This window comes from Acinetobacter psychrotolerans (genome assembly GCF_048552595.1).
In the GTDB taxonomy this organism is placed as follows: Bacteria; Pseudomonadota; Gammaproteobacteria; order Pseudomonadales; family Moraxellaceae; genus Acinetobacter.
Map to the genome: position 1 here is coordinate 230685 of NZ_JBIMDK010000003.1, position 57508 is coordinate 288192.

A 57508-nucleotide genomic window follows, 5' to 3' on the forward strand; every position below is an offset into this window, starting at 1 on the left:
TATCTCAATTGAAGATGGTTTAGACGAATCTGATTGGGAAGGTTGGTCTTATTTGACTTCTATCCTTGGTGATAAGATCCAATTGGTAGGTGACGATTTATTCGTTACAAACCCTAAGATTTTACAACGTGGTATTGATGAGAAAGTGGGTAACTCGATCTTAATCAAATATAACCAAATTGGTACTTTATCTGAAACTTTAGATGCTATTTATCTTGCTAAAGCAAATGGTTACTCTACTGTTATTTCACATCGTTCAGGCGAAACTGAAGATTCTACAATTGCTGATCTTGCAGTGGGTACAGCAGCGGGCCAAATTAAGACGGGTTCACTTTGCCGTTCTGACCGTGTTGCAAAATATAACCAATTGCTACGTATTGAAGAATTAACGCATGCCGCTTACCGTGGTAAAGCTGAGTTTAAAGGTTTAAATTAATATTTTAGGGCTTCTTCCTCTTTATTTATCTCCTGTAGGGAAATAAAGGAACTTAATTCAGAAGCCTGTTGATTTAGATAAAAAACCACTCCTATACTTTATGTAAAGGAGTGGTTTTTTTCTGCGTATAGAACATGCCGAACAATAGCGTATTGAGTTTCCGATCCTGTGAGCTTGCTGCTTTAAAATTCATTGCGGTGATATTTTTAGTAATACTCCAGTTTTTGCATAGAAATTAGAGTTTTGTGATACTTTTGCAGTTTTCACACAGTTTAATATTCTTCATACAAAATATTTGATGTATATTAGCACCTTATTTAATGCTGTTATTTAAGCCACGAATGCAATGTTAGAAGTATTTAAAACAACTTCAAGTAAAGTGATATTGGTGCTCGCGATTATCATCGTGGTTATACTCCAGTATCGCTTCTGGTTTGGTGAGGGAGGCTATTTCCCTCATCACGCTTTAGTACAGCAAATTGAACAGCAAATGGAAGTCAATGCTGACCTAAAAGAGCGCAACCGTATCCTCGCGGCAGAGGTGTATGACCTAAAAAATGGTGCAGAAGCCATTGAGGAACATGCACGTTTAGACCTCGGTCTAGTCAAGCCACATGAAACATTTGTACAAATGAGTACCATCAGTACACATTACAAACAAATTTATATCGATGAAAATGTTGATTCAAGAACCAATGAAGATGAAGCCGAACCCGCACCTAACCAACCGTAAACTTTGGGCGATTATTCCTGCTGCAGGTTCTGGAAGCCGTTTTTCAAAAACTGAGTTTAAACAATACCAAATCATTGAAAATAAAACGGTATTGGAACACACCGTAAATCGCTTGAATGATCTACCGCTTGCGGGCTATGTTTTAGCGATTGGCGCACAAGACAATTATGCAGAAACTCTGCACTTTAAAAATAGACAAAATGCCCATTTTTGCTTAGGTGGCGCAGAGCGTGTCGATTCAGTTTTAAACGGTTTAAATTATCTTGCACAATTTGCAGATGAAGATGACTTGGTTTTTGTGCATGATGCAGCTCGCCCATGTGTAACCACGCAATGCCTAGAAAACCTTGTAAAGGTTGCAATTGAACAGGAGACAAGTGCGATTCTTGCAATTCCTGTACGTGATACATTGAAGTGTGTTGAGAATGATCAGGACATTAGTAAAACAGTCAGTCGTGACTATTTATGGCAGGCGCAAACTCCACAAATTTCGACATTGGCAAAACTTAAAAAAGCCATAGAAGTAGCTCTGGCGAATAATATTGTTATTACAGATGAAGCAAGTGCATTAGAATATAGTCATGAGCCTGTGCAGGTTGTGATGGGGCGTTCCGACAATATTAAAATTACGTATCCAGATGATTTGGAACTTGCTCGACTGATTTTACAAGCTCAGCAACAAATTCTTCAATAAAACACAAATATCGGCAAAAAATAGACATTATTATCCGTGGATAGATTTTATCACTCGGCATTTGTCTTTATAATTTTGCTTCAAATCCGCATGTTTAAGATTTCTATTCATGACACCATCACCACAGTATAAATTTTTACGCCAATCTGTTCGAGATGGTTTAAGCTTTAATCAAAAGATTTCGAGATGGGATAAATTACACCTCGATCCTTGGTTATTGGGATTCTTAATAATTAACACCATTTTAGGTTTATTAATGGTCTACAGTGCATCTGACCAAGATGTTTCAATGGTCGTACGCCAAGGGATCAGTTTTGCTGTGGGTTTTGTATTGTTATTTATCTGCGCGCAAATTCCGCCTAAAGTGTATCAAGCTGTTAGCCCGTGGTTTTATTTAATCGCAATATTGATGTTAATACTGGTGTTATTGGTTGGTGATGTAAGACTTGGGGCTAAGCGTTGGCTGACTATTCCGGGTATAGGGAGTATGCAGCCCAGTGAATTTATGAAATTTGCTATGCCGTTAATGATGGCTTGGTATTTTTCTAGACAGCCATTACCACCTAAATTTAAACATATTGTGGTCGCGCTGATCATTATGGTTGTGCCTTTTGTACTGGCTTTATTACAACCCGATTTGGCGATTGGTATTGTGATTGGTGGTGTTTTTGCATTATTTTTAAGTGGAATGTCTTGGAGATTGATCCTTGGAACTTTGGGTGCACTTGCATTAGCATTTCCAGTGATTTGGACATTTGTATTACAGGCTTATCAAAAGAAACGTATTCTTACTTTATTTGACCCTGAATCCGATGCTTTAGGCGCAGGTTGGAATATCATTCAATCTAAAATTGCGATTGGTTCAGGCGGCGTTACAGGACGTGGTTTCTTAGAAGGTACTCAGTCGCAACTGGGTTATTTACCAGAGCATCATACTGACTTTATTATGTCGACCTATGCCGAAGAGTTTGGTTTCATTGGGGTGTTCTTCTTATTTGCGCTTTATACTGCAATGATTTTCCGCTGTATGATGATTAGTTTAAATTCTTTTCATAACTATGGACGAATCTTGGCAGGAACGATTGGCTTATCTTTATTTTTCTTTGTTTTCGTAAATTCAGGCATGGTGAGTGGTATTTTACCTGTGACAGGTGATCCATTACCATTGATGAGTTATGGTGGAACAGCTGTTATTGCTTTATTGGCCAGTTTTGGCATCGTGATGTCAATCCATACACATCGCTAATTGTTTTACCTGTGGTTTAAAATTAAAAATAGAGACTCAAAAGTAGCAAAATAATTTACGAAAAGGATATTTATGCGATTAAATATCCTTTTTTTATTGAACATTACGACAACAAAAATAATCCCGATAGTCAAAAAAATGATCACACATCATCACCAAATCCGTGTTGCTAAACTGTGGCAAAGTGCTAAATTGAACCTATAGTCAAAATATTTATAAATATCGATAACTTTTTATCATAAAGCAATAGTTTGTCTGAGGAGTGGTTCAGATGCATATTATCGTTCTTGGTGCAGGCGTGATTGGTACAACTTCGGCATATTATTTAAAACAAGCAGGGCATGATGTCACGGTGATTGACCGACAGCCCAATGTTGCATTAGAAACCAGTTTTGCCAATGCAGGGCAAATTTCACCAGGTTATGCATCGCCTTGGGCAGCGCCAGGGATTCCATTGAAAGCTTTTAAGTGGATGTTTCAGCCACATTCACCATTGGCAATAAAACTGACGGGCGATATGTATCAGTATCAATGGATGGTACGCATGTTGGCTGAATGTAATATCAATCGTTATCAAATTAATAAAGAACGCATGGTGCGAATTTCGGAATATAGCCGTGATTGTTTAGATGAGCTACGGGCTGAAACAAAGATTCATTTCGATGAGCGTCAATTGGGAACTTTGCAGCTATTTAGAAAACAACAACAGTTAGATGTCGCAGGCAAAGATACCGAAGTTTTAAAACATGAAGGCGTACCTTTTGAATTATTAGACAAAGCAGGGGTAATTCGTGCTGAACCTGCTTTGGCACATGCAACGATAGACTTTGTTGGTGGTTTAAGATTACCCAATGATCAAACAGGTGATTGTCAAAAATTTACAACAGAATTGGCTGAACTTGCAGCACAACAAGGGGTCAATTTCTTATTTAATTCAGTGATTGAATCCGTAGAAAAAGACGCGGATTCCATTAAATCGATTGTTCTAAAAGATGGTAAAAAAATTTCTGGCGATGCTTATGTGATGGCTTTGGGCAGTTATAGTCATGAAGTGTTGAAGGAGTTGGATATTGATGCACCAGTATATCCACTCAAAGGCTATTCAATAACCACTAAAATTCTCAATCCTGAATTATCACCTGTTTCTACTATTTTGGATGAATCTTATAAAATTGCATTAACACGTTTTGATGACCGAATTCGAGTGGGGGGAATGGCGGAAATAAATGGTTTTGATCGTTCTTTAAAATCCAGTCGTGAAGACACGCTATTGATGGTGCTACAGCAATTATTCCCCAATGCTAGTGATATTTCAGATGCCCATTTTTGGTCAGGTTTAAGACCTGCGACACCAGATGGTACGCCTATAGTGGGAAAAACTAAGTATAAAAATTTATTTACTAATACTGGGCATGGGACTTTAGGCTGGACAATGTCATGTGGCTCCGCAAAATTATTATCCGATATTATTTCACATAAAACTCCACAAATTGAATACGATGACTTAAATGTATTTCGTTATGACTCAGTGAATCACTAAAGTCATTAGTAAAAAACCGAGCAATTAAATTAAATAGTGGAATATTTAGAACACGTTTTGAATGCTTTGTTGCTTTGCGGTGCAGAGTTGAATTATTCAAATCAGAAAAGACGATCTATGGTGGTATTTAATTTTAGATGATTAAAGCGATCAGGATAGATTTAATTAAGGTTTACATTATTTAACCATTTATTATTGTATTAAATTCATTCAATGGCATATACCTTGCTTTATAACAATTAAATATTATTGCAGGAGAGAAGTCTCTTGTAGATTCGCCGAAGGAGCAACGACCCCGGAAACTCTCAGGTAAAAGGACTGTAATAATTTTTAAAAATCTGGAGAGAAGTTATTTCAAAATCATCGATAAAGATATGCTGAAATAACTCACCGAAGGGGATGGTTTTGTGCAAATGGTTTGCATATTTATCGAAGCTCTCAGGTACCAATGACAGATGGGGCATGCATTGAAAATGTAAAAAAATTACATTTCAACGGAGTGTGCTTATGTGTCATATCGTAGTTATTGGGTCGGGTATTACAGGTGTAACCTCAGCTTATGAGCTATCTCAATTGGGTTATCACGTCACTGTTATCGATAAACATTTATTCCCTGCAATGGAAACTTCTTTTGCCAATGGTGGACAATTATCTGCTTGTAATGCAGAAGTTTGGAATCAAAAATCGACCGTATTAAAGGGCATTAAATGGATGGCAAAAAAAGATGCACCATTATTGCTCAATCCTGCTTTCGATTTACATAAATATGCATGGCTGGTCGAATTTCTAGGCAATATTAAACATTATCAAGCCAATACTAAAGATACAGTGAAGATGGCACTGCTTGCACGTCAAAGATTATTTTCTATTGCCGAGCAAGAAGGTATTGATTTTGATTTAGAAAAACGTGGAATTTTGCATTTTTATCATTCTGAATATGATTATCAAGTAGCGACTGGAGTGAATGATTTACTGTGTAGCGGTGGTTTAATTCGCCACGCAGTAACACCAGAAGAAATAAAAAAAATCGAGCCAAGTTTAACAGGTGATTATTATGGAGGATTTTATTGTCCAGATGATGCAACGGGTGATATTCATAAATTCACTACTGGTTTAGCCAAAGTCACTGAAAAATATGGTGTGAAATACTTATTTGGAATGGAGGTGGTGAATGTTGAGCACACCTCGAATGGCGTTAGTATTCAGTATCATCCAAGCATAGACAATACTCACGGTGAGAGTATAGCAATCGAAACATTACAAGCCGATGCTGTACTTGTCTGTGGTGGTGTTGGAAGTTATCAACTCGCAAATCAATTGGGAGATCGTGTAAATGTTTATCCTGTAAAAGGATATTCTATTACAGTTCAACTGAATGATGAGAAAAGTGTGCAAGGCGCACCGTGGGTAAGTTTACTTGATGAAAGTGCAAAAATTGTTACTTCACGATTAGGTGCAGATCGTTTACGAATTGCTGGTACAGCTGAATTTAATGGCTATAACCGTGATATTCGTTCTGACCGTATTGAACCATTAATTGGCTGGGTCAATAAGAATTTTGATATTTCGACAGAGCATTGTGTACCGTGGGCGGGTCTTCGCCCAATGATGCCAAATATGATGCCAGTAGTGAAACGTGGCAAACGTGAACGGGTATTCTACAATACAGGGCATGGGCATTTAGGATGGACACTTTCCGCTGCAACAGCGGTAATGATCAGCCAAGAAATTGCGAGTTCACATCCGATATAAATGGATTACATCATTTAAACAGCTCAGAATTGATAACAATCAAAACTATTCAGAGATAGAGGAGCTTGCGCTCCTCAAGTTAAATTTTAAATAGTCTAGAAAAATTTTTAAATAGGGCTTTTTATAGCGTAGTAAAAATTTCTTCTTTATTTAAGCGTGATTTCGGAAGTTTTGCATTGAAGTCTGAATCACTACGATAACCCAAAGTTAATAGAACTGAAGGAATCAATCCTTTTTCGGCGAGGCCCAGTTCATCGCTGATGATTGATTCATCAAAACCACCAATCGGTGTTGCATCTATACCTTCAATTCCTGCCGCAAGTAGAGTTTGCCCCAAAGCAATAAACGTTTGATTCTCCACCCAACGTTGAATATCACCTTTTTCATTGCGGTAAAAATCGACATAACCTGTACGAGCATCTTTTTGCCCTTGCTTGGCATTTCCATCTTTAAAACGACCGCTCAAATCATCTTGATTCAATAGGTTAGCTAAGTGGTCTTCGGTAATGTCAGCTTTCGTACAAAACAAAATAGTATGTGAAGAATCAAGCACTTTAGGTGCATTGTAAGCATATTTCCCAACCAATGCTTTTGCGATTTTTTCTTTTGCATCTGTATGATCTGCAATAAAATAATGCCAAGGTTGGATGTTAATAGAAGATGGCGTTAAACGAATAACTTCAAGTAACCGCTCAAATTGTTCTGTGGAAATTTTCTTTGTAGCATCGTAAGCTTTCGTTGTATAACGAGATTTTGATACGTTTAATAAATCCATGAGTGAATCTCATATATCGTAAATTTTCGATATTATAGACTGAATTTATATTATTTAAATCCACAGAAACGTAAATAAACATGAAAAGTAATTTATATTTACAAGTTATTCGATCATCCATTGAATGGATTGCCATTCACCATCATCATTCACAGCTAAAATGATTGCTTCAGAAGTACGTTCACGCCAATCACCCAAAACGATGCGTGTTTTATTAAATTCATTGTGAATTTCAGGACGATGGGTATGTCCATGAATAAGCACATCAACATCAGACAAAGCTTTTTCTACAGCTTGAGCATTCACATCCATAATGTCGTAGGATTTATTTTGCTGAGACTCACGGCTTTTTTTACGAAAACCATTTGCTAATTTTTGTCTAAAACTTAAAGGCATACTTTTTAGAATGCCCAATAAAATCGGATTACGAATAATTTTCTTAAAGCGTTGATAAGACACATCATCCGTACATAGTGCATCGCCATGTTCAATTCTAAATTTTTTATTGGCAATGTTTAATGTAAATTCATCGGGTAGAAGCTTACCATTGAATTGATTGAGGAATTTTTGACCCAAAGCAAAATCACGATTACCGACCAGAAAGAAAACTTGGTTGCCTGCATTGGTAAATTGTTTTAATGCGTTCACGATCTCATCTAACCAAGGGGCGGAGTAATCATCTCCAATCCATGCATTAAACCAATCACCTAAAATATACAGTTGGGTATTTTCATTTTTATATTGTTGTAATAAATCTAAAAACCCCCGAACGAGTCGAGGGTGATCCGGTGACAAATGTAAATCGGCGATAAACAGATGGGTCACTTTGTTTCCTATTCTAATAATCCCTCCTAACCTCCCTTTGAGAAAGAGAGGAGGTTAGGGAGGATTTAAAATTATTCAGAAATAATTTTAGCAGATTCAATCACAACATTTTCTAAAGGAACATCAGCGTGGTGGCCACGGTTACCAGTACGAACGCCTTTAATCGCTTCAACGATGTCTAAGCCTTCAGTTACTTTACCGAATACTGCATAACCCCAACCCTGTGCTGTTTTACCAGTGTGGTTAAGGAAAGAGTTATTTTTTACGTTAATGAAGAACTGAGCTGAAGCAGAGTGAGGTGCTTGAGTACGTGCCATAGCAACTGTACCTTCTTCATTGCTTAAGCCGTTATCCGCTTCATTTTCAATAGAATCACGAGTTGATTTTTCTTTGAAGTTTTCGTCCATGCCACCACCTTGGATCATGAAGCCTTCAATCACACGGTGAAAGATAACGCCATCATAAAAACCGTCACGAACATATTCTAGAAAGTTAGCAACAGTTTTTGGCGCTTTTTCAGAGTTAAGTTCAAGAACAATACGTCCTTTATTGGTGTTTAATTCGACTTGAGGAAAACTCATTCTATAATCTCCTGATCATGACTGAAAAAAGCCATGGGTTTTTGGTTGAGAGAAGCATAAGCAAACTGTAAACTACATAGCAAGCGAAAACGTTATTTTCTTTGTTAATAGTTTCAGAAAAGCGTTTTAATTATCCTATTGTATCTTTTAAAAGTGATTTATCAACTATGAAGCCAAATGATGTTGTTTCAGAACTGCCCAAGAACCCGACAACCAGTACTAATTCTGTCGATGCTGCGCAGCAAGAACAACAGGCGGGCTTGGACTTTATCCGTCAAGTGATTACCGATGATCTTTCGGAAGGTCGTGTAAAGTCAGTTGTGACTCGTTTTCCACCTGAGCCAAATGGTTATTTACACATTGGTCATGTTAAAGCGATCTGCTTAAACTTTGGTATTGCAAATGAATACAATGGTTTATGTAATTTACGTTTTGATGACACAAACCCAGATGCCGAAGAGCAGGAATATGTCGATGGTATTACCAGCGATGTGAAATGGTTGGGTTTTGAATGGAATGGCGAGCCGCGTTATGCATCAAGCTATTTTGACCAACTTCATGCTTGGGCGATCCAGTTGATTGAGCAAGGTGATGCTTACGTCGATTTGCAAAGCCCAGAAGAAATTCGTTTGAATCGTGGTAATTTTGTCGATCTTGGTAAAAATTCACCTTATCGTGATGCATCAGTTGAAGAAAACTTAGCACGTTTTGCACAAATGAATAATGGTGAGTTAGGCGAAGGTAAAGCGGTATTACGTGCCAAAATTGATATGGCATCGCCAAATGTACACATGCGTGACCCTATTTTGTATCGTGTTCTACATTCTGAACATCATCAAACGGGTGATAAATGGAAAATGTACCCAATGTATGACTATGCTCATCCATTATCAGATGCGATTGAAGGTATTACCCATTCATTATGTACATTGGAATTCCAAGATCACCGTCCGTTTTATGATTGGGTTGTGGCAAAAGTTAAATCGCCATCTGTACCGCATCAGTACGAATCAAGTCGTTTAAATATTGACTACACCATTACCTCTAAACGTAAATTACGTAAATTGGTTGAAGGTAATCATGTCAATGGTTGGAATGACCCACGGATGCCAACAGTTGTCGGTATGCGCCGTCGTGGTTTTACTCCAGAAGGTTTACGTGATTTCTGTAAACGTGTTGGTGTGTCTAAAACTGACGGTATTGTGGATGTTGCAATGCTTGAGTTCTGTATCCGTCAATCGCTTGAAAATACTGCTGCGCGTGGAATGACTGTGTTGAACCCACTTAAAGTGACTTTGACTAATCTTCCAGAAGATATGGATTTAAGCCATGCACGCCATCCAAACGTGGATATGGGTGACCGTATTATTCCTTTAACTTCGGAAATTTACATTGATCGTAAAGATTTTGAAGAAGTACCACCGAAAGGCTTTAAACGTTTAATTCCAGAAGGCGAAGTTCGATTACGCCATGCTTACGTGATCAAATGCGATGAAGTGATTAAAGATGACAATGGTGAAGTCGTTGAGCTGAAATGTTCAATTGACCCAGAAACTTTGGGTAAAAACCCTGAAGGACGTAAGGTAAAAGGTGTTGTACATTGGGTTTCTGCAACTAAAGGTATTCCTGCAGAAGTTCGTATTTACGATCGTTTATTTACAGAAGCAGCACCAGATGCAGATGATGATTTCCTTGCGAATTTGAACCCTGACTCTTTAACAGTTCTTAAAGCGGTGATTGAGCCTGCATTAGCATTGGCGAATCCTGAAGATCGTTTCCAGTTCGAACGTGAAGGTTATTTTGTTGCAGATCAGTTTGATCATACCAGTGAAAAACCAGTGTTTAATCGTATTTTAGATTTAAAAGATAGTTTTAAACCTGCTAAGTAATTTGTTGGATTAAATGTATTAAACCCAGCTTCGGCTGGGTTTGTATTTATATGAAGTAAATCTCTCATGAAATGACCACGTCATTTGGATTTAGCGCTTTTACAAGAAAGATTACATAGGGTAAAAGCGTTGAATATATTGGGGAGATGTATCAAGCAAAAATTTTGCTTAAAATCTTAATATTATTTGGAATAAATTAATCTAAGTAATATGGTACTTGCTTTGGTATTTTTGCATAAAATTTATTTTTTTTCAGGTGGTTCTTTGAGTGTTAAATAAGTCGGTAATGTTAATTTTTTCTGTGCTTTTAGTTTCATCTTGATATAGAGCACTAAAGCAAAACAAGTCGTTGCAACTGTTAAAAATAAGCCATTCATATATGTCATAATCGAGCTGATATAGCCAATCGTGGTTAAACGATTCATCATTTTTACAACTTGTGGGCTACTTTCGATGCCCGTAATTGCCCAACTGCATAAATGTTCACAGTTATTGATAATAAGATGGTAGTTATTTTCATGCATGCGTAAGCGCATACGACGGACTGCATGACGTCCTTTGTATTTGGGCTGTTCGTAATGACGAATACTGATGATTTTGCCGTGAGCAAATTTTTCAATTGATGTGACTTCAATCGGGTGCTTTCTAAAAAAATGTGCAAATCCTGAATAGTGGATGACACGTCCTTTTCCCACATAAATACCATGATGGCTATAGCCAAAATGTTTAACGATGAGATGAGCACCTAAAGGATAATGATATAAACGTTTTTTAAGCATATTCCACTTAGTTTAAATAAAGTGTACACATGTATTTAATTGTAAACACAACGTCATTATAGCGTTGTAAAGTGAATATACTAGCGTTTAAAGTGTCAGTTCAGTAATAAAGTAATATAAAAATGTTAACTAACATTCATTATAAACCGTAGCGCATTGTAAAATGGTGAAATTTTTTGAATCTCATGAATATGAATATCAAAGCATTGTTTTTTACATTTGCTTCAAGTATTGGCTTTTGTACTTTACCGTTTCAAGTCAATGCCACCACAACTTATATTAAAATATTTAAAAATCAGCAGGTGATTGCCGATGTTATTCGTATAGATGATTTGGCAAAATTACAATTACTTTTAAATGATCAAAATGGGCAGGCATATAAGAAATTTTATAAAATTCAAAAGGCACATCCTGAATGCTCATTAAGCTTTGCGATGAATGCGGGGATGTATCATGCAGATTTTTCACCCGTTGGTTTGTATGTTGAACATTCCAAACAATTAAAAAAGATAAATTTATTAACTCAAAATTTTGGTAATTTTTTCTTACAACCGAATGGTGTTGTGGCATGGGATCATAAAAAAGCCATTATTCAAGATTCAAAAACATATGCAGAGTCCAAGTTCAAAGCAAATTTTGCAACGCAATCTGGCCCAATGCTAGTCATGAATGGGGCAATTAACTCAATTTTTAAATCGACATCATCTTCCTTAAAAATAAGAAATGGTGTTGGAATTAAAAACAACCAATTATATTTTGTGATTAGTCGTGGGAATATCAATTTTTATGATTTTGCTGATATTTTTAAAACTCAACTAAAAATAAATCAAGCGCTATATTTAGACGGATCGATTTCAAGTGCTTATATCCCACAAGCCAAAAGGCATGATCAAGTATATGATTTAGGGCCGATGTTTATGTATACTGAATCTAAAAATTGTCATATGTAAATGATTAATATTTTTGAATAATTTACATATAAAAACATTTTTTGCGGATAAAAATGAATAGTAATATCTTGCAATCAAAAAGTGATGAGCTAAAAATAGATCATCACTTTTTTTAAATCTAATCGCTTCATACATAAGGCGTTAGAATGACCGATTATTTTGAAACCATACCGATGATAGAGCTTTGAGCTTTACAGGTTTGAGCTGCTTGATCTTTTGGTAGTTTTTTAATGCCTTCTTCAAATGCTTTCTTTTGTTCTTTGAGTGCATCTTCAGGAATTCCGCTTTGTTTTGCTAAAGCTTCCATATGCATCCAAGTTTCTTCACACTCTTTTGGCATACCGCCACAAGCGGTTAATATCGTGCCTAATGCTAAAATTGGAATTAATTTTAATAGTTTCATGTCAATATCCTCATTTTGGTTTTTTAGAAATGTTTATAAATATTCATAATTTCTAGTTTATAGCATGTACAAATGACCAATCGATTGATTTAAATATAGTCAAAAAAAAGACTTCTTTCAGTTCATTTTTACACCAGAAAGAAGTCTACGCTAAAAAGTAAAATTAACCAAATTTCAAGCCACTATGTTTAATCCTAAATCTGCTTTAGAAGCGATAACCCATTTTCAAACCATAAGCAATTGCGGTATTGTTCCTATAATCACCTTGTTGTGCAACTTCTGAAGCACCTGGTACAGGAATGTAATACGTCCCATCTTGCGCAGTGGCATCACCAATCCAGAAGTATTTGATACCGCCTGCAATAAAGTAATTTGCAGCAGGGTTGTATTGAATGCCAAGCCCTAAGCCCCAACCGCCTTTGGTTGGATTGAGTACAGATGCGGGGTTGCCAGTACCAGAGTCCCAACTGACATCTGTAGAAGCGCTCCAACGATCTGTAAATTGGTGTCCTAATCCAAACGTAGCACTGTATTGATCTTTGTGATAATCATCAAGGTTAAAACCACCTGCATATGTTCCTTGACTCAGCTCAGCCGTGGCGAGCTCTGTGAGTGCGCCAAACTGAGTTGGGCGAATGGTCGTTTCTTTCCAATTGACCCAGCGTGCATTTAAAAATACGAGCGTGTCTTTATAAACGCCTGTTTGAAAATCTAAATTAACTGATTGTGGTGTAGTTATTTTTGTATCAGCAGGGGGGGTTAATATCAAGGATTCACCAAATATGGTTTCTTGAGTATCTATTTTATGCTTAATTTCAGAACGATAAGTGACAGCAGCTTTAAGTGCAATTTCAGGAATTTGGAACGCTGCGCCTGCTAACCAACCTACAGCACTGTCTTCTTTAAAATGAGCATCATAACCATTAAAAATACTCATGGAATTACCACGTAAAGAAACACTGCCTTTTACAGTTTGATAAACGCCACCACCATACAGGTTTATATGAGGATCTGGTTGAAAACCAAACAACATGCTGATGTTCTGTGTATCTACATCTACAGAAGTACCTGTTTGGGTATATTCATTATCAGAAAAAGTATTATTACTTCGTAAAGGATATTGCACACTTGCACCAAAAGGTTGGTCGTAAATCAAGCCAAAAGACATTTTTGGTGCAATTTGAAGTTTCAGTGCTGCATTATAATATTGAAATGAATTGGCCATATCTCCAGTATTCAAGTCACGACTATTTGCATCGACTAAATCTGTGCGATCGCGGATTTTACCTGAAATATCAGGAGATACAGCAGCAATATTGGCTTCGAAATAGTTCTTATCTTCAAGAAAAGCGAGTATCGATTGTCCCGATTGATCCATTGCGGCAGCATGAGTATATGTCGTTGCGAACAAGCTCATCATACTGAGTAGAAGAGGATTTATTTTCATACGATTCTTTCCTTGATCATATTTTTGTCATTCATTACACATTATTGATAAATTATGCACATGAGATCGATTGATCTTTAACGCACTTTTTTACATCAATTTAATGTAAAAAGTATCTTTGTCGATTTTAGTGAATCATTTTTGATATGTGGAATAAAAGGGCGTAGATGACCAATATGAGGGGGGATTTTCGGACTTTATGAATAAAATGGAATATATTTTTTTACGATTTTCAAATTAAAAATCGATGAGAAGATAAGGCAACGAAATTGAAAAATTAAATTCAGATTTAAAAATATGGATTCAAAATCAAAAAAGCATCCAGTGAACTGAATGCTTTTTTATATGATCATCCGTACCTATTGAATAGGCGGATGCTGTAATTGGGTTAACTCTTTTTTGCTGAAACCTCGCGATGCCAAGACTTTCTTTATACCTATAATCACATCTTCATCTGTTGCTTTGGATAATGCCGCAAGAAGTTGATCATTGGATTTACAAGAGCAGTCATTTTCAACACAAGCAATTTGATTTTTATGCTCATTTTTCTGTTGATCTGCTACAAATACCTTTTGCCAAAAACTCATAGAGCCACTAACCTAACCTAACTAAACCTAACATAGTTCGAAATATAGCCGTTTTATTTTTAAATGCAAGATGCCCACCAGTTAGTTGCAGCTAAACTGAACGGATTTTTTCGATGAATTTAAGATTCATGAATGGTGAAATCTTTTATCAGTAAAAATAATAGCTACAACTTAATGATATTTATCAATTTAAAATAAATATTGCAATATTGAGCGAAAAAAAATAAAAGTTCAATATTGCAAAGCTGTAATAAATTGTTTAAATCTTTTCAAGCAATACGCCAGATTCAATATGGTGCGTATAAGGAAATTGATCAAACATCGCAAATTTTACGATTTTATGAGTTTGAAGTAAGGTCTTTAAATTGTCATGTAGAGTATCAGGATTACATGAAATGTAAATAATGTGGTTGAAACCTTGGAGTAGCTTTAAGGTATCATCATCAATTCCTGCACGTGGAGGATCAACAAATACGCTATCAAATTGATAACTTTGAATATCAATTTCAGCTTCTTGTAGGCGACGGAATTCACGTTCGCCGTTATACGCTTGGGTAAATTCTTCTGCAGATAAACGTGCAACTTGAATATTATCAATCTGATTTTCTTGGATATTCCATTGTGCCGCATAAACCGAAGATTTTGCTAATTCGGTTGCCAGTACACGATTGAATTTTAAAGATAAAGGTAGAGTAAAATTACCATTACCACAATACAATTCTAATAAGTCTTTTTCTGAGCTTTCTGCGGCATTACACGCCCATTCCAACATTTTTTGGCAGACTTGTGCATTGGGTTGAGTAAAGCTACTTTCTATTTGTTTATATTGAAATTTACGTTCAAAAACTTGTAATTCTTCAATAACAAACTCATCACTTAATACCAGTTTTTGCCCACGACTGCGTCCTACTATTTTGATGTTGAGCTGTTCGGCAAGCTGTTTTGCTGATGTTTCCCAAGCTTCGTTTAATGGCGCGCGGTAAACCAATGTAACCAGTATTTCGCCTTTCAATGTCGCAAGAAAATGTACTTCAAATAGACGTTTTGCAAGTACTTCGTTGGATTTTAATTCCGTTAGCAGAATTGGCATTAATGTATTAATATTTTGATCTGCAATTGGAAATTCATCTATGCGTATAACTTTTTTCTGCTGATCCGCATCTCTCTCAAACATGGCATAGAACATTTCATCATCTGTATGCCAAATACGGAATTCTGCACGCATACGAAAATGTTGCTCTGGCGAAGCAAAAACTTCTAAAGATGGTGGATTGAATTCTGAAAATTGAGTTTGGATTCGTTCAATTTTGGCATCAAGCTGTTGTTGATAAGATGAAGTCATAAAAATCAGGGGAACAGTGGAATTAAGCAGTGGCGATGGTATCAAAAATACAGGGTGATGGACAAATCATTCCTGTCCATCTTGCAATATTTAGCAAATTTTAAAGCAATCTACTGGGATCCCGTACCTTGTTTCTGTACTTAGATATTATTAATGAGAAAAAAATTATTTACCGTTTACTTAAATGTTCCACTAAATAATCAATAAATACGCGCACAGCAGGCAGTAAACCGCGCCGTGATGGATAAACAGCATGGAAAATACCATGTGGTGATTTCCAGTCAGGCAGAACATGAACCAATTCACCTGATAAAATATAATCATTGGCAATGGTGTCAGGCAGTAGGGCGATACCGCAGTTTTGACTGGCTAGTTTTGCTAACATCATCAAGTCTGAACCCATTAAAACGGGATTGATTTTGACTTTTTTCTGGTGATTTTGATCATCATGCAAAACCATCTGCTGATCTAGATGGTCATCAGCCATACTTAAAATACGGTGTTCAGATAGATCTTCAGGCTTTTTAAGTATACCAAATTCGTTTAAATAAGCTTGGCTAGCAAATAGATGCTGTTCAATATTTTCAAACTTACGCAGCACCAAACTTGGGTCATCATCTAAATTTGCACGAACACGTAAAGCGAGATCAAAACCTTCATTGATGATATCTATACGGCGGTTGCTGACTAATAACTGAACTTTTATTTCTGGATAAGTCTTTAAAAAATCGGGTAATATTTTAGATAATTCATTTTGAGCTACTGAAACTGGCACACTGACTTTAATCACGCCACGTGGTTGCTCACTCAGATGATCCACCAAATCATGTGCCGATTGTGCGGCATTCATCATGACTTGAGCATGACGATAAATATTCATTCCAATATCGGTCACAGCAAAATGACGTGAACTACGCTGGATCAGTCGAACACCTAACTTTTCTTCTAAATTATATACACGGCGGCTTAATTTAGATTTTGGAATATCTGTTGCTCGCTCAGCCGCACTGAAGCCACCGTGCTCGACCACTAAACCAAAACAGTAAAAATCATCCAAATCTGTGAGCATGAATACATTCCATAATTGCAACAATAGCGCATTATTAAACTTAATTGTTGCACGAAGTCAATTCAAAATTGTGAAGTTTATTCAATGATATTTAAGAAAGTTAAATTGCTTTGGTCATAAGGATCGAATGTACTTGTTTATATTCTTCCAATCTTAATAAGTCTTTATTTGTGGGTTGGGCAATGCGTGATAAATCCATGTTATCAGCAACATCTGCAAGTTTAACCACTCTGGCAATCGGATTTTTAACCGCACGGTATGCTGCCTCAATACGTGATTCACCTTCTTTTTTGGTGAGTGCCAAAATTGCATCGATAATATCTTGGCTAAATCCGAGTGAAATGAGATCTACAATGGTTGTATCTGTATCTTCTAAAATGTCATGTAACACAGCTACAATTTGTTGATCCGAAGTTTTAACTTTAAACATAAGCCTAAGTGGATGGAAAATATAGGGTTGTTGCCCTTTATCTTTTTGACCAGAATGTTTACGTGCTGCTAAAGCAATCGCTTTTTCGATAGTTGACATATTATCCTTATCTTTCTATTTTTAAAGTATTAAGTCATTTATTCCATGAAATATTGAGCGAATTGAAAACGAGTATTTAATTTTTCTACAACTCGTTTAGAATACAATTTTATTCTGTTCCAAAGCGTATGTCATTTCAACTGATCACACTCGAAAATTCTGAAGAAAATGTTACATGCTTGCATTGTCAGCATGCCGTAATTGATTGGAGTGAAGAGCAATATATCCAACCTTGCGAACATACCTTATTTATTGCAATGGATTTGGGTTTTGAATATATTTCAGATGAATTTGAAAGTTCTATGCAAAGAAGTGTAGATGAAATTCATGCAAATGATGATCAAGGTTTAGATATTTTCAATGAATTAAGCAATTCTCGTTATTCTCAGTTTTTGATTTATAAAACCAGTTTGGGGATGGTAGGAGATCAGGAGTTTTATCGCTATATTGGGTTTACTCACGAAGCTGTTAATGCATAGAATAATAAATTAATATTTTATTCAGAATAGTTTCTTGCGATATAGATAATTATGCTGATCGAAAATGTTTAAAATTTAATTTTTCATCAAAAAAGAACACAAGCGAGTGAGTTATTCGCTTGTTTATCATTAATGAAAATAGCGTAGCTTTGGAGTGATCAGGAGTAATTTTAGTATAGGCGTTACTTGCACGTTTAATGATGCACCAATTCCAAAAAAACTTACTCCATTTTTAAGCGAGCTCAAAAAAAGGCTTTGATAAACAAAACCTTTTGGTGTTACTTTGAATAAGAGCTGATTGGAATGTAATTAATCTTTCTTTAAGTTTTCATTAATTAAAAATTCAACCAATGCTTTTTGTGCATGTAAACGGTTTTCTGCTTCATCCCAAACCACAGCATTCTTATGGTCTAGCATATTTTCAGAAATTTCTTCACCGCGATGTGCCGGTAAACAGTGCATAAATAAACAATCAGGATGTGCTAAATCCATCAATTTTTCATTAACTTGGTATGCTGCAAAAGCATCTTCTCGAATCTTTTGCTCTTCTTCTTGCCCCATGCTTGCCCAAACATCAGTCACGATGAGATCTGCATTGACTGCGGCATCTTCCGCAGAACCAACAAGCTCTACACAATGGGCAAACTCAGAAAGAAATTCTTCTTTAGGTTCATAACCTTTAGGTGTTGCAATTCTTAATTTAAAGCCCCACATATGCGCAGCTTCAATATAAGAATTACACATATTATTGCCATCGCCAATCCAAGCTACGGTTTTGCCTTGAATAGAACCACGATGTTCAACATAGGTCTGAACATCTGCCAATAATTGGCAAGGGTGATGATCATCAGTCAAAGCATTGATCACAGGGACACTCGAATACTCTGCAAAACGCTCAACAATGTCATGTCCAAAGGTACGGATCATTACAATATCCAGCATACTTGAAATAACACGTGCAGAATCCTCAATTGGCTCGCCACGCCCCAATTGTGTGTCGCGTGAAGATAGAAAAATTGCACTACCACCAAACTGAGTCATACCAGCTTCAAAAGAGACACGCGTACGTGTACTCGACTTTTCAAAAATCATTCCCATGACTTTACCGACAAAGGGCTGGAAAACTTCGTTATTGTGTTGTTTTCGCTTCAGTTCTAATGCTCGGTCAATAATCAGGTTGAGTTCAGCAGTAGATAAGTCACGTAAAGTTAGAAAGTGTCGCAGAGCCATGGTTACTCCACAAGAATCGCATGATCAAAAACAAAAGTGCATTGACCAACAATTCATTGTTGGTTAGTGGGAAATAAAGAGGAGAATCATTTAATATACTATAAGCAAGGTAAAAAGCAAAAAAATTAGACCTTTTGATGAGCATCTAAGAAGATATCTACACTATAATTTAAGTAATCGAGTATTTCTTGATCAGATTCTTTAATTTCAATCCCCATCAAAATTCGCCATTCTAAATTTCTTAAGATCCCAAAGTAGATTTGCGCTGAATATTCAGGATTATCGCACTTTAATTTACCTTGTTCTGCAGCACGCTGTAGGGCATTAGCAATTGCCATTTGAACATGCTTAGGTCCTTTTTCATGGATATATAAAGCTAATTTTTGGTCAGATTGTGCACGTTCGAAAATAAGCCGAATAAAGGCAATATTTTCTGGAATGATCATATGCTTATAAAAATGAAAAAGTGTTTGAACCAGATAAGATTTGAAATTATCTAATGTTTGATCAAATTGAGAGCAAATATTATTAAAAAATAAATCACGACGATAATCACAAATCGCAGTGAATAATCCTTCTTTATTACCAAAATATTTATAAATTGAGGCTTTAGAACCACCTGCATGATTAACAATATCATCTAAGGACACTGCATCATAACCACGCTCTAAAAATAGATCATTTGCACTAATTAACAACGCAAAACGGCGCTCATGACCACGTTTTGTTTGTGGAAAATCACAGCCTAAAGTTTCGATTTGCGATATGTCGTTGTGCATAAATATTAACAATGATTAAAAATGAGTTGGGTTGTTACGAGTATAACAAAGAAGTCAAGGAAATTCTGTTGATACATCGAAATTGTCTCGAATGAGTGAAATTTAGACGGTTAATTAAAAAAATGAATCAAAATTCATTTTTCTTTGACTAAAGTTTTAGAGTAAACTCTCTATATGTCATATCTGAAATATAAATTATGACTATACTCAAACCTCAATAAATAAGTGACCACTGTGGAAAGGAATATGACACAAGAATCGTCTGCAGGCTTAAGATTTAGACAAGCTCTAGAAGTGGAAAAACCATTACAAATTATTGGTACAGTCAATGCTTATGCAGCAATGATGGCGAAACAAGTCGGCTACAAGGCGATTTATGTTTCAGGTGCTGGTGTTGCGAACTACTCTTATGGTTTACCTGATTTAGGTATGACCAGTCTTGACAACGTATTGGAAGACGTCCGCCGTATCACAGAACGTGTAGACACACCATTATTAGTAGATATCGATACAGGATGGGGCGGTGCATTCAATATTGCCCGTACCGTTAAACAGATGATTGCCGCAGGTGCAGCAGCTGTTCATATCGAAGACCAAGTCGCGCAAAAACGTTGCGGTCATCGCCCAAACAAAGAAATCGTTTCTCAACAAGAAATGGTGGATCGTATTAAAGCAGCAGTAGATGCAAAAACCGATTCGAACTTTGTCGTTATGGCGCGTACTGATGCCTTACAAAAAGAAGGTTTGCAAGCCGTTATCGACCGTGCATGTGCATGCGTAGAAGCAGGTGCAGATGCGATTTTTGCAGAAGCGATGACTGATATTACGATGTACAAAACGGTTTGTGATGCTGTTGGTGTCCCTGTTCTTGCCAATATTACAGAGTTTGGTGATACCCCGTATTACACCACCCAAGAACTCGGTGAACAGGGCATTTCAATGGTGCTTTACCCATTGTCTGCAACCCGTGCGATGCAAAAAGCAGCACTAGAAGTATTCCGTTCAATCCGTGAAAGCGGTACACAAGTCAATGTGCTGGATATCATGCAGCAACGTAAAGAACTGTATGAAATTTTGGATTACCACACTTTTGAAAACACCTTAGATAAACTATTTACTGAAGAGAAATAAAAAATGGCTGAAGGAAAAGTACTCAGTGGCGCAGGATTGCGCGGACAAGTTGCAGGCAAAACTGCATTATCAACTGTTGGTAAGAGCGGCGCAGGCTTAACTTATTGTGGTTATGATGTGCAGGATCTTGCAGAAAACTGTCAGTTTGAAGAAGTTGCATATCTTATTTTCTTTGGTGAATTACCAACCTCAGAACAGCTTGTCGCTTATAAAGCAAAATTAAAATCTTTACGTGCAATTCCGCAAGCACTGAAAGAAGTTTTGGAGCGTATTCCTGCCGATTCACATCCAATGGATGTGATGCGTACAGGTGTTTCAATGCTCGGTAATTTAGAAACTGAAAAATCATTTGATCAACAGCAAGATGTGGCAGATCGTATTCTCGCAACTTTGCCGGCAATCATTTGTTATTGGTACCGTTTCAGCCATGACGGCGTTCGTATCGAAGAAAATACCGATGATGATTCAATTGGTGCACAATTCCTGCACTTACTTCGTGGTGAAAAACCAAATGAATTGCATGAACAAGTGATGAATGTATCGTTAATTCTTTATGCAGAGCATGAATTTAACGCATCAACATTCACAGCACGTGTATGTGCATCAACATTGTCAGATATGCATTCATGTATCACTGGTGCAATTGGTTCACTTCGTGGTCCATTACATGGTGGTGCAAATGAAGCTGCGATGGACATGATTGAAAACTGGACGTCGCCTGAAGAAGCTGAGCGTGAAATGCTGGGCAAATTGGCACGTAAAGAAAAGATTATGGGCTTCGGTCATGCAATCTATAAAGACAATGATCCGCGTAATGACATCATTAAAATTTGGTCTGAGAAATTAGCTAAAGATGTTGGCGATACAGTTCTTTACCCAGTATCTGTACGTTGTGAAGAAGTAATGTGGCGTGAGAAGAAATTATTTTGTAATGCAGACTTCTTCCATGCTTCTGCTTATCACTTTATGGATATTGCAACCAAATTGTTCACACCAATATTCGTGATGTCGCGTGTAACAGGTTGGGCTGCGCATGTGATGGAACAGCGTGCAGACAACCGTATTATCCGCCCAAGTGCAGATTATACTGGTCCGGAATTACGTAAAGTTATTCCAATTGCTGAACGTTCAGCTGCTTAATGAATGAAATTGTGAATTCTACATAGGATTCATAAGTGTAAATAAAGCCTCGAAAGGGGCTTTATTTATTTGTTTTCATAAAAGAAAAATCATTTCTATGGTAATAACAAAACAGGATCTTCAATGCTATAACCTGTTTCTATAGGGATTCCATCGTATTTTACGATGACTAAGATTTTATTGTGTTGTGGAATGGTGTAGCTCTGTGAAATACTGAGTTGCTCATCATAATGAACAGCCGTTTGTTTCTGACTTTTTAACTGAATGCTTTGTACAGTATAAACAGTGTTTCGCTGTGTATAAATGAATGATGGGTCTTCAGTCGATGGCATTTTCTTGATTGAAACTGAGTGGGGTAAAATCTTCACAGTATGTGGTGCTTTATACGGCGTTAAAGGTTTTAAGTGAGCCCCTATAGCTTTAAGTGTGTTATCAAATTTCTTTTCAGCCTGAACAAAATCATGTTGCATTAATTTTTTAGATGGATAAATAGAACTGACTGTAATTAATTTATTAGGTGTTTTACTGTTTAGTTGAAAATAATAAAGCTGAGGGAGTCTTCCACTTTCATCAACATAGTGTCTTAATAGATAGATTTTTTGATCTTTTTGATCATAACCGAGTACGGTGATTTCTTCAGGCCCACCAAGTGTGGCATAACTCTGAATTGAAAAAGAAAATAAGATAGTAATCCATATAATTTGAAAGTAGTAATTTATTTTTTTACTCATATTTTATTCGTGTATTTATTTGCTGATTTAGTGATTTTATCTAAACTTTTTCAAATTTGACACTGTACTTAATCAATATGTTGGTTTTTGTTTGATGCATAAAGATTAGGCTTAAACGGCTTTGTTGCATAAAGCCTTCAAAGATAGAGTTCTCTTAAGTATCTTAAATTTAAGAGACAACTTGGGTATGAGGTCGGCCTAACTCTGTAAATTTATTTAAGACCGCTATACGTGCATGAATTGCATTGACATGACTGTGAAAATTACGAGCACTGAGTTTATCTCCCAATAGTTTTATACAATGTATCTTGGTTTCAACCAAACTACGTCGATGATACCCAGACTACTTTTAGAGATAGGTCTGTGCAACAAAGCCATTTCTTATTGATAAAGGACGGTGAATTCTAAAATGAATAATCTACTAATACCCAATGAAAATCATTAGGCATTATATTACTTGCCTTACTTGGAATTTTAGAACTTTTCAGGCGTTGCTAAATTCCACATTCTAAAATAGAAGTTTTCATCATCTTTATTATCACAATTGAGTAACTCACCATCTTTCAACCAAAAATGTAATTGTGCATAATTTTTAATTTCACGGTCATTGATCCGCTGTGCTAAATGATGTGCTTTGATCTCGGCAGGATGTTGTAAGCCAGCAGCTGCAATCATTTCTGCAAGGGCTTTGAGCGTATTTTTCTGGAAACTAAAAACGCGTTCAGCTTTAGACGGAACATCTAAGGCTTTTTGACGTTCTTTATTTTGAGTGGCTACACCGACAGGACATTGATTTGTATGACAACTTTGGGCTTGAATACAACCAATTGCAAACATGAAGCCACGTGCAGAATTCACCCAATCTGCCCCCATTGCCATCGTACTGGCAATATCAAAAGCACTGATAATTTTTCCACTTGCGCCAATTTTTATTTTAGAGCGTATGCCAGCACCCACTAAGGTATTGTGAACAAACAATAAACCTTCACGTAAAGGCGTACCCATATGATCAATCAATTCGATAGGTGCTGCACCAGTACCGCCTTCGGAACCATCCACCACAATGAAGTCAGGATAAATTTTTGTTTCAAGCATAGCTTTGACAATACTCATGAATTGCCAAGGTTGACCAATACATAATTTAAAACCGACAGGCTTTCCTGCTGATAATTCACGTAATTGTTGGATAAAATTCAGCATTTCAATTGGTGTATGAAAAGCCGAATGTGAAGCCGGAGATACACAATCTATATCTCTAGAAATACCACGAATGTGAGCTATTTCCTCTGTAATTTTATTCTTAGGAAGAATACCGCCATGTCCTGGTTTAGCACCTTGTGATAGCTTGATTTCAACCATTTTAATTTGCGGTAAAGCCGCTTGCTGCTTAAATTTTTCAGGATCAAATTTTCCATCTAAAGTGCGACAGCCAAAGTAGCCACTGGCAATTTCCCAAACAATATCGCCACCATTTTCAAGATGATATGGGCTTAAACTGCCTTCACCAGTATCGTGGTAAAAATGTCCTAACTTCGCACCTTTATTTAAAGCTAAAATCGCATTGGCACTTAAACTACCAAAGCTCATTGCAGAAATATTCATAATCGAAGCACTATAAGGTTGTGAGCACTGCTCATTACCAATACTAATTCGGAATGTATTAAAATCTGCTGGGTTTTTCGGTGCTATTGAATGGGTGAGAAAGCGGTAATCTTCTTGATAGACATCGGTAATTGAGCCAAAAGGCTTATCTGCATTTTCATTTTTTGCCCGTTGATACACTAAGCTTCTTTGAGCACGTGAAAAGGGTAATGCATCATCATCAGATTCGATGAAATATTGACGAATTTCAGGGCGGATATCTTCAAAGAAAAAGCGGAAATGTCCCATAATTGGGTAATTTCTCAGAATTGAGTGTTTTGACTGAATAATATCGTGAAAGCCGACAAGGGTAAGTGAAATGCCTATTATCCATACGATATTTAAAACGTTATCTGAGAAAAAATAATAAATAAAATGACTTTCGTGAAAGAAGATAGTCCAAGTCAAATAAATTGCGATGAAAATACTCAAAAACCATATGGAATATCGAGAAAAAAATGTATTTAAAAATTTGTGACGAATTGATTGAGCAGGGCTTGCCATTATTTTGTGTTTCCAGCGACGTTACTTTCACTAAGTTGCCAATTTTATGCATATTTCTCAAGTAGTGAATTGTTAGGCATGAGAATGGTTCTAATTATGTAGTTCGAAGTTACACATCAGCAAACACATGATCTATATTTGAAACATTTTAATTTGCAGGTATTCTGCTATTATCGTGCGAAACAGATTCAATTCAAAAATATTTAAAATAGGAAAAACAATGGAAAGTTATATAGATAAACTTGTAAATCCGAATATCAGTTTTATGGCCACTTATATTTGTATTGTGGTTGTTATTTCCTATTTAGGTCTATTTTTCATGTACTTGAATAATCAAAAATTACAAAAAGAAAATTTACAATTGAAGCAACAATTACAGGGCTCTTCAGAAATGACACAAACGATTTCTACCAATAAAAGCATTGATCTCAATAAGTAAGTAACGTTTTGATTAAATTGCTTTCCTCAATGTTCATTCCCTTGTTATTTTTCCCTGAGTAAAGGACAAGAGAAATAAAAAGGGCTAATGAAAGACTTTTATTCATAAAAAATAAAACCTGAGCATGTCAGGTTTTATTTTCAAAGCTATGGAGGTTTTTTAACGCTTATTCTTCAGTTGGAACAAGCATCAAAATAGATTCATTTAATAGCATTACTAAATCTTCTAAAATTTCTTCATCTGCCAAATCTAAATTCAATTCTACTGTTTGACCATCTGCAATTTGCTTTAAAAATGGAGTAAATGCTTCTGAAATACAGATGCCTTCACCATTCGCCCAAAACAAAATTTGCTCGTCTTGGTCAGAATAGAGTAGGCGTGAAGCTGGTTCTAATTGAATGTGATAGCCTTGATCTAGAACTTCTTCTAAATCTCCAGTCCCCATCTCTTCTGCTTCAGGTATATTTTCAGGATATTTAGATTCTGACATTAAGCTCATAATGGCATCGTCTAAAACAATAGAATTTTGCAATTGAGTCATGATTTCAGCTTTTAAATAAGCCAATTCATTTTCAGTCACTTCACCTGCACGAGAGACTTGGTCACGTATAATATCGACTAAAGGATTTTTTAGAGTTTGATTTTCAGAAAATTTATCACAAACTCGATCCATCATGTCAGGCACATTAGGCATGCGAAAACCGAATGAATAAGTCAGACAGTCATCTTCTGCTACGCCGTAATGCGCTAGACCAGGTGGGACATAGAGTAAATCACCCGGTGCAAGCACTTCATCAAAATTTACATCTATTTCAGATAATATTTTTAATGGTTGACCTGCAATAATTTCAGAATCTTCATCACACATTTGACCTAACTGCCAACGACGATGCCCATGACCTTGTACTAAAAATACATCATAAAAGTCAAAATGTTTCCCTACAGAACCACCGTTAGGCGCATATGACACCATAATGTCATCACGACGCCATTGCGGAATGAATGGGAATTTCCCCCAAAGTTCTGCTAAATCAAACGAATAGTGATCTACGGCTTGAACCAATAATGTCCAAAGCTTTGGTAATTTTTGGAAATCACCTTTAATCAATGGTGCATTTTTTACTGTCCATTGGTTTGGATCTTTGTCTTTTTGTTTAATGAGACGGGCAGTGGTATTTTCATCTAGTGCAAGCTCCATTACATCAGCTGGTACAAGAAGATCTATGATTTCAGGAATCGCATTACGTACTAATAATGGTTTTTTTTGCCAGTATTCTGAGAGAAATTGTTCTGCGGTAATTCCGCCTAAGACATCTAAAGGTTGGGACATGAAAATAGCCTAAGTAAATTTGAATCAATAATGAAGCTATTGTCTTATGAGATGATGCATGGTGCAAGTTGTAGTTTAATTTTAATTTATTCCAAAGGTAGTCTTAATAGGATGAATCACCAGAAGTTAATGGAGTGAAAATGAGGTTGGTTTACTTTATGGTGAGTTTATTTGGAACGCTGAATTCTTTATTCTTATAAATGTGTATGTACCATTTATGGCTATACATAAAGCATCTACATAGTATTCATCAATATATTAAAAATTTGGTGGTGTCTTAAAAGTATACTGAGTCGTAGGTCAGATATCGTTCGGTGTTAAATTTGTCATCAATTTTTCTCGAACTTTTCCGCCTGTTATTAGTGACTTAATTAAGATAGTATTTAGTTTAGAGAATTATCCTAATTGCCTATTCAGTATCATGAAGGTATTTTATGAATAATATTTAGAAGCAATTAGGCTTAGAAGTTTTATTAAGGCAACGAAATTCCCAATTTCCTCAAAATTCCACACAATTCAATCATTGGCATACCCATTAACGTCGTTTGATCTTGCCCAATCATTTGTTCAAACAAACTGATTCCTAGACTTTCACATTTAAAACTGCCTGCACAATGTAAAGGTTGATCGATTTCAATATAGCGCTGAATTTCTTCAAGTGTTAAGTCTCTAAATTTAACATGATAATGTTCAACCAACGTCTGCTCAAAACCTGAAGCTAAATGTTGTACACTCAAGGCTGTACTAAAAAAGACATTTTTTCCTGAATTGGCTTGTAGTTGTTGAATAGCATTTTCTATAGTTAATGGTTTTCCAATAAAGTTTTGTGGAGTATGTTCACGCCATGCAACTTGGTCTGAACCAATCACAATTGCATGAGGATGTTCTTGAGCAATCATCTGTGCTTTTTCGAAAGCTAGGCGTTTGGCAAGATGATCGGCATGGCTTTCATTGCGAGGGGATTCATCAATATCTGGGCTAATACAGCGATAATCCAGTCTTAATCGATTCATTAAATCTTGTCGGGTCTGGCTCGATGAAGCCAAAATAATTTCTGTTTTATCGTCCAAGAGAAAATTACTTGTATGATCATTCATTAAACAGTGTATTCCATTAAAATATCTAAGGGAACATAAGACAAGACCGCTTGGTGACAAGCTTGAAGTTTAACATTGGGTGCCATACCATCTTGGTAAGCTTCTACCCAACGTGTAACACATAAACACCAAAAATCACCAGGTTGTACTCCCGGGAAGCCATGTTCAGGCAATGGCGTAATAAGGTCATTGCCTACTTTTTGCGAATAATTTAGAAATTCTGAAGACATTTCTGCACAAACAGTATGTTGACCTAAATCTGTGGTCGCGGTATGACAAAAACCATTTCGGAAATAACCTGTGATAGGCGAAAAGCAACAACTTGCTAAAGGCTCACCTAACACATTTAAACCATTGATTTTAGGATCTGGATGAAAAGACATAAGCATATAAAATTGAAAGTTTGAACTATAATAATCAAAAATAATCAAATCTCAACTTTTCTACAAAAGTATCTAACCTTTTTTTGCGTAATCATTTAGAATCTACGCGATTTTTAATATCTATAAAGTGAGCAAACATGAATTTTCAGCGTATGACTGACCTCGATTTAGCCGGTAAACGTGTCCTTATTCGTGAAGATTTAAACGTTCCAGTTAAAAACGGTGTTATTACAAGTGATGCACGCTTACGTGCTGCATTACCAACCATTAAAGCTGCTGTTGAAAAAGGTGCAGCTGTGATGGTGTATTCTCACCTTGGTCGTCCAGTTGAAGGTGAGCCAAAACAAGAACAATCATTGGCTCCAGTGGCTGCATATTTGACTGAGGCTTTGGGTCAAGACGTTCAATTATTGACTGACTACTTAGACGGTATTGAAGTTGCAGCAGGGCAAGTGGTTTTACTTGAGAACTGTCGTTTCAATGTCGGTGAAAAGAAAAATAACCCTGAACTTGCAGCAAAATATGCAGCGCTTTGCGATGTATTCGTTATGGATGCTTTCGGTACTGCACATCGTGCAGAAGCTTCAACTGAGGGTGTGGCACGTTTAGCGAAAGTTGCAGCAGCAGGTCCATTACTTGCAGCTGAGCTAGATGCCTTAGGTCGTGCATTGCAAACACCTGAAAAACCAATGGTTGCGATTGTTGCAGGTTCAAAAGTATCGACGAAGCTTGATGTTCTAACATCACTTTCTGATATTTGTGATCAGTTAATCGTAGGTGGTGGTATCGCCAATACATTCTTGGCTGCTGCAGGCTTTAATGTCGGTAAATCATTGTGTGAACATGATTTAATTGATACTGCTAAAGCGATTGCAGCAAAAGTATCTGTTCCACTTCCTACAGACGTTGTTGTAGCTGATGCAGCTGAGATTGATTTTTCAGATTTCTTAGGTTCTTTAGCTGCTGCAAAAGCAGTGGTGAAAAAAGTTGAAGATGTGACAGACAACGACATGATTTTAGATGTTGGTCCTGAAACTGCAAAAGCATTTGCTGCAATCTTAAAAACATCTAAAACAATTCTTTGGAATGGCCCTGTAGGTGTATTTGAAGTTGATCAATTTGGCGAAGGAACTAAAACTTTGTCTTTAGCCATTGCTGAATCAGCAGGTTTTTCTATTGCAGGTGGCGGTGATACTTTAGCTGCAATTGATAAATACGAAGTTGCGGATAAAATTGGTTATATCTCTACAGGTGGTGGTGCATTCCTTGAATTTGTAGAAGGTAAAACACTGCCTGCAGTTGCTGTTTTACTTGAACGTGCAAAATAAGCAAAAATTGCGCATCTGCGACTGTTAAAATCGTAAAAAGATGACAGAAATATGAATGGGTTGGCTACGGTCAGCCCTTTTTTGATGGACGATTCACAAAAAAGTAATAAAAATGAAATATATCTGTAATAAGCTAATGGACAATAAATAACTCATTTTTGGAAAATGTGATGAAAATTAAATTTGTACTCGCAGCACTTATCATTGCTCCTTTGGCTTTAACTGCATGTTCAAAACAGGATAAAGCACCTGCATCTGAACAACTTTCAAGTTCAGAAAGTGTGGCTACAGAACAACAAGCTGCAATTGATGCGCTTGACCAACCTATTTTGGATGAAAAAAATACAGATATTCCAGCTGAAAAAGCCAATGCTCCAGCTGATGCAGCAACTCCAGCAACTGATGCAGATGCAACAAAAGCTCAATAAATATATTGAATGCTATATTTTGTTTAAATGTCTCTGCAAATGCAGGGATTTTTTTTGAAATACTACATATTGTTGCTGAATTGAAATAATTCCCCATGTAGAATATGGGGCATTACCTGGGAGGAAATTATGGCTCTTATATCATTGCGCCAGCTCTTGGATCATGCCGGTGAACACAATTACGGCGTTCCAGCGTTTAACGTAAACAATTTAGAACAAATGCGCGCAATCATGTTAGCCGCAGACGAAACGAATTCACCAGTTATTGTGCAAGCTTCGGCGGGTGCACGTAAATACGCAGGTGCACCTTTTCTTCGTCATTTAATTTTAGCTGCGATTGAAGAATGGCCGCACATTCCAGTGGTTATGCACCAAGATCATGGTACAGACCCAGATGTATGTCAGCGTTCAATTCAATTGGGCTTTTCATCTGTAATGATGGATGGTTCTTTGGCTGCAGATGGTAAAACACCAACTTCTTATGACTATAATGTAGACGTAACACGTCGTACTGTTGCTCTTGCACATGCGTGTGGCGTATCGGTTGAAGGTGAAATCGGTTGCTTGGGTAGCCTTGAAACAGGTATGGCTGGTGAAGAAGATGGTGTAGGTGCAGAAGGTATTCTAGACCATTCTCAGCTTTTAACCTCTGTTGAAGAAGCAACTCAATTTGTTGCAGATACCAATGTAGATGCTTTAGCAATTGCAGTTGGTACTTCTCACGGCGCTTACAAGTTTACACGTCCACCTACAGGTGATATTTTGGCAATTGACCGCATTAAAGAAATTCATGCGGCGCTTCCAAATACTCACCTTGTTATGCATGGTTCAAGTTCGGTTCCACAGGAATGGCTTGCAATCATTAACCAATACGGCGGCGATATCAAAGAAACTTACGGTGTTCCTGTTGAGCAATTGGTTGAAGCGATCAAACATGGTGTTCGTAAAATTAACATCGATACAGATTTGCGTTTAGCTTCTACTGGTGCAATGCGCCGTATGATGGCAGAACAGCCAAGTGAATTTGATCCACGTAAATTCTTTGCGAAAACTGTAGATGCAATGAAGCAAATCTGTGTAGACCGTTATACACAATTTGGTACAGCAGGACATGCTGACAAGATTCGCCCAATTTCTTTAGAGAAAATGGTTGATCGTTATAAATAATTATTAAGGATTATTTATAATTGGAAGCCCACTTATTATGAGTGGGCTTTTTCATGATGAGATGATTCAGTTATATAGAAGATTATAAAATGGAACTTGTATTTGCAGCAGCGACATGCAGTGTCTTGGTGTCAATCCTATTAAAATATTGTAAAAACAAAGGTTTTGATGCTTTACAGATGATTGCAAGCAACTATGTTGTTGCAAGTATTTTGTGTTATTTATGGTTTGAACCCGATTTGGTACATGTCTCTATTTCAGCAACGCCGTGGTGGTTGATTGTTTTACTTGGAATTGCACTTCCGAGTATTTTTTTATGTCTTACTCAATCATTACAAACAGCAGGGATCTTAAAAACAGAAATTGCACAACGTTTATCTGTGGTTTTATCGCTTTTAGCCGCCTATTTCCTATTCCAAGAACAGTTTAGTCAGCTTAAAGTTTTGGGTGTTGTTTTAGGTATTGTGGCAGTCTTATGTATTTTGTCATCGCATAAAAATGGAGTTGATATTGCTGCATCACTAAATGCTCAGAAAGGCTCGATGTATTTATTTGCAGTGTGGGTCGGTTATGCATTGGTCGATATTTTATTGAAATACACCACTAATCTTGGCTTACAATTTGCTGTAAGTTTAAATTTAATGTTTATTTGTGCATTTATTTTGACTACGACCTATTTAATTATTCAAAAAACTGTATGGAATATTAAAAGTTTAACGGCAGGTCTTGCTTTAGGTTTACTTAATTTTGCCAATATTGCGTTGTATGTCAAAGCGCATATGTTATTAAAAGATTCACCCGCAGTGGTTTTTGCAGGAATGAATATTCTGGTTGTCTTGTTTGGTGTAATTGCAGGATTATTCCTGTTTAAAGAAAAACTGAATTTGATGACTGCGCTTGGCTTATTATTGGGTTTGGCTGGTGTAGTGTGCTTAGCTTTGGCAATTTAAAATAATATGTGAGTAATATTGATGATGGAAAATGTATTTTTACCAAAGGGCTTACAGCATATTGAGCTTAAGAAAAATAATATTCATCTAGTACCATTATCCTATGATCATGAACAGGGCTTAATCGAAGCCTGTAAAGATGGTGAACTTTGGAAATTGCGCATTACCTCGACACCGCATTATTCAGAAGTGCATCATTATATTGATAAAGCACTTCAACAAAAGGCGCAGGGCAATCGATATCCTTTTGTTGTTATAGAAAAAAATACGGGTAAAATTTTAGGTACAACCAGTTTTCACGATATTCTTTTGAATGTTAAACGCCTTGAAATTGGCTATACATGGTATGCACAATCCGTTCAACGGACGCATGTAAATACAACGTGCAAATTTCTTCTACTCGAATATGCATTTGAGCATTTGCAAGCCAATACTGTTGCGTTACGGACGGATCAATTTAATTTTAAAAGTCAAAAAGCAATTGAGCGTTTAGGTGCAAAAAAAGATGGTGTCATTCGTGGTGATCTATTGCGTAAAGATGGCACCATTCGAGATACCGTGATGTATAGCATCGTAAAAGGTGAGTGGGAAAATATAAAATCACATTTGCAATATTTATTATTATCCAATTGATTTTAATAATTAATCATACAAACGATAAACTCCAGTGAAACGTTCACAGCCTTTTTGTTGTGTGCTCATAGACAAAATTGCTTTTTGGAAATTCAGTTGATATTTACAATCGCGTTCATTGTCTAAAATTTCATTCTTTTTATCGGGTGTGGTGTACGCCAGTAAAGAAATGATTTGTTTTTCTTTACGATTATTGGGGTTGCGGTAGGCAATGCCTTCAATTTTAATCCGATCTTTTGTGAGTTGATGAATCTGTAAATGAATCGGTTGCTTTGCAATATCTCCATTTTCATATTTGATGAAATGTTGCGTTAAGCTTTGATTCATTGAGGTATAAAAATTCAAATCTTCTAGTCGTATATCAAACTGTTGTCTAAAGCATTCAGTTGATTTGCATTGATTCAAGTGATTGAACCATAATTTATTTGTATCATTAATCAAACGAATAGGTGCGTCTGTGACCAAATAAGCTGTGAGGTACTTTTCATTTAATTCCGTTCTTAATTGTTCAAATTTTTTCGAACATAACTTTTGTAAAGTTGACGAATTTTGTTGTTCACAATTGACTGGCGCTGCATAAACAGCAGATGTGCTGATGCAACTTAAAATGAGACCAGATAAGAACGTTTTAATTGGATTAATCTCTGTTTTCAACAGCATGATCGCTTATACTTTCATAATGTTTGCATACGTACTATAGCGAAATAGAAAGTACGAATACAAGATTTTTCAAACTTAAAAATTGCATAAAGGAGCTGAAAATGATCATACCGATTCGTATTGGGCAAGGAGTGGATGTACATGCATTTGAAGACGGTGATTTTGTGACTTTGGCAGGTGTGAAAATTCCGCATACACATGGTTTAAAAGCGCATTCTGACGGCGATGTAGTGTTACATGCACTATGTGATGCTTTGTTGGGCGCATTGGCGCTTGGGGATATTGGACAGCACTTCCCAGATACAGATGCAGCGTTTAAAGGTGCAGACAGCCGTAAATTGTTAAAGCATGTCTATCAACTGATCTTAGATCGTGGTTATGTTTTGAATAATGCTGATATTACAGTGGCTTGTGAGCGTCCTAAGTTGGCAAAACACAATTTGGAAATGCGTCAAAGTATTGCAGATGTTTTGAATGTAGATGTAACACAGGTAAGTGTTAAAGCGACGACCACTGAAAAATTAGGTTTTACAGGACGTCAAGAAGGAATTTTATCGACAGCGACAGTATTGGTTTCACATCTAGTCAAGTAATTAAAAATATTAAATGGAGGATGTTAATGAGCATCCTCATTTTAAATACGCTGTAACTTTTATCAAAAGTTTCTCTTGTTTCTATTAAGCAAAATGATCCACATGCATCAAGGAATGTTGTAAATCTAAAGTTGATTTACGACCTTGTAATTGTAGACTTACCGCATGAATCAAACCCGTCCAAGTTTCATTGGGTTCCCAAACCTTATGCAATTCTTCTTGAGCTGTCGGCATATCGATATCCAGAAAATACTGGCGATATAAATACATCAAACTACTGACACGCATATTCTCGGTACAATGTACCCACACCATTTTTTCTTGAACTAAATGTGCGATCAAATCAAGAATAAATAAACATTGATCATCCGCAGGTGTATCCCACAAAATTGGAATTTGAATGTAGTTCAAACTTAATTCAGCACAGATTTTATCTTCATTTTCGAGGTGCAGATCTGCATCTGTAAAAGCAAGATTGATGATGGTATCTACGCCATATTCTTTAATCTGTTTGAGCTGTTCAACTGTAGGTTGACCAGAGGTCAGTAGGTGCTCGTGGACAAACTGAAAGTTTGCGATTTCACTGAGTTTTTGTTCAAGTTCATTCATAGCATTCTTACAGATTACATCAAAATTTTACTAACATCATAAACAAAAACGCCATCTTTGTAGATGGCGTTTTCATAAAATTAACGATTTGGTAATATTTCTTTCAAAGCGGCATCCATTTCAAGGAGTGCTTTTTCAGTTGTTTCCCAATCGATACAACCATCGGTCACAGATTGACCATATTCTAAATCGCTCAGATTTTCTGGTATATCTTGACGTCCGCCTTTGATATGACTTTCAACCATCAAGCCTACGATTGATTTATTACCATCTAAAATTTGTTCAGTGATATTTTTCAACACCAAAGGTTGTAAGTACGGGTCTTTATTTGAATTTGCATGACTGGCATCAATCATGATTTTATTGCTTACTTTGGCTTTTGCTAAAGCATTTTCTGCTTCGGCAACAGAACCTGCATCATAGTTAGGTTTACCATTACCACCACGTAATACGACGTGTGCATAAGGATTACCATTGGTACGAATAACTGAAACTTGTCCTTCGTTATTTAAACCTAAGAAGCTATGACCATGTTTAACCGATTGCATCGCATTGGTTGCAACAGTTAAACCACCATCAGTACCATTTTTAAAACCGACAGGAGAAGAAAGACCTGAAGACATTTCGCGGTGTGTTTGGCTTTCGGTTGTACGTGCGCCAATCGCAGACCATGAAATTAAATCTTGGTAATATTGTGGTGAGTTAGGGTCAAGGGCTTCAGTCGCACAAGGCAAGCCCTTATCATTTAACTCAAGTAAAAGTTTACGACCTAAGCGTAGACCTTTCTCAATGTTAAATGAGTCATTCATATCTGGGTCATTGACCAAACCTTTCCAACCGACAGTTGTACGAGGTTTTTCAAAATAAACACGCATGATGATAAATAAGGTGTCTTTTACTTTTTCGCTTAAAACTTTTAAGCGATCTGCGTAATCATGCGCAGCAACAGGGTCGTGAATAGAACATGGACCAATCACAACAAAAAGACGTTTGTCATTGCCATTTAAAATATTACGTACAGTTTCACGACCGTGAAGTACGGTTTGATAAGATTTTTCATTCAGTGGTAATTCAGCTTTAAGTTCAGCTGGCGTTACAAGTGTTTGAATGCTTTGTACATTCACGTCATCAATATCTGATTGAGTAATAGGAGTAGACTGTTGTGTATTCATTGCCGTCACTGGGTATTAGATCATACAAAAGTATTTTTAGTAGCCTGAATATAACATGAATTGATTAAAGTTTTGTTATAAATAAATCATTAAAACTTTACGATCAATTCATAAATTTCAGTTATGAATTAAACCGATAAATTAACCTACATGTTGTTGATTGGTTTGAATAATCATAGCAGTTTGAGGCTTTTCTATAGGTTTGCTTTTCACTGGATTTACAATAAAGTTAATGCCGAGTGCAAATAATGTGATGCCTAGAATCTTACGAATTAATTTTTCAGGCATTTTAGAGCTGATAAGTGTACCAATAATAATCGCTGGAATAGAACCAACTAATAACCATCCTAGAAGATGAAAGTCGACATTTCCAGAAGTCATGTGGGCAAAACCTGCAACAGAGGTTAATAACACCGCATGTACGACATCTGAACCAATAATACGAATCATAGGTAAATTCGGGAACATGAGAATGAGAGCCATAATGCCGAAAGCACCTGCACCAACAGATGATAGGGTTACAAATACACCCAGTACAACGCCCATAATTACGACATGAATACGCTTACCTTCAATTGTAAAATTATTGGTTTCATGAAAATCGTGTTTACCTTCACGAAATTTTGCAAAGAACTTTTCAATTTGTGCACGGAACATAATTGAAAGACCTGTGATTGTTAGCATAAAACCTAAAACCATCGTCAATACAGTTTTATAGTGGCTAGATCCACTCAGGTAATTATCAAGAACCCAATGGGTAGCAAACGAAGCAGGTAAACTACCTAGCGCTAACCAGAGTACGATAGGCCAAACAATATTGAGTTTTTTTGCATGCACGAAAGAGCCACAAAATTTAGAAATAGCAGCATATAAAAGGTCTGTACCAATAGCAATATGGGGTTCAATACGAAATAGACTGATCAGAATAGGGGTCATTAAAGAACCACCACCAACACCAGTAATACCAACGCAGAAGCCAACAAGTACACCAGCTAAAATAAACTCTACAGGACCAAACATGCCTAAATTGCCAAATATCAAAAAACAGGCATATCTTATGACTTTTTAATATAAGTAGTTGTCTTGATTATTGATTTACTTATTCTAAAAAATGCTAAAGTCAGTTTAAAATAATGATTCTAAAGCGATGACATATATCTATCTGATAAATGTATAAATTAAAAATATATTGTAGTATTTAAAATCTATTAAAATTAAGCGCTTATAAAAAGTTAAAGTAAAATTTAGGTTTTAATTTTTGGCTTTAAATCATTGATTAATAGTATTAATCCAAAAATAATCGGTGTGCTGAATAGGCATAGAGCAACAATAGCAATACTATTTCCAAAAGCATGACTGAAACAGCTTAATGCAATCAAAATAAAAACAAGAGCGATATAACGGACGACTTTGATTTGTTTGGCAAAAATAGCCCAGCGTGATTTAAGCGTTTTCTGAATTTGTTTAGAGCTGACCAAATAAAGAGCATAACTTGCAATCAAAATGAGCGTAAACGCGATGACTAAAATCATTCTGTTAATTCCTGAGCTGATTTTATTTGTGCATTCTTTAGTATTTTTTGTTGAATTTTAGCTGTAGCTTTTTGTTTTATCGGTATAATTTTTTGATGTAAAAATATTCCGACAACGGCAAATAACATAATGATCAAATCTACGCGTAGGAAAGACCAATAGTCTGAAAAACTGTGAATATATTGTTTAGAAATTAGAATGTAAAGATTGAAAATTGGTAAGCATATCGCCAGTAAAATAAAAATTTTCAGTTGCGATTTCCAAAGATGGTGCTGAGATGTCGCTAAGGCAATCAAAAAACTGATCAACCAAGTGATAAAAAAGCTATAGATTTCATAATTAGGCTGATCAGCCTGAATGTGAATCAATCGATTAGCGTATAAATAGCAGAGCATGGCGATGGGTAAACCAATGATTGCCGCAATATTTAAGCGGTTGACCAAGTATTGCCCAAAATGAAAACGATTGCTTTTGTTCTGAATTTGGCGTTTTAAGCTCCATAATAATAATCCAGATGCAATCATAGCACAGCCTAAAATCCCAGAAAAAAACAAGGCGAGTCGCAATATCGGCTGTGCAAAATGTGCCATATGCAAGCCATAAACACCTGCATTTAAAGTTGCAATTACACTGTTATTACGTGTATCTCTCAGTAATTTTCCATCATGTGCATCGAAACTAAGTTGAGCTTGGTGACGTGTAATAGATGAATCCTTACTTTCAGTGATGACGAGTTTGGCTTGTAACGTATTAGGTTGTTTGATTGTAATGTTATCAATTTCAGAATTTCCCCATTGTTGTTGTGATTGTCTTAGGAAGTATTCAATAGGTAGCATTGTTGCTTGGGTGGCCGTTGGATCTTTTTCAGCATTTGAAATTATACGGATTTCTTCAAAATATTGATAAGGGTTATCTGGATAAAGCTTTTTCATTCCTGTTGGGAATATGATGTAAAAGAAAATTGCTAAACCTGTAAAGGTAATTGTGAGAAAGAAGGGTAAAGCCAAAACTGCGGTTACATTATGAAAATCTAAATATGAACGCTGCCCTTTAAATGCTCTTAATGTGAAAAAATCTGTAAATATTTTTTTATGGGTAATGACACCTGAAATCAATGTGATGAGCATGATTAGCGCTGCAATCGTTACAATCAATCTACCTATTGAAACAGGCATTCCATAGAGTTGATAATGGAAATTATAAAAAAAGTCACCACCTTTAGTAGCGGATAAATTTAACACTTCACCTGTATTGGCATCTAAAGTTTTACTTTCAAAATCGCCATCTGCTTTTTGCCAGTAAACTTTATTGACAGGCTCATGAGCGTTTGCAACACCTATATACCAACTTTTGGCATCGGCAGCATTTTCTTGTAAATAAGCAAAAGCCGTTGTTATTGCTGTTTCTTGTTTAATTTGAATACTCGCAAGTTGTGGTTGCATCCAAGTATTTAATTCATGACGGTAATAAGACACTGAGCCTGTGATAAAAATTGCAAGGAGTAACCAGCCAAACAGAAGCCCAACCCATGTGTGTAGCCAAGCCATAGATTGACGAACAGATTTAAACATGGCTAACCTACTAATTTTGAAAGTAAAAATAACATAGAAGATAACGAGATGATCATGGTTGAAAGCTTTTTAAGTGATTGAACACAAAAGCTAAAAATGACAAAGATAATGTAAAAAACCAGTGCGGAAAACGCAGCCAAATAAATTGACTCAGCTTTAGCAAAGTAAGGATAAAATAGATCTGTTAATAATAAAGACAATAAATAGCTACACAGATAGCCAAAACCAAAAGCAAGGATAAAGCGATACAAAACTGATAATGGATATTGAATTCTATGCATAACATAATCACTTTATTCTATGAAAGAACAGTTCAAACCTGGTTTTTTAAAACTATTTACTGACTTTAAATGATTCAAAATAAAACAGTTTAGGCATGTTGAACATTAAATATATTTAAATGATAATCATTATTGTTTATTTTATTGATTCTTCATGTATCTTGCAAGAATTTTAAATAGAAAATATGAAAGAAGAGAAACATGATTGTAAAGAATGTAATAAATTTTCATTAGAATGAGTATTTATCTCGTGATGAATTGCATTCGGAGCTTAGCCTTAACATCGAAGCATTATGCTATGATGCTTATACATTGCTGATCGGGAAGAATGTTTTGCAAAATCGAAAACTTAAAATAGGAATTGTCGTTGGAGAAGTGTCTGGAGATACTTTAGGCGCTAAACTCATTCGTAGTTTTCGTGAGCAAGGTATCGATGTGGAATTTGAGGGGATTGGTGGCCCTCAAATGATAGCTGAAGGATTTGTCAGTGATTATCCGATGGATATTTTATCGGTAATGGGGATTGTCGAAGTTCTCAAAGATATCAAAAAATTATTTGCAGTGCGTGATGGTTTAGTTGCTAAATGGACTGAAAAGCCCGTGGATGTTTTTATTGGTATTGATGCACCAGATTTTAATTTACGTCTTTCTAAAAGCTTAAAACAAAAAAATCTTCCAATTAAAACAGTGCAGTATGTTAGTCCGTCTGTGTGGGCGTGGCGTCAGGGGCGGGTGCACGGAATTAAAGCGAGTATTGATCTTGTATTGTGCTTATTTCCATTTGAAAAATCTTTTTTTAAGCGTTTTGATGTACCTTCGGCATTCGTTGGTCATCCTCTTGCCAGTCAGTTGTCATTACAAAATCCGATTTTAGATGCAAAACAAGAATTAGGTTTAGAAATTAGCCAAAAGCATATTGCACTTTTACCTGGTAGTCGCCGTGGCGAAATTGAGCGACTTGGACCTTTAGTGTTAGATGCAGCTCAAATTATTCATAAAAAACATCCCGAATATCAGTTCATTATTCCTGCGATTAATGATGCACGAAAACAGCAAATTGAAGATTTATTAAAGACATATCCGAAAGCATTAATAGAAAAAATTCATTTGCTTGAAAATAGTGATCATGAATCTAAAATTGGTCGTCAGGTGATGAATGCGGCCAATATTGTAGCATTGGCTTCAGGAACAGCAACATTGGAAGCATTGTTATTACATCGTCCAATGGTGACTTTTTATAAATTGAATTGGCTCACTTATATCATTGCGAAGTTATTGGTCAAAATTCCATATTACTCATTGCCCAATATTATTGCAGGTAAAAAGGTGATTCAAGAATTGATTCAATCTGATGCAACGCCAGAAAATTTAGCGACAGAAATTGAAAAGTTGATGAATCAGGAAACTGCACAGATTCAGGTGATGCAATTACTGACGATGCATAAGCAATTATTGGCAGATAATAGTGAAGATCCTGTGCAAGTGATTCTGGGTATTTTGGAATAATCGCTCTTTAATTTATTTTAGGTCGATGTTGTTGGGGAATAGTGAAAATGAATATCTCTATTCAAAAAGCGCAGTCAGGTGATATTCATAATATTGCAGAGATTCATCAACTCACTTTTATTCGTCAAAAAAAATTCGGATCAATGCATTACATTAACCTTTGCAGCCTATCCACGCTATATCTGTTATGTACTTCATTATAATGATCAAATTGTAGGTTATATTTTTTGGACGCAAAAATCTTGATTTCGTTCAGAAGTCATTTTTGGATTGGATTAAATCGCGATTCAGCCAGGCTTTCAAGGGAAAGGTTTGTGTAGAGGGCTTATTCAGGATTCTTTAAAGCTTTTACAAGCAAAATTAACAAATAATCAAAAACATTTTAGTCAATACGAGTCAAGATAATGCGGCAAAAAAAAATCTATGAAGATGTATTGGCTGCAAAAGAAGTCGCTGTGATTTCAGGTTTATTTCGGTCACCTGAGGTTTATTTAAAAGGTGATCGACACGATTTAAATTTTTTAGCTGAATCGTCTGAAATTTAAAAATACGCTGTGAATGATGCAAAAAAACCTCCAGTAATGGAGGTTCTTTTGCTCTGATTGGATATTATTCTGCGCGTATCTTTAATTCATAACCTGTATATTTGCGAATATTGATGACGCCTGTATCCATAATTAAATACTGACCTTTAATGCCTTGTAGCTTGCCACGAATAATTGGAGTTTTATCCAAATTGTGAGATTTAATTTTTTCAGGATATTCATCTACAGGATAAATAAATTCACGTGGCAATTCATTTTCTAATATTTCAACGGTCTCATTGAAATCCAAGCTCATACTAAATTCATCACGAATTAAATCAATTTGTGATTCAAACTCAATAAGTAATTCATCACGTGCTTGTAATAAATTCAAAGGTTCGGCTTCACCTTTGAGTAATTTTCGCCAATCGGTTTTATCTGCAACTTGCGTACCGAACATGACCTCAAGCTGACCAGATAAGCGACGTGAGCCAACTTTCATAATGGGTAAAGCTTGAGTTGCACCTTGGTCTAGCCAGCGCGTTGGCATTTGCCCTAAACGAGTGATTCCGACTTTTAAAGCACTAGAGTTGGCTAAATAGACAATATGGGGTTGGAAGCACACTTCTTGTGCAAAACTTTCTTCACGGCACGTTCCTAAATGGTAATGACACGTTTCAGGCTTCATAATACACATGTCACATGAAGCCTTCGTTTTCATGCATTTAAAACAATGACCTTGTGAATATGACTTCGGTGTTTTTGACCCGCAAGATACGCAGTAAATGTTTCCTGTTGCTTCAATTTCAATTTCTCGACCTAATATAAATGGTAGGTCAACTTGTGAGCGATCTAATATAAATTTATATTCAACATTTGCCTTGTGAGTTTGTTGATCAGTTACACTAAGGTCTTTAAGACCTGCATGCATTTTATGGCAAATGCCTTGTAGTTCCATGTTTAATTACTCACTCAAATAAAGGTGCAGTTATGGCTGAGCAAAATGTCATCACTTCTATGCTAGACGATTTATCGCAAGAACAGCCAATTCAAACTGCATTGTGTATTGGGCAAAATTTGGCACAATACAATACAAATCATTCAATTCAATGGTCTCATTTTAACTTATCTGAGTTTTTAAATCTGCCTTTTACACAGCGTTATGATTTAGGTTTTGTTTTATTGGATACAGATGAGCTTGCCGAAGCTTCTGATACCCAAAAGTCTCAACTTTTGGTTAAATTACGGGATTTGATGGCGAAACGTATTGTTGTGGCATGTAAATTAAGTGATGAACAATTATTGAGAGCATTGGGTTTCACGCAGTTGATTGATAAAACTTTGTATGATCAAGATTTTGCCTTATGGCAGTTTAATATTTTGACCTATAAACATGTGCCTGATTGGTTTAATTCGAAATTTTGGGCAAATCCAGAAAATTGGAATAAATTTCGTTGGTGAAATTTTTAAGCAAATAGATTCTTTAAAATAAAAAAGAAGTTTTAACTTATTGCAAAATTTAACAATTTCGATTTTGGTGAATAACATAAAGCAACGTATGCTGTAACGGTGTCTAATAACATGTGTCATAAAACTTAGAATAGGGAAAACTCATGACAGATTTAACAAATATTGTGCAAATTTTAGCGCAACAAGCACTTGGCGGACAACAACAATCACAAAGTGGCTTAGGTGGTATACTCGGTTCAGTATTGGGTGGTTTAGGTGGCGGTCAGCAACAACAATCACAAGGCGGACTTGGTGGGGTACTAGGCTCAGTACTTGGTGGATTAACAGGTGGTCAACAACAAGCACCGCAAGGTCAAGCTGGGGGTTTTAATGCATCCTCATTGTTGGTTGCAGTTGTACCTTTGGTTTTAGGTTGGATTCAGCAAAACGGTGGTTTACAGGGTGCTTTGGCTAAACTTCAAGGATCTGGTTTGGGTGATCAGGTTCAAAGTTGGGTAGATCCATCGCAAGGTAATGGTCAGGTGGATGTTCAACAAATTCAAAGTTTATTTGGTGGTTCGCAAGTTGAGCAGGTTGCACAACAGGCAAATGTGCCAACCAATGAAGTGTATGGTGCAATTTCAACTGTATTACCACAAATTATCGATTCATTGACCCCTCATGGTAATGACACCGATCAGAATGAAGCAAATGATGATATTCAAAATGTAATGAATATGGTTTCAGGATTTTTAAAATAATTTTGATTCGAATCAAAAGTAAGAAAGCCAGTTTAATTTTGACTGGCTTTTTTAATTTTAAAATGTGACATGGGGAGTTCATTTGCTTTTTTTTTTGTTATAAAATAATACATAAGATATTGAATGTAAATAAAAATAAAAGTGTTCTGGGGGTGGCTCTGGCTTTTCTATTTAATGGGTTTTTACAATGAAATTTTTTGCGAAAATAATTTTTAAGGCTTTAGACTAGCAAATTAACACTTAATTTGATTTACATTGAAGTTTGCTTTTGAAGGATGAGGAACAGGGTTTCGCAAGAGGTAGAGGATTTTTTGATAAATTCCCCTCATCTACTTGCACCATATATTCCCCATCCCTGAGCAATATATGGCGCAAGAGAAGGAACGACCATACAAGGTATAAAGCTCCAATCACCTTGTATGGTGGATAGGAAGTCGCTTATTCAGTCACTAAAGTCTTTTCTTCTTCCTCATCATCCTCTGTAGTGTCCATGCCTAACTCTTTGAGTTTGCGTGTTAATGTATTACGTCCCCAACCTAATAATTCAGCTGCATGGCGTTTGCGACCACGGGTTTGTTGGAGTGCAGCGGTAATTAACGTGCGTTCAAACATAGGTGTCGCAATATCCAAGATTTTCATCTCACCATTTTTAAGCTTTTGAATTGCCCATTGGTTTAATAACTCATCCCAATGATGCAAAACAATACGCTCTGAACCAGCTTGTGCGGGATTTTGATCATCTGCTTTATTTATTGGGATTTGTTTTAATTCCGCAGGTAAATCTTCAGGATATACCTCACGACCAGTGATCATAACTGTCAACCAACGACAGGTATTTTCTAATTGACGTACATTGCCAGGCCAAGGTAATTGTTTGATATATTCTTGCGTTTCATGGCGTAGGATTTTTGGGCTTACACCGAGTTCTTTGCCTGCACTGGCTAAGAAATGTTGCGCGAGCATTGGAATGTCTTCAGCACGGTGTGCAAGTTTTGGAATGTGAATACGAATTACGTTCAGACGGTGATACAAGTCTTCACGGAAACGGCCATCATTCACCAATTTTTCTAAATCTTGATGTGTTGCGGCGACAATACGTACATTTACTCGAACTGGAATATGACCGCCGACTCGGTAAAATTCACCATCAGCTAAAACGCGTAACAAACGTGTTTGTGTTTCAAAAGGCATATCGCCAATTTCGTCTAGGAATAACGTGCCGCCATTGGCTTGTTCAAAACGACCTTGGCGTTGCGTATTTGCACCTGTAAATGCACCTTTTTCATGACCAAATAATTCAGTTTCAATTAAATCTTTTGGAATGGCAGCCATGTTTAAAGCAATAAAAGGCTTACTGCTTCTTGGTGAATGGCGATGCAAAGCATGAGCGACTAATTCTTTACCCGTACCAGATTCACCATTAATTAAAACAGTGATATGTGATTGCGATAAACGCCCAATAGCACGGAATACTTCCTGCATCGCAGGGGATTCACCAATAATTTCAGTCGACTGAATCGGTGCAGCTTTTGCAGATTCTTGTTGTTGTAGCTTATTAATATGCAAAATTGCACGATTGACCAATGCAAGAGCTTCATCAATATCAAACGGTTTTGGTAAATATTCAAAAGCACCCGTTTGATAGCTTGATACTGCGGACTCTAGGTCTGAGTGTGCTGTCATAATAATGACGGGTAGATCAGGATGGCTGCCTTTAACTTTACCTAAAAATGTTAAGCCGTCAATTCCGGGCATGCGAATGTCGGTAAGAATGACGTCAGGTGCATTGGTTGCTAGTTGATCCAAAGCAGATTGAGCTTCTTCAAAACTAGTGACATCGAAACCTTCTTCTTTGAAAGTTTTTTCCAAGACCCAGCGCATTGCGCGATCATCGTCAATGACCCAAATTTTATTATGCGACATGGTTTGACTCCCAAGGTAAATATAAGCTAAATACTGTTTTTCCTGGAATGGATTGGCATTCAATCATTCCATTATGTTGGTGCATGATATTTTGTGCGATACTCAGCCCTAAGCCTGTACCTTTGGCGCGTCCTGTAACCAGTGGATAAAACAGCGATTCTAAAATGTCTTCAGGTACACCCGGACCGTTGTCTTCGATATCAATACGAATTGCGGATTTATTGAGTACGCTATTAATTGTGACAAGCCGTTGAATACGTGTACGTAAAATAAGTTCAGGTTGATGGTCGATAAAAAACTCACGATTCTCTGTCATCGCTTGCACAGCATTAACACTTACGTTGAGCATGACCTGAATAAGTTGGTCACGATCTGCCTTTATTTCAGGTAGAGACAAATCATAATCTCGGATGATTCTAATTTTCTTTTTGGTTTGATTAATCACTAGTGAGCGAACACGTTCAAGCGGTTCGTGAATATTGACAAACTCATAGCTCGGTAGTTGTCTTGAGCCAAGCATAGTATCGGCTAAATTTCTTAAACGATCTACTTCACTAATAATAATGTCGGTAAATTCTGCATATTGTGGGTCATTTAGACTACGTGCAAGAAGTTGGGTTGCGCCACGAATTCCCCCAAGTGGGTTTTTAATTTCATGTGCAACACCGCGTATAAGTTGACGTGTTACTTGGTGTTGCTGAATTAAATTTTCTTCTTTAGAAATTTTTAACATCCGATCGATTGCATTGATCTCAATCATTAACAATGGGTGATAGGGTTTACCTGTATTGATTTGTGAAACGCTATAATCCACATGCTTATCTTTAAAATTGACATTAATTGTCGCTTCACGGCGCGTATAAGCTTGCCCAATTTTTAAGGTATTGAGCAAGGCTTCATGTGTATTAAACTGGTCATTGGGTGCATGTAAAATATTCATAACGGGCTGACCAGAAGCACGAAGCAAACTAATATCAAACAGTGTTTCGCATGATGAGTTTAGATAGAAAATATTTAAATGGCTGTCGACCAAGAGAATGGCTGTCGTTAAATTATCAACAAGTAGTCTGTAGTCAATTATTGGGTGTTGATCCATTAGCAGAACGTTCCTGTCTTAAAATAGCGCAATGGCATCTGACCTCATTTTCTATTTTCTCTTTATTGAGATTGAATAGATATAAATCGTCCTGATATAAAGCAAAATACAAGCCAACTTCTACGATTTGCTCAGTTTTCTTACATGAATTATAAAAAATGTGCAGAAATTGCCCTTTATCAGAATCATGAAGGATATGAGCTTATTACGTTATCACAATAGTGTTCTAAAATGGTGCATTGATAAATTTCGATAAAAACTTTGTTATATTTTGGTGCATCTTGCAAAGAGTATCGTTTTCAACTGTTTTTATGGGCAGAAAAGACATACAATATGCGGATTATAGTGGAGCGCAGATTCATGAAGTCCCCCAAAGTCGGTTTTGTTTCTTTAGGTTGTCCTAAGGCATTGGTAGATTCCGAACGAATTTTAACTCAGTTAAAGACTGAAGGTTATGATGTCGCATCAGATTATGATGGTGCTGACTTAGTTGTTGTGAATACCTGTGGTTTTATTGAATCTGCAGTACAAGAATCTTTAGACGCAATTGGCGAAGCCATAAGCGCAAATGGTCGTGTGATTGTCACAGGTTGTTTGGGTAAAGATGAAGAAAAAATTCGTGCAATGCATCCAAGTGTCTTAAAAGTGACAGGTGCAGCAGCATATCAAGAAGTCATGGAAGCAGTACATCAGTACGTTCCAGAACCACCAAAGCATAATCCTTTTATCGATCTTGTCCCAGAGCAAGGTATTCGATTAACGCCAAAACATTATGCCTATTTAAAAATTTCAGAAGGCTGTAACCATCGTTGTACTTTCTGCATTATTCCAAGTATGCGTGGTGATTTAGTTTCTCGTCCTGTTGGCTCGGTACTGAGTGAAGCTCAAGCGCTGAAAAATGCGGGCGTAAAAGAAGTATTGGTGATTTCCCAAGATACTTCAGCTTATGGTTTGGATACCAAATATAAGTTGGATTTTTGGAATGGTCAGCCGGTAAAAACTAAATTCTACGATATGTGCGAAGCACTTGGTCAGTTGGGTATTTGGGTGCGTTTACATTATGTTTATCCGTATCCGCATGTGGATGCTGTGATTGACTTAATGGCGCAAGGTAAAATCCTCCCATATTTAGATATTCCTTTTCAACATGCCAGTCCGCGCATCTTAAAATTGATGAAGCGACCAGCTCATAGTGAAAATACACTTGAACGTGTGAAATTGTGGCGTGAAAAGTGTCCAGATTTGGTCATTCGTTCTACATTCGTTGTCGGTTTTCCTGGTGAAACTGAAGAAGATTTCCAAATACTATTGGATTGGTTGCAAGAAGCACAATTGGATCGTGTAGGTTGCTTTACCTATTCACCAGTTGAAGGTGCAACTGCAAACGATTTACCAGATCATGTGCCTGAAGAGATTAAACAAGAGCGTTATGAACGCTTTATGGAAGTCCAACAGGCAATTTCTGCTGCAAAATTGCAAAAACGTATTGGTCAAGTGATGACTGTGTTGGTGGATGATTTTGAAGAAGAGTTCCCGGTAGCCGTTGCTCGCTCTTATGCGGATGCACCTGAAATTGATGGTAATGTCTTTGTGGAAGACATTGATAAGTCATTGATTAAACAAGGTGATTTACTTGAAGTCGAAATTACTGATGCAGATGAATACGATTTATTTGCGAAGCTGATTAAAATTAAATCAGCTTAAAATGTGTATGTAGATTTAAATTTAATGCGAATAAAATTGTAGATATTAGTATTGGAGTTTTGTGATGTTAGATTCTAAAAAGCCTCGTTATGAACGTATTTTGCTGAAACTTTCGGGTGAAGCGCTTGCTGGAAATAAAGACATGGGTATTGATGCCCAAGTCTTAGATCAAATGTCTTTATCTATTGCACATTTGGTTGGTTTGGGCGTGCAAGTGGGTATTGTTGTGGGTGGCGGTAATTTATACCGTGGTAGCCAATTGCAAAAAGAAGGTCTAGTTGGTCGTGTAACTGGCGACCAAATGGGCATGCTTGCAACAGTAATGAACGGTTTGGCGTTGCGTGATGCATTAGTGCGTCGTAATATCAAAACTCGTTTAATGTCAGCATTGCCAATAGGTGCGGTGGTTGAAGCATATTCAAGCCGCGATGCGATTCGTCATTTGACTCAAGGCGAAGTGTGCGTATTTGTTGCAGGTACTGGTAATCCATTCTTTACTACAGATACAGCAGCATGCTTACGTGGTATCGAAATTGAAGCCAACCTTATTTTAAAAGCGACTAAAGTTGATGGTGTTTATAATAAAGACCCAAGCAAATATGACGATGCTGTAAAATATGATCATTTAAGCTTTGATGAAATCCTAGATGAGAAGTTGGGTGTGATGGATTTAACCGCAATTTGTTTATGCCGTGACCATAATGTGCCATTGCAAGTATTCGATATGAATAAATCTGGCGCATTATTATCTGTAGTGATGGGCGAAAAAGAAGGAACTCACGTAACAAACTAATGTACGTGAGGGCTAAAGCTCTTTATACTGCTGCACATTCAAATTTACAATTTTAGATAAATAAGTAAGGAAGATCATATGATTAACGATCTTAAAAAAGATGCTGAAGACCGTATGAACAAGTCACTTGACTCGTTGGAACATGGTTTTGCAAAGGTTCGTACAGGTCGTGCGCATCCATCAATCCTCAACGGTGTTATGGTTTCTTACTATGGTTCTGACGTACCATTAAACCAAGTTGCGAATGTGGGTCTTGAAGATTCTCGTACGTTATTGGTACAACCGTTTGAACGTACAATGGTTTCTACAATCGATAAAGCGATTCGTGAAGCAGGTCTAGGTCTAAACCCAGTAACTTCAGACAGTATTCGTGTACCAATGGCAGCTTTGACTGAAGAAACACGTAAAGACATGCAGAAAGTTGCACGTAATGAAGCTGAAAATGCCAAAGTTGCGATTCGTAATATTCGCCGTGATGTGTTGGGTGATATTAAAGCATTGTTGAAAGAAAAAGAAATTTCTGAAGATGATGATCGTCGTGCAAGTGATGATATTCAGAAAGTTACAGATAAATTTGTTGCAGAAGTTGATAAACGTCTTGCTGCTAAAGAAGCTGAATTGATGAAGGTCTAAGATTTAAATGACCGCATCTGAAGACAATCATCTTCCAAAACATGTTGCCATCATCATGGATGGCAACAATCGTTTTGCTAAAAAGAAACAACTACAAAGTGGTGATGGACACCGTGAAGGTAAAAATGTCCTAGATCCGATTGTAGAGTATTGCCGAAAAGTAGGGGTTCAGGCTTTAACTGTGTTTGCATTTTCCAGTGAGAACTGGAATCGTCCACAGTATGAAGTTGATTTGTTGATGAAATTGTTAGAAGAGACAATTGATGAGCAAATTCCTCGTATGGAAAGATTTGAAATTTCATTGCGGTTTATAGGTGATCGTAGTCGGCTTTCTCCAGAACTACGTGAATTAATGTTGCATGCGGAACAAAGGACTGCTAAGTTCAGTAACATGACTTTAACAATTGCAATTAGTTATGGTGGAATGTGGGATATTGCCGATACTGCTAGGCGACTTGCTCAACAAGTTAAAGATCAAATAATTGATGTGAATCAAATTGATACTGAGTTATTTTCACAACAAATTAGTTTGGGTGATTTAGCACCTGTAGATCTTATGATTCGAACAGGTGGTGATTATCGACTGTCTAATTTCTTACTGTGGCAGGCTGCCTATGCTGAGTTATATTTTACTCAGACCTTGTGGCCAGAATTTACAGTAAAAGAGTTGGATCATGCGTTCAATATTTTTTCAGGACGAGAAAGGCGTTTCGGGAAGACCTCTGAGCAAATTCAACAAGAACAGATAGAGAATTTATAATGTTAGAGCGGATTATAACCGCATTGGTGTTGGTTGCAGTTGTATTGAGTTGTATGTTTGCAACACATTCACAATATCCAATGTTAGTGTTAATGATTATCGCAGCTGGGGTAGCAGGTTATGAGTGGTTTAAACTCATGCCACATGAATCTAAGCATGTGAATAAAATTAAAGCAGTCGGATTCGGTATTTTAACCGCTTGTCTCTCTGGTTTGGCATTATATTTTAATGATTTAGCACTTATTCTTTGGAGTGCTTCAATTTTAACGTGGTTGTTTAGTATTTATTGGGTGAAATCTTACCCAGAATATGATGGTTGGTATAACGTCACTTTAAATATTGTAGGGCTTGTTTTAATTGGTGCGGCAATTACCGCAATATTATATGTATGGAATCAGTCACCGTGGTGGTTGATGTATTTGTTCCTTCTGGTTTGGGGGGCAGATAGTGGGGCTTATTTTGTTGGACGTAAGTTTGGTAAGCGTAAACTTGCACCTGATGTCAGTCCGAATAAGTCAATTGAAGGTTTGATCGGCGGTATTGTTACCGTTGCAATCGTAATTGTTGCAGTTCAGTCTATTTACTTACATTTGACACTTTCACAACATATACTTTTCCTTGTTCTGTCTATTGTGACGGTCTTCAGTTCCGTGTTGGGTGATTTATTCGAATCAATGATTAAACGCCGTGCAGGAATTAAAGACTCTGGACGCATTCTGCCTGGACATGGTGGGGTGCTTGACCGTATTGACTCATTACTTGCTGCAGCTCCATTTTTTGCAGCAGGAATGTATGTACTAAAACTTATTGGTGTAGATTTATAGATGTCGCAATCTGTTTGTATATTAGGTGTTACAGGTTCAATTGGGTGTAGTACTTTAAAGGTTTTAGAACAACATCCAGACCAATATTCAGTTTTTGCAATCACTGGGTATAGTCGAATTAAAGAACTCAGTGAAATATGCAAACAGTTTCGACCGAAGTGTGTCGTTGTACCGTCTGCTAAAATGGATGAATTACAGCAACTTTTAAAACTGCAAAATATTGCTGATATTGAAATCCTGACAGATGAAGCGGGATTAATCGCAGTTGCGCAACATCCTGAAGTTGATGTTGTTATGGCAGCAATTGTCGGTGCTGCAGGTTTGTTGCCGACTTTAGCTGCGGTGAAAGCAGGTAAACGCGTTTTATTGGCAAATAAAGAAGCTTTGGTGATGTCAGGTGATATCATGCTTCAAGCTGCGCAAGACAACAATGCGTTGTTATTACCCGTTGATTCTGAACATAATGCAATTTTCCAATGTCTCCCTCAAAATTATCTCCAAACTGAAAGAAATGGTGAACCTAAGCAGGGTGTTAAGCAAATTTTATTAACCGCCTCAGGTGGCCCATTTTTAAATCACAGCATAGAACAATTAAGAAAAGTAACACCTGCACAAGCCTGTAAGCACCCAAATTGGTCGATGGGGCGAAAAATTTCAGTCGATTCGGCAACATTGATGAATAAAGGCTTAGAATTAATCGAAGCGTGTCATTTATTTTCAATTAAAGAACAATTTGTTACAGTTGTCGTTCATCCACAAAGTATTATTCACTCAATGGTTCAGTATGTGGATGGTTCAACTTTGGCTCAAATGGGTAATCCTGATATGTGTACGCCAATTGCACATGCATTAGCATGGCCTGAGCGAATTCAAACACATGTTCCACCTTTAGATTTATTTGTACATTCGCAACTTGATTTTCAAGAACCAGACATAATCCGTTTTCCTTCTTTGAGATTGGCTCGTGACGCGATGAAAGAAGGTGGTTTAGCACCTGCTATTTTGAATGCTGCCAATGAGGTCGCTGTTGCATCTTTCTTGCAACAACAAATTTCGTTCCTTGAAATTCCTCAGGTGGTTGAACACGTTTTAAATTACGTTCAGAATGGTTTGGCAGATTCGATTGAAACGATTTTGCAAACAGATGAGCTTGCTCGACAAGTTGCATCGCAACGTATTACGCAATTGGAAAGCCGTTCATGAGTGTTTTGTTTATCATTGTTGCTGCTATTTTTTTACTTGGTCCACTCATTGCTATTCATGAGTTTGGACATTACTGGGTTGCACGTAAACTCGGTGTGAAAGTATTGGTATACTCAATTGGTTTTGGCCCAACACTGCTAAAATGGACGTCAAAAAAGTCAGGTATTCAATATCAGCTTTCTGCATTACCACTAGGTGGTTATGTGAAAATGTTGGATGAGCGTGAAGGCAATGTGAGTGCAGAAGATCTACCTTTCGCATTTAATCGTCAGTCACCGTGGAGGCGATTTGCGATCGTTGCAGCAGGACCACTGATTAACTTATTTTTTGCTGTGATCTTATTTTGGATATTATTTTTACCTGCGCAAGACCAACTGAATACTCGTGTGGGTAAGGTTTTACCAAATACACCTGCTGCGACTGCCCAAATGCAAGCTGGTGATAAGATTATTGCAATTGATGGAACGCCAATTGAAACTTGGGAAAAGTTGAATTATGCCGTTGTAGACCGTGTTGGCGAAACGGGCAATATTCAGGTTCAAGCAGAACGTAATGGTCAAATCAAAACGTTCAACTTACCCATTCAAAGCTTTCTCAAAGATCAAAGTCAATCTCCATTTGATATACTCGGATTTACACCGTATCGTCCTTACATTCCCGCTACAGTTTTTAAACTGAGTGATGATGGCGCAGCAATTCGCCAAGGAATGAAAGAGGGTGATCAAATTTTAGCGATCAACCAAGTCAAAATGAAAGATTGGTTTGATGTGGTAGATGTGGTACAAAATTCACCTGAAAAGTTATTGAATATTGATGTGTTGCGTCAAGGAAAAGTTGTTCATTTGCAAGTGATGCCGCAAGGTAAACGTGACAATATGGGGAATGTGACTGGAATGTTAGGCGTGCAAGCGCAGACAGCAAAAGTGACTATTCCTCCAGAATATAAGCAAACAATTCAATATAATCCTGTTGAAGCGTTTGGTATGGCAGTTGAAAAAACAGGGCAAATTTCTGCCATGATTTTGAACTCTATGGTAAAAATGGTTCGTGGCTTAATTGGCTTGGATAATTTATCGGGTCCTATAACCATTGCCAAAGTTGCTGGTCAAAGTGCGGAAATGGGTTGGCAAACATATATTTCATTTATGGCACTCATGAGTGTGAGTTTGGGAATTTTAAATTTATTGCCTATTCCAATGTTGGATGGCGGACATTTAATTTATTACATAATTGAAATGATCCGAGGTAAACCTGTTTCTGAACAAATACAATTGGTTGGTTTGAAAATTGGTATGGTACTGCTTGGAAGCATGATGCTCCTTGCGATATTTAATGATTTTATGCGTTTATAGCGTAATAGTGGATTAACTTACTGGAAAATAATAGGCATGCATCACTCACATTTATTTATGCCGTTGGCGCTTATTAGTGCAATGGCAGCAGTACAGCAAGTACATGCAGCAGATGAGTTCATTGCGAGAGATATCCGTGTGGATGGTTTGGTTCGCTTAACTCAACCTAGCGTTCTTGCACTTTTACCAATAAATAGTGGTGACCGTGTCAATGATCCTGCTATAGCAGATTCAATTCGTGCTTTGTATGCTTCTAATTTATTTGATGATATTCAAGCATCTAATAATAATGGCGTATTGGTTTTTAAAGTCGTTGAACGTCCAGTTATTTCAAAAATTAACTTTAAAGGCAATAAACTGATTCCGAAAGAAGCCTTGGAAGATGGTTTGAAAAAAATGGGCTTGGCAGAAGGCGAAGTTCTTAAAAAATCTGCATTGCAAACTTTAGAAACTGAGTTGGAGCAGCAATATGCTCAACAAGGTCGTTATGATGCTGATATTAAGGTTGATCAAGTTGCGCGCCCAAATAACCGTGTAGATTTAGATATTAATTTTAATGAAGGTAAGGCTGCAAAAGTATTCGATATCAATGTGATTGGTAATACTGTCTTTAAAGATGATGAAATTAAGCAAGCATTTGCAGTAAAAGAAAGTGGTTGGTTATCTGTTATTTCACGAAATGACCGTTATGCACGTGAAAAAATGGCGGCAAGTTTAGAATCATTGCGTGCTTTATATTTGAATAAAGGTTATATCAACTTTGAAATTAACAGCTCAAACTTGAATATTAGTGAAGATAAGAAAAATATCTTTATTGAAGTATCTGTAAATGAAGGTGACCAATTTAAATTTGGTGAATCTAAATTTTTAGGTGATGCACTTTATAAGCCAGATGAACTTAAAGCACTGCAAATTTATAAAGATGATACGACATATTCACAAGAAAAAGTTAATGCAGTTAAACAGCTTCTATTGCGTAAATATGGTAATGCAGGTTACTACTACACAGAAGTGAATGTTGTACCTGAGATTAACAATGAAACACATACTGTTGATTTAAATTACTATATTAATCCAGGTCAGCAAGTCACAGTTCGTCGTATTAATTTCACAGGTAATGCGAAAACGGCTGATGAAGTATTACGTCGTGAAATGCGCCAAATGGAAGGTGCATTGGCGAGTAATGAAAAAATTGATTTGTCTAAAGTTCGTCTAGAACGTACTGGTTTCTTTAGTAAAGTTGATATAAAGCCTGTTCGAGTGCCAAATGCACCTGATCAAATGGATTTAAATATTGATGTCGAAGAACAGCATTCTGGAACAAGTACTTTGGCTGTAGGTTATTCTCAGAATGGTGGTATTACCTTCCAAGCGGGATTAAGCCAAACCAATTTCTTGGGTACGGGTAATCGTGTTTCTATCGATTTATCACGTTCAGAAACGCAAGATTATTATAACTTAAGTGTGACTGACCCTTACTTCACGATTGATGGTGTTAGTCGTGGTTATAATATGTACTACCGTAAAACCAAGCTGAATGATGACTATAACGTTAATAATTATGTAACGGATAGTCTAGGTGGTGGTATTACGTTTGGTTATCCGATTGATGAAAACCAGAATATCAGTGCGGGTCTAAATATTGATCAAACTAAAGTAACCACAGGTTCGTATGTTTCGACATATGTACGTGATTATTTGTTAGCAAATGGTGGGAAGGCAACACATTCAAGTACATATTGCCCAATTGATAAAATAGAAAATATTGTTGAAAAAGATCCTGTTACTGGAAAAGATGTTATTACAGGAACTAAGTGTAGTGATATAGAGACTTCTTATGAAGATGAGTTTGAGGGTAAATTCTTAACCTATAACTTAAACTTAGGTTGGTCTTATAATACGCTGAACCGTCCAATTTTCCCTACTAATGGTACTTCACATCGTCTTAATGCTGAAATTGCACTTCCAGGTAGTGATGTTGAATATCAAAAAGTTACTTATGATGCGCAAAGTTACTTCCCGATAGGTCGTGATTTTGTCCTGCGTGGTTATGGTAAGTTAGGGTATGGTAATGACTTGCCTTTCTATAAAAACTTTTATGCAGGTGGCTTTGGTTCAGTTCGTGGTTATGATAACAGCACGCTTGGTCCAAAATACCCTGGTGTTATATTCAATGAAAGACGAACTAAAGATTATGATCCCGAAGAAGTGGGTGGTAATGCTTTAATACAATTTGGTACGGAGTTGGCTTTACCTGTGCCATTTAAAGGTGATTGGGCACGTCAAATTCGTCCTGTGATCTTTGCTGAGGGGGCGCAAGTCTTTGATACAAGTTGTAGTATGGCTACTGGTAAGTTGTATCTACAGGGTGACAGTGAAGGTTTCAAAGATCCTGGTGTAGAAGCAAAACAATATTGTAAAGATAATAATGATTTTGATCTTGGTAATATGCGTTACAGTGTGGGTGTTGGCTTTACATGGATTACCATGATTGGACCACTTTCATTGAGTTATGCATTCCCATTAAATGATAAACCAGGTGATGAAACTAAAAATATTCAATTTGAGATCGGTCGTACTTTCTAAGTACGATCTTTATTTGATTTAACATCATATAAGGAAAAAATATGAAAACAATGAAGATGGTGGTTGTGGGTTTAGGTCTAGGTTTTGCTGGTTTGGTTCAAGCAGCTGGATTTGGTGTAATTGACTTAGGGAAAGTTGTTGAAAGCAGCACATATCTAAAACAACAAAATGCCAGTTTAGAGCAATCTGTTAAACCACAGACCACTAAGCTTGAGCAGATTTCTAAAGATATTGAAGCTTTGAAACAAAAAGCACAGGCTCAAGGTGCAAATGTTCAGCAGATCAATGCGCAATACCAAGCGAAAGTAAATGAATTTCAAACGATTCAACAAGGTGTCCAAACTAAAGTTCAAAGTGCAATTCAAAGTACCAATACAACTTTTGAAACTCGTGTGAATCAAGCTGCTGAGCAATTGCGTCAAGAAGCGGGTTTAGATTATATTTTGAATAAAACTTCAACACTTGCATTTGACCCAAAGAGCGATTTAACTGCTAAAATGATTCAAAAGGTCAATGCAATTAAATAATCAATGAGATTCAATCATTTCCATCTCGATGAATTAGCTCAGCTTGTACAAGGTGAGCTTGTTGGTCAATCTGATCTTGTTCTAAAAGGTCTATCTAGTTTAGAGCAAGCTCAGCCTCATCATATCGCTTTCGTAATCGGTGATAAGTATCTAAAAGAAGCGCTTAATTCAAAAGCTGGTGCGCTTATCATTAGTGCAGAACTTCAAAGTCAATTACCTAATCATAAAAACTTTATTATTGTGCCTAATCCGTATTTGGCGTTCGCAATTCTTACACACAGTTTTGAAATAAAAGTCACTGTACGTGGTATTGAGCGTACGGCTCAAATTTCACCCTCTGCAATTATTGCCGATGATGCTTATATTGGTCATTACGTTGTGATAGGTGAAGATTGTGTGGTGGGCAACAACACCATTATCCAATCGCATGTCAAAATTGATGATGGTGTGGAGTTAGGTAAAGATTGTTTTATCGATTCTCA

59 protein-coding genes, 1 pseudogene and 1 riboswitch (2 of these 61 only partly in view) are annotated in these 57508 nt (G+C 36.7%); of the genes and pseudogenes, 33 read left to right on the forward strand and 27 right to left on the reverse strand.

Translation table 11 applies throughout. The features are described from left to right. The 6 genes from eno to ACG94X_RS04360 form a co-directional block, all read left to right on the forward strand. Positions 1-436 carry the final stretch of a phosphopyruvate hydratase gene (eno, locus tag ACG94X_RS04335; RefSeq protein ID WP_419382508.1) on the forward strand. Its footprint begins 854 nt before the window's first position, so only the last 436 of its 1290 coding nucleotides appear in the window; its start codon lies off the left edge, out of view; the stop codon is at positions 434-436. A 346-nt stretch (positions 437-782) separates the two neighbouring features. Beyond that, positions 783-1169, forward strand: coding sequence for a cell division protein FtsB (gene ftsB / locus ACG94X_RS04340; RefSeq protein ID WP_419382509.1), 387 nt, complete (start codon positions 783-785; stop codon positions 1167-1169). After that, positions 1132-1863, forward strand: a complete 732-nt coding sequence (gene ispD / locus ACG94X_RS04345; protein WP_419382579.1) for a 2-C-methyl-D-erythritol 4-phosphate cytidylyltransferase — start codon at positions 1132-1134, stop codon at positions 1861-1863. The genes ftsB and ispD overlap by 38 nt, the downstream gene beginning before the upstream one ends. Positions 1864-1972: 109 nt before the next feature. Further along, on the forward strand, positions 1973-3109 hold the full coding sequence (gene rodA, locus ACG94X_RS04350; RefSeq protein ID WP_419382510.1) for a rod shape-determining protein RodA: 1137 nt from the start codon (positions 1973-1975) through the stop codon (positions 3107-3109). A 271-nt stretch (positions 3110-3380) separates the two neighbouring features. Further along, the gene (locus tag ACG94X_RS04355) at positions 3381-4649 is read left to right on the forward strand and encodes a D-amino acid dehydrogenase (protein WP_419382511.1); all 1269 of its coding nucleotides are present in this window, start codon (positions 3381-3383) and stop codon (positions 4647-4649) included. A 242-nt stretch (positions 4650-4891) separates the two neighbouring features. After that, positions 4892-4980, forward strand: a riboswitch (glycine riboswitch). Between the two features lie 176 nt (positions 4981-5156). Next, a complete protein-coding gene (locus tag ACG94X_RS04360) occupies positions 5157-6401 on the forward strand; it encodes a D-amino acid dehydrogenase (RefSeq protein WP_419382512.1) in 1245 nt (414 codons plus the stop codon). A 121-nt stretch (positions 6402-6522) separates the two neighbouring features. Here the strand turns inward: ACG94X_RS04360 and nfsB are convergent, their stop codons facing one another. The 3 genes from nfsB to ACG94X_RS04375 form a co-directional block, all read right to left on the reverse strand. Continuing rightward, positions 6523-7176 (reverse strand): oxygen-insensitive NAD(P)H nitroreductase, encoded by a 654-nt coding sequence (gene nfsB, locus ACG94X_RS04365; RefSeq protein ID WP_419382513.1) that lies wholly within the window; start codon positions 7174-7176, stop codon positions 6523-6525. 105 nt (positions 7177-7281) lie between these two features. Next, a complete protein-coding gene (locus ACG94X_RS04370) occupies positions 7282-8001 on the reverse strand; it encodes a UDP-2,3-diacylglucosamine diphosphatase (protein WP_419382514.1) in 720 nt (239 codons plus the stop codon). Between the two features lie 71 nt (positions 8002-8072). Continuing rightward, positions 8073-8582, reverse strand: coding sequence for a peptidylprolyl isomerase (locus ACG94X_RS04375; RefSeq protein ID WP_419382515.1), 510 nt, complete (start codon positions 8580-8582; stop codon positions 8073-8075). Positions 8583-8749: 167 nt separating this feature from the next. Here ACG94X_RS04375 and ACG94X_RS04380 point away from each other — a divergent pair, with 167 nt between their 5' ends. After that, a complete protein-coding gene (locus ACG94X_RS04380; protein ID WP_419382516.1) occupies positions 8750-10471 on the forward strand; it encodes a glutamine--tRNA ligase/YqeY domain fusion protein in 1722 nt (573 codons plus the stop codon). A 242-nt stretch (positions 10472-10713) separates the two neighbouring features. On the opposite strand, the gene ACG94X_RS04385 is transcribed toward ACG94X_RS04380, so the two are convergent. Continuing rightward, positions 10714-11250 carry a lecithin retinol acyltransferase family protein gene (locus ACG94X_RS04385; protein ID WP_419382517.1) on the reverse strand — a complete coding sequence of 179 codons (537 nt, stop codon included), beginning with the start codon at positions 11248-11250 and terminating at the stop codon, positions 10714-10716. Positions 11251-11441: 191 nt separating this feature from the next. Between ACG94X_RS04385 and ACG94X_RS04390 the strand changes: the two genes are divergently transcribed. Then, positions 11442-12200, forward strand: a complete 759-nt coding sequence (locus ACG94X_RS04390; protein WP_419382580.1) for a phosphodiester glycosidase family protein — start codon at positions 11442-11444, stop codon at positions 12198-12200. A 154-nt stretch (positions 12201-12354) separates the two neighbouring features. Here the strand turns inward: ACG94X_RS04390 and ACG94X_RS04395 are convergent, their stop codons facing one another. The 6 genes from ACG94X_RS04395 to ACG94X_RS04420 form a co-directional block, all read right to left on the reverse strand. Continuing rightward, positions 12355-12603 (reverse strand): hypothetical protein, encoded by a 249-nt coding sequence (locus ACG94X_RS04395; protein WP_419382518.1) that lies wholly within the window; start codon positions 12601-12603, stop codon positions 12355-12357. Positions 12604-12808: 205 nt separating this feature from the next. After that, positions 12809-14050: an OmpP1/FadL family transporter gene (locus ACG94X_RS04400; RefSeq protein WP_419382519.1), complete on the reverse strand. Its 1242-nt coding sequence runs from the start codon at positions 14048-14050 to the stop codon at positions 12809-12811. A 359-nt stretch (positions 14051-14409) separates the two neighbouring features. Continuing rightward, positions 14410-14637, reverse strand: a complete 228-nt coding sequence (locus tag ACG94X_RS04405) for a hypothetical protein (protein WP_419382520.1) — start codon at positions 14635-14637, stop codon at positions 14410-14412. Positions 14638-14896: 259 nt separating this feature from the next. Beyond that, complete coding sequence (gene trmA / locus ACG94X_RS04410) at positions 14897-15979, reverse strand: tRNA (uridine(54)-C5)-methyltransferase TrmA (protein WP_419382521.1); 1083 nt, start codon at positions 15977-15979, stop codon at positions 14897-14899. A gap of 169 nt (positions 15980-16148) precedes the next feature. Beyond that, entirely contained in the window at positions 16149-17048 is a 900-nt protein-coding gene (locus ACG94X_RS04415) for a LysR family transcriptional regulator (RefSeq protein WP_419382522.1), read from the reverse strand. Between the two features lie 100 nt (positions 17049-17148). Further along, positions 17149-17577: a guanosine-3',5'-bis(diphosphate) 3'-pyrophosphohydrolase gene (locus tag ACG94X_RS04420; protein ID WP_419382523.1), complete on the reverse strand. Its 429-nt coding sequence runs from the start codon at positions 17575-17577 to the stop codon at positions 17149-17151. Between the two features lie 128 nt (positions 17578-17705). On the opposite strand from ACG94X_RS04420, the gene ACG94X_RS04425 reads away from it, so the two are divergent. Next, positions 17706-18056, forward strand: coding sequence for a hypothetical protein (locus ACG94X_RS04425; protein WP_419382524.1), 351 nt, complete (start codon positions 17706-17708; stop codon positions 18054-18056). A gap of 309 nt (positions 18057-18365) precedes the next feature. On the opposite strand, the gene argF is transcribed toward ACG94X_RS04425, so the two are convergent. Further along, the gene (gene argF, locus ACG94X_RS04430; RefSeq protein ID WP_419382525.1) at positions 18366-19286 is read right to left on the reverse strand and encodes an ornithine carbamoyltransferase; all 921 of its coding nucleotides are present in this window, start codon (positions 19284-19286) and stop codon (positions 18366-18368) included. 125 nt (positions 19287-19411) lie between these two features. Next, on the reverse strand, positions 19412-20065 hold the full coding sequence (locus ACG94X_RS04435; protein ID WP_419382526.1) for a TetR/AcrR family transcriptional regulator: 654 nt from the start codon (positions 20063-20065) through the stop codon (positions 19412-19414). Between the two features lie 246 nt (positions 20066-20311). Between ACG94X_RS04435 and prpB the strand changes: the two genes are divergently transcribed. Together prpB and prpC are read left to right on the forward strand one after the other, a co-directional pair. After that, complete coding sequence (gene prpB / locus ACG94X_RS04440; RefSeq protein WP_419382527.1) at positions 20312-21196, forward strand: methylisocitrate lyase; 885 nt, start codon at positions 20312-20314, stop codon at positions 21194-21196. Positions 21197-21199: 3 nt separating this feature from the next. Continuing rightward, positions 21200-22336, forward strand: a complete 1137-nt coding sequence (gene prpC / locus ACG94X_RS04445; RefSeq protein WP_419382528.1) for a bifunctional 2-methylcitrate synthase/citrate synthase — start codon at positions 21200-21202, stop codon at positions 22334-22336. A gap of 95 nt (positions 22337-22431) precedes the next feature. On the opposite strand, the gene ACG94X_RS04450 is transcribed toward prpC, so the two are convergent. The 3 genes and pseudogenes from ACG94X_RS04450 to ACG94X_RS04460 form a co-directional block, all read right to left on the reverse strand. Further along, on the reverse strand, positions 22432-23067 hold the full coding sequence (locus ACG94X_RS04450; protein WP_419382529.1) for a hypothetical protein: 636 nt from the start codon (positions 23065-23067) through the stop codon (positions 22432-22434). Positions 23068-23236: 169 nt separating this feature from the next. Further along, positions 23237-23410: pseudogene (locus ACG94X_RS04455) on the reverse strand (IS5/IS1182 family transposase); the annotation flags it as partial. Positions 23411-23541: 131 nt separating this feature from the next. Beyond that, positions 23542-25212: an FMN-binding glutamate synthase family protein gene (locus ACG94X_RS04460; protein WP_419382530.1), complete on the reverse strand. Its 1671-nt coding sequence runs from the start codon at positions 25210-25212 to the stop codon at positions 23542-23544. Positions 25213-25432: 220 nt separating this feature from the next. Between ACG94X_RS04460 and ACG94X_RS04465 the strand changes: the two genes are divergently transcribed. Then, complete coding sequence (locus ACG94X_RS04465) at positions 25433-25651, forward strand: hypothetical protein (RefSeq protein WP_419382531.1); 219 nt, start codon at positions 25433-25435, stop codon at positions 25649-25651. A gap of 166 nt (positions 25652-25817) precedes the next feature. On the opposite strand, the gene ACG94X_RS04470 is transcribed toward ACG94X_RS04465, so the two are convergent. From ACG94X_RS04470 to ACG94X_RS04480, 3 genes are all read right to left on the reverse strand, one after another. Continuing rightward, positions 25818-26981 carry a JmjC domain-containing protein gene (locus ACG94X_RS04470; protein WP_419382532.1) on the reverse strand — a complete coding sequence of 388 codons (1164 nt, stop codon included), beginning with the start codon at positions 26979-26981 and terminating at the stop codon, positions 25818-25820. Positions 26982-27454: 473 nt separating this feature from the next. Continuing rightward, entirely contained in the window at positions 27455-28078 is a 624-nt protein-coding gene (locus tag ACG94X_RS04475) for a Maf family protein (RefSeq protein WP_419382533.1), read from the reverse strand. Further along, positions 28078-28461: a DUF2237 family protein gene (locus ACG94X_RS04480; RefSeq protein WP_419382581.1), complete on the reverse strand. Its 384-nt coding sequence runs from the start codon at positions 28459-28461 to the stop codon at positions 28078-28080. The genes ACG94X_RS04475 and ACG94X_RS04480 overlap by 1 nt, the downstream gene beginning before the upstream one ends. A 137-nt stretch (positions 28462-28598) precedes the next feature. On the opposite strand from ACG94X_RS04480, the gene ACG94X_RS04485 reads away from it, so the two are divergent. The 5 genes from ACG94X_RS04485 (at position 28599) to ACG94X_RS04505 (ending at position 32967) form a co-directional block, all read left to right on the forward strand. Continuing rightward, a complete protein-coding gene (locus tag ACG94X_RS04485) occupies positions 28599-29789 on the forward strand; it encodes a phosphoglycerate kinase (RefSeq protein ID WP_419382534.1) in 1191 nt (396 codons plus the stop codon). A gap of 170 nt (positions 29790-29959) precedes the next feature. Further along, positions 29960-30217 carry a hypothetical protein gene (locus ACG94X_RS04490; RefSeq protein WP_419382535.1) on the forward strand — a complete coding sequence of 86 codons (258 nt, stop codon included), beginning with the start codon at positions 29960-29962 and terminating at the stop codon, positions 30215-30217. Between the two features lie 129 nt (positions 30218-30346). Further along, on the forward strand, positions 30347-31384 hold the full coding sequence (fba, locus tag ACG94X_RS04495; protein WP_419382536.1) for a class II fructose-bisphosphate aldolase: 1038 nt from the start codon (positions 30347-30349) through the stop codon (positions 31382-31384). 89 nt (positions 31385-31473) lie between these two features. After that, positions 31474-32334: an EamA family transporter gene (locus tag ACG94X_RS04500; protein ID WP_419382537.1), complete on the forward strand. Its 861-nt coding sequence runs from the start codon at positions 31474-31476 to the stop codon at positions 32332-32334. 21 nt (positions 32335-32355) lie between these two features. Continuing rightward, entirely contained in the window at positions 32356-32967 is a 612-nt protein-coding gene (locus ACG94X_RS04505; protein ID WP_419382538.1) for a GNAT family N-acetyltransferase, read from the forward strand. A 9-nt stretch (positions 32968-32976) separates the two neighbouring features. On the opposite strand, the gene ACG94X_RS04510 is transcribed toward ACG94X_RS04505, so the two are convergent. Continuing rightward, positions 32977-33627 carry an A1S_1983 family putative colistin resistance protein gene (locus ACG94X_RS04510; RefSeq protein WP_419382539.1) on the reverse strand — a complete coding sequence of 217 codons (651 nt, stop codon included), beginning with the start codon at positions 33625-33627 and terminating at the stop codon, positions 32977-32979. Positions 33628-33728: 101 nt separating this feature from the next. Here ACG94X_RS04510 and ispF point away from each other — a divergent pair, with 101 nt between their 5' ends. Continuing rightward, positions 33729-34220, forward strand: coding sequence for a 2-C-methyl-D-erythritol 2,4-cyclodiphosphate synthase (ispF, locus tag ACG94X_RS04515; RefSeq protein WP_419382540.1), 492 nt, complete (start codon positions 33729-33731; stop codon positions 34218-34220). An 84-nt stretch (positions 34221-34304) separates the two neighbouring features. On the opposite strand, the gene ACG94X_RS04520 is transcribed toward ispF, so the two are convergent. The 5 genes from ACG94X_RS04520 to ACG94X_RS04540 all read right to left on the reverse strand — a co-directional run bounded on the left by ACG94X_RS04520 (position 34305) and on the right by ACG94X_RS04540 (position 39104). After that, the gene (locus ACG94X_RS04520) at positions 34305-34829 is read right to left on the reverse strand and encodes a protein tyrosine phosphatase family protein (RefSeq protein ID WP_419382541.1); all 525 of its coding nucleotides are present in this window, start codon (positions 34827-34829) and stop codon (positions 34305-34307) included. Between the two features lie 80 nt (positions 34830-34909). Beyond that, positions 34910-36001 carry a 3-deoxy-7-phosphoheptulonate synthase gene (locus ACG94X_RS04525; RefSeq protein ID WP_419382542.1) on the reverse strand — a complete coding sequence of 364 codons (1092 nt, stop codon included), beginning with the start codon at positions 35999-36001 and terminating at the stop codon, positions 34910-34912. 141 nt (positions 36002-36142) lie between these two features. Further along, a complete protein-coding gene (locus ACG94X_RS04530) occupies positions 36143-37021 on the reverse strand; it encodes a sulfite exporter TauE/SafE family protein (RefSeq protein WP_419382543.1) in 879 nt (292 codons plus the stop codon). Positions 37022-37245: 224 nt separating this feature from the next. Further along, positions 37246-37533, reverse strand: coding sequence for a hypothetical protein (locus tag ACG94X_RS04535; protein ID WP_419382544.1), 288 nt, complete (start codon positions 37531-37533; stop codon positions 37246-37248). Next, positions 37530-39104, reverse strand: coding sequence for a PepSY-associated TM helix domain-containing protein (locus ACG94X_RS04540; RefSeq protein ID WP_419382545.1), 1575 nt, complete (start codon positions 39102-39104; stop codon positions 37530-37532). Before ACG94X_RS04540 ends, ACG94X_RS04535 begins: the two co-directional genes overlap by 4 nt. A 614-nt stretch (positions 39105-39718) precedes the next feature. Between ACG94X_RS04540 and lpxB the strand changes: the two genes are divergently transcribed. The 3 genes from lpxB to ACG94X_RS04555 all read left to right on the forward strand — a co-directional run bounded on the left by lpxB (position 39719) and on the right by ACG94X_RS04555 (position 41436). Then, a complete protein-coding gene (gene lpxB / locus ACG94X_RS04545; RefSeq protein WP_419382546.1) occupies positions 39719-40891 on the forward strand; it encodes a lipid-A-disaccharide synthase in 1173 nt (390 codons plus the stop codon). Positions 40892-40938: 47 nt separating this feature from the next. Then, the gene (locus tag ACG94X_RS04550; RefSeq protein WP_419382547.1) at positions 40939-41094 is read left to right on the forward strand and encodes a hypothetical protein; all 156 of its coding nucleotides are present in this window, start codon (positions 40939-40941) and stop codon (positions 41092-41094) included. 201 nt (positions 41095-41295) lie between these two features. After that, positions 41296-41436: a hypothetical protein gene (locus ACG94X_RS04555; protein WP_419382548.1), complete on the forward strand. Its 141-nt coding sequence runs from the start codon at positions 41296-41298 to the stop codon at positions 41434-41436. 64 nt (positions 41437-41500) lie between these two features. Here ACG94X_RS04555 and ACG94X_RS04560 read toward each other — a convergent pair whose 3' ends face one another. After that, complete coding sequence (locus ACG94X_RS04560) at positions 41501-42373, reverse strand: DUF2797 domain-containing protein (RefSeq protein WP_419382549.1); 873 nt, start codon at positions 42371-42373, stop codon at positions 41501-41503. Positions 42374-42405: 32 nt separating this feature from the next. Between ACG94X_RS04560 and ACG94X_RS04565 the strand changes: the two genes are divergently transcribed. Beyond that, positions 42406-42876 (forward strand): DUF6231 family protein, encoded by a 471-nt coding sequence (locus tag ACG94X_RS04565; RefSeq protein WP_419382550.1) that lies wholly within the window; start codon positions 42406-42408, stop codon positions 42874-42876. A 152-nt stretch (positions 42877-43028) separates the two neighbouring features. Then, on the forward strand, positions 43029-43625 hold the full coding sequence (locus ACG94X_RS04570) for a YidB family protein (RefSeq protein WP_419382551.1): 597 nt from the start codon (positions 43029-43031) through the stop codon (positions 43623-43625). Positions 43626-44063: 438 nt separating this feature from the next. Here ACG94X_RS04570 and glnG read toward each other — a convergent pair whose 3' ends face one another. Further along, entirely contained in the window at positions 44064-45548 is a 1485-nt protein-coding gene (gene glnG / locus ACG94X_RS04575) for a nitrogen regulation protein NR(I) (protein WP_419382552.1), read from the reverse strand. Next, positions 45538-46644: a nitrogen regulation protein NR(II) gene (glnL, locus tag ACG94X_RS04580; protein ID WP_419382553.1), complete on the reverse strand. Its 1107-nt coding sequence runs from the start codon at positions 46642-46644 to the stop codon at positions 45538-45540. Before glnL ends, glnG begins: the two co-directional genes overlap by 11 nt. 360 nt (positions 46645-47004) lie before the next feature. Between glnL and rimO the strand changes: the two genes are divergently transcribed. From rimO to lpxD, 10 genes are all read left to right on the forward strand, one after another. Next, positions 47005-48348, forward strand: a complete 1344-nt coding sequence (gene rimO / locus ACG94X_RS04585; RefSeq protein ID WP_419382554.1) for a 30S ribosomal protein S12 methylthiotransferase RimO — start codon at positions 47005-47007, stop codon at positions 48346-48348. Between the two features lie 64 nt (positions 48349-48412). Continuing rightward, entirely contained in the window at positions 48413-49141 is a 729-nt protein-coding gene (gene pyrH / locus ACG94X_RS04590; RefSeq protein WP_419382555.1) for a UMP kinase, read from the forward strand. 78 nt (positions 49142-49219) lie between these two features. After that, positions 49220-49774, forward strand: a complete 555-nt coding sequence (frr, locus tag ACG94X_RS04595; protein WP_419382556.1) for a ribosome recycling factor — start codon at positions 49220-49222, stop codon at positions 49772-49774. A gap of 7 nt (positions 49775-49781) precedes the next feature. After that, positions 49782-50534 (forward strand): polyprenyl diphosphate synthase, encoded by a 753-nt coding sequence (gene uppS, locus ACG94X_RS04600; RefSeq protein WP_419382557.1) that lies wholly within the window; start codon positions 49782-49784, stop codon positions 50532-50534. Further along, positions 50534-51358 carry a phosphatidate cytidylyltransferase gene (locus tag ACG94X_RS04605; protein WP_419382558.1) on the forward strand — a complete coding sequence of 275 codons (825 nt, stop codon included), beginning with the start codon at positions 50534-50536 and terminating at the stop codon, positions 51356-51358. Before uppS ends, ACG94X_RS04605 begins: the two co-directional genes overlap by 1 nt. Further along, positions 51359-52561, forward strand: a complete 1203-nt coding sequence (gene ispC, locus ACG94X_RS04610; protein ID WP_419382559.1) for a 1-deoxy-D-xylulose-5-phosphate reductoisomerase — start codon at positions 51359-51361, stop codon at positions 52559-52561. After that, positions 52558-53913, forward strand: coding sequence for an RIP metalloprotease RseP (gene rseP / locus ACG94X_RS04615; protein ID WP_419382560.1), 1356 nt, complete (start codon positions 52558-52560; stop codon positions 53911-53913). The genes ispC and rseP overlap by 4 nt, the downstream gene beginning before the upstream one ends. 36 nt (positions 53914-53949) lie before the next feature. Then, entirely contained in the window at positions 53950-56499 is a 2550-nt protein-coding gene (bamA, locus tag ACG94X_RS04620) for an outer membrane protein assembly factor BamA (RefSeq protein ID WP_419382561.1), read from the forward strand. 41 nt (positions 56500-56540) lie between these two features. Next, a complete protein-coding gene (locus tag ACG94X_RS04625; protein WP_419382562.1) occupies positions 56541-57026 on the forward strand; it encodes an OmpH/Skp family outer membrane protein in 486 nt (161 codons plus the stop codon). Positions 57027-57029: 3 nt separating this feature from the next. Continuing rightward, positions 57030-57508, forward strand: the 5' portion of a protein-coding gene (gene lpxD / locus ACG94X_RS04630) for a UDP-3-O-(3-hydroxymyristoyl)glucosamine N-acyltransferase (RefSeq protein ID WP_419382563.1). The gene runs 592 nt beyond the window's last position; the window shows 479 of its 1071 coding nt (coding positions 1-479); its start codon is at positions 57030-57032; the stop codon falls past the right edge of the window.

What these genes read in the sequence shown, in the direction of transcription:
- ftsB (WP_419382509.1), top strand. Translation starts at nt 783, where the DNA reads ATGTTAGAAGTATTTAAAACAACTTCAAGTAAAGTGATATTGGTGCTC.
- ispD (WP_419382579.1), top strand. Translation starts at nt 1,132, where the DNA reads ATGAAGATGAAGCCGAACCCGCACCTAACCAACCGTAAACTTTGGGCG.
- rodA (WP_419382510.1), top strand. Translation starts at nt 1,973, where the DNA reads ATGACACCATCACCACAGTATAAATTTTTACGCCAATCTGTTCGAGAT.
- ACG94X_RS04355 (WP_419382511.1), top strand. Translation starts at nt 3,381, where the DNA reads ATGCATATTATCGTTCTTGGTGCAGGCGTGATTGGTACAACTTCGGCA.
- ACG94X_RS04360 (WP_419382512.1), top strand. Translation starts at nt 5,157, where the DNA reads ATGTGTCATATCGTAGTTATTGGGTCGGGTATTACAGGTGTAACCTCA.
- nfsB (WP_419382513.1), bottom strand. Translation starts at nt 7,176, where the DNA reads ATGGATTTATTAAACGTATCAAAATCTCGTTATACAACGAAAGCTTAC.
- ACG94X_RS04375 (WP_419382515.1), bottom strand. Translation starts at nt 8,582, where the DNA reads ATGAGTTTTCCTCAAGTCGAATTAAACACCAATAAAGGACGTATTGTT.
- ACG94X_RS04380 (WP_419382516.1), top strand. Translation starts at nt 8,750, where the DNA reads ATGAAGCCAAATGATGTTGTTTCAGAACTGCCCAAGAACCCGACAACC.
- ACG94X_RS04385 (WP_419382517.1), bottom strand. Translation starts at nt 11,250, where the DNA reads ATGCTTAAAAAACGTTTATATCATTATCCTTTAGGTGCTCATCTCATC.
- ACG94X_RS04390 (WP_419382580.1), top strand. Translation starts at nt 11,442, where the DNA reads ATGAATATCAAAGCATTGTTTTTTACATTTGCTTCAAGTATTGGCTTT.
- ACG94X_RS04395 (WP_419382518.1), bottom strand. Translation starts at nt 12,603, where the DNA reads ATGAAACTATTAAAATTAATTCCAATTTTAGCATTAGGCACGATATTA.
- ACG94X_RS04400 (WP_419382519.1), bottom strand. Translation starts at nt 14,050, where the DNA reads ATGAAAATAAATCCTCTTCTACTCAGTATGATGAGCTTGTTCGCAACG.
- ACG94X_RS04405 (WP_419382520.1), bottom strand. Translation starts at nt 14,637, where the DNA reads ATGAGTTTTTGGCAAAAGGTATTTGTAGCAGATCAACAGAAAAATGAG.
- trmA (WP_419382521.1), bottom strand. Translation starts at nt 15,979, where the DNA reads ATGACTTCATCTTATCAACAACAGCTTGATGCCAAAATTGAACGAATC.
- ACG94X_RS04415 (WP_419382522.1), bottom strand. Translation starts at nt 17,048, where the DNA reads ATGCTCACAGATTTGGATGATTTTTACTGTTTTGGTTTAGTGGTCGAG.
- ACG94X_RS04420 (WP_419382523.1), bottom strand. Translation starts at nt 17,577, where the DNA reads ATGTCAACTATCGAAAAAGCGATTGCTTTAGCAGCACGTAAACATTCT.
- ACG94X_RS04425 (WP_419382524.1), top strand. Translation starts at nt 17,706, where the DNA reads ATGTCATTTCAACTGATCACACTCGAAAATTCTGAAGAAAATGTTACA.
- argF (WP_419382525.1), bottom strand. Translation starts at nt 19,286, where the DNA reads ATGGCTCTGCGACACTTTCTAACTTTACGTGACTTATCTACTGCTGAA.
- ACG94X_RS04435 (WP_419382526.1), bottom strand. Translation starts at nt 20,065, where the DNA reads ATGCACAACGACATATCGCAAATCGAAACTTTAGGCTGTGATTTTCCA.
- prpB (WP_419382527.1), top strand. Translation starts at nt 20,312, where the DNA reads ATGACACAAGAATCGTCTGCAGGCTTAAGATTTAGACAAGCTCTAGAA.
- prpC (WP_419382528.1), top strand. Translation starts at nt 21,200, where the DNA reads ATGGCTGAAGGAAAAGTACTCAGTGGCGCAGGATTGCGCGGACAAGTT.
- ACG94X_RS04450 (WP_419382529.1), bottom strand. Translation starts at nt 23,067, where the DNA reads ATGAGTAAAAAAATAAATTACTACTTTCAAATTATATGGATTACTATC.
- ACG94X_RS04460 (WP_419382530.1), bottom strand. Translation starts at nt 25,212, where the DNA reads ATGGCAAGCCCTGCTCAATCAATTCGTCACAAATTTTTAAATACATTT.
- ACG94X_RS04465 (WP_419382531.1), top strand. Translation starts at nt 25,433, where the DNA reads ATGGAAAGTTATATAGATAAACTTGTAAATCCGAATATCAGTTTTATG.
- ACG94X_RS04470 (WP_419382532.1), bottom strand. Translation starts at nt 26,981, where the DNA reads ATGTCCCAACCTTTAGATGTCTTAGGCGGAATTACCGCAGAACAATTT.
- ACG94X_RS04475 (WP_419382533.1), bottom strand. Translation starts at nt 28,078, where the DNA reads ATGAATGATCATACAAGTAATTTTCTCTTGGACGATAAAACAGAAATT.
- ACG94X_RS04480 (WP_419382581.1), bottom strand. Translation starts at nt 28,461, where the DNA reads ATGTCTTTTCATCCAGATCCTAAAATCAATGGTTTAAATGTGTTAGGT.
- ACG94X_RS04485 (WP_419382534.1), top strand. Translation starts at nt 28,599, where the DNA reads ATGAATTTTCAGCGTATGACTGACCTCGATTTAGCCGGTAAACGTGTC.
- ACG94X_RS04490 (WP_419382535.1), top strand. Translation starts at nt 29,960, where the DNA reads ATGAAAATTAAATTTGTACTCGCAGCACTTATCATTGCTCCTTTGGCT.
- fba (WP_419382536.1), top strand. Translation starts at nt 30,347, where the DNA reads ATGGCTCTTATATCATTGCGCCAGCTCTTGGATCATGCCGGTGAACAC.
- ACG94X_RS04500 (WP_419382537.1), top strand. Translation starts at nt 31,474, where the DNA reads ATGGAACTTGTATTTGCAGCAGCGACATGCAGTGTCTTGGTGTCAATC.
- ACG94X_RS04505 (WP_419382538.1), top strand. Translation starts at nt 32,356, where the DNA reads ATGATGGAAAATGTATTTTTACCAAAGGGCTTACAGCATATTGAGCTT.
- ACG94X_RS04510 (WP_419382539.1), bottom strand. Translation starts at nt 33,627, where the DNA reads ATGCTGTTGAAAACAGAGATTAATCCAATTAAAACGTTCTTATCTGGT.
- ispF (WP_419382540.1), top strand. Translation starts at nt 33,729, where the DNA reads ATGATCATACCGATTCGTATTGGGCAAGGAGTGGATGTACATGCATTT.
- ACG94X_RS04520 (WP_419382541.1), bottom strand. Translation starts at nt 34,829, where the DNA reads ATGAATGAACTTGAACAAAAACTCAGTGAAATCGCAAACTTTCAGTTT.
- ACG94X_RS04525 (WP_419382542.1), bottom strand. Translation starts at nt 36,001, where the DNA reads ATGAATACACAACAGTCTACTCCTATTACTCAATCAGATATTGATGAC.
- ACG94X_RS04530 (WP_419382543.1), bottom strand. Translation starts at nt 37,021, where the DNA reads ATGTTTGGTCCTGTAGAGTTTATTTTAGCTGGTGTACTTGTTGGCTTC.
- ACG94X_RS04535 (WP_419382544.1), bottom strand. Translation starts at nt 37,533, where the DNA reads ATGATTTTAGTCATCGCGTTTACGCTCATTTTGATTGCAAGTTATGCT.
- ACG94X_RS04540 (WP_419382545.1), bottom strand. Translation starts at nt 39,104, where the DNA reads ATGTTTAAATCTGTTCGTCAATCTATGGCTTGGCTACACACATGGGTT.
- ACG94X_RS04550 (WP_419382547.1), top strand. Translation starts at nt 40,939, where the DNA reads ATGAATATCTCTATTCAAAAAGCGCAGTCAGGTGATATTCATAATATT.
- ACG94X_RS04555 (WP_419382548.1), top strand. Translation starts at nt 41,296, where the DNA reads ATGCGGCAAAAAAAAATCTATGAAGATGTATTGGCTGCAAAAGAAGTC.
- ACG94X_RS04560 (WP_419382549.1), bottom strand. Translation starts at nt 42,373, where the DNA reads ATGGAACTACAAGGCATTTGCCATAAAATGCATGCAGGTCTTAAAGAC.
- ACG94X_RS04565 (WP_419382550.1), top strand. Translation starts at nt 42,406, where the DNA reads ATGGCTGAGCAAAATGTCATCACTTCTATGCTAGACGATTTATCGCAA.
- ACG94X_RS04570 (WP_419382551.1), top strand. Translation starts at nt 43,029, where the DNA reads ATGACAGATTTAACAAATATTGTGCAAATTTTAGCGCAACAAGCACTT.
- glnG (WP_419382552.1), bottom strand. Translation starts at nt 45,548, where the DNA reads ATGTCGCATAATAAAATTTGGGTCATTGACGATGATCGCGCAATGCGC.
- glnL (WP_419382553.1), bottom strand. Translation starts at nt 46,644, where the DNA reads ATGGATCAACACCCAATAATTGACTACAGACTACTTGTTGATAATTTA.
- rimO (WP_419382554.1), top strand. Translation starts at nt 47,005, where the DNA reads ATGAAGTCCCCCAAAGTCGGTTTTGTTTCTTTAGGTTGTCCTAAGGCA.
- pyrH (WP_419382555.1), top strand. Translation starts at nt 48,413, where the DNA reads ATGTTAGATTCTAAAAAGCCTCGTTATGAACGTATTTTGCTGAAACTT.
- frr (WP_419382556.1), top strand. Translation starts at nt 49,220, where the DNA reads ATGATTAACGATCTTAAAAAAGATGCTGAAGACCGTATGAACAAGTCA.
- uppS (WP_419382557.1), top strand. Translation starts at nt 49,782, where the DNA reads ATGACCGCATCTGAAGACAATCATCTTCCAAAACATGTTGCCATCATC.
- ACG94X_RS04605 (WP_419382558.1), top strand. Translation starts at nt 50,534, where the DNA reads ATGTTAGAGCGGATTATAACCGCATTGGTGTTGGTTGCAGTTGTATTG.
- ispC (WP_419382559.1), top strand. Translation starts at nt 51,359, where the DNA reads ATGTCGCAATCTGTTTGTATATTAGGTGTTACAGGTTCAATTGGGTGT.
- rseP (WP_419382560.1), top strand. Translation starts at nt 52,558, where the DNA reads ATGAGTGTTTTGTTTATCATTGTTGCTGCTATTTTTTTACTTGGTCCA.
- bamA (WP_419382561.1), top strand. Translation starts at nt 53,950, where the DNA reads ATGCATCACTCACATTTATTTATGCCGTTGGCGCTTATTAGTGCAATG.
- ACG94X_RS04625 (WP_419382562.1), top strand. Translation starts at nt 56,541, where the DNA reads ATGAAAACAATGAAGATGGTGGTTGTGGGTTTAGGTCTAGGTTTTGCT.